The sequence below is a fragment of the Accumulibacter sp. genome (assembly GCF_029255125.1).
In the GTDB taxonomy this organism is placed as follows: Bacteria; Pseudomonadota; Gammaproteobacteria; order Burkholderiales; family Rhodocyclaceae; genus Accumulibacter.
Window position 1 is genome coordinate 1 of sequence record NZ_JAPUVR010000116.1, and the last position, 55576, is coordinate 55576.

Consider the following 55576-nt stretch of genomic DNA (forward strand, 5'->3'; position numbering starts at 1 on the left):
AGAACTTGCTTCGCTTGCCATCGAGCGCGACGCGTTTCATGGCGAATGGAACTACCGGCTGATACCCCGGAACAATGACAAATAGCTCGTATTGTTCAAGTTATTTTTGCTTGCGTCCTAAGCGGGCGAGACCCGTCGGCAGCGCTGACCGCGCAGCCGGCAACACGAGCCCGTCATCTGCGCGGGCCGTTGCTGCTCGCGTAGCGCATCAGCTAGAACGCACCAGCCGCATCTGAGCACTGGGCGACCACGCCGGCCGGCGCGCCATCGATACAGCCCGGGTCAGCCTCGTCGAGGAAAGGATGCGCCGCGCCGCGCGTCCACACAGCGTCTGCGCGTGCCGGCAGCGCCCGCGACGCGGTCGGTCTTCCCGCCGTCAACAGTTCGGACAAACACCGTAGACAGTGAGCTCTGCTCGCTCGAACCGGAAGCCCGGGGGTAGCGTCGCAGCGAGCGTCGGCGAGGTAGTCTCGAGGCAAAAGACTGCTCCGCAGCGCGCACACTGAAAATGGGCGTGGCTTCGGCCCTCTTCAACGGTTGCGTTGAAGCGCCAGATGCGGTCGCTACCGGCCACACGATGCGCCAGACCATGGGTCACCAGCCAATCGAGCGTGCGGTATAGCGTCACCCGATCGTGCGCAATGCCGGCAGCGGCGAGTGCCGCACCGACCTCCTCGTGCGCCAGCGGCTGACTGGCGCTACACAGCGTATCGAGGACGGCGGTACGCGTGCGCGTGACTCGCCCGCCACGCGCGGCAATCCGCTGCGAACTGCTGGGTCCGACGACTGACGCCAGACCATAGGGCGACGCCAAACTGTCGCCGCGCTCCGAACGGCCAGTGGCGGCGCGCTGATTCGGTGGAATCGACTCAACCCTCGGCGCGTCGCGCTGCTCCGCTGCCCCTTCCCGCCCCGAGTTGTTGGCACTCGCTCCGCTTGCCCAGCCAGATCGCATACTCGCCCATTCGCTCTGAAAGCTGCTTGCCCTTGACATCGTCCTGAGGCGAATTATGCGACCTTCCGCTGCCCGGGCTCAATCCGCTATCGCTGATGGACACCCGCCGTCACAGCACTGCGCGCGAGGAGAGCAACGTGCGCTGTCCTGCGCTCGAAGCGCTCGCGCTCGCTCAGCCCGATCGCCCTTCGAGTCGGCACACCTGGCGAACTGAACTGCCGGAAGCGAAAGTTGCTGCCGCTTTCATGGCTCGGCGTCCGTCTCGCGTACGCCATACTCGCTGTCCAGCTTGTTCATGTAGCGCGCGTACCACCAGATGATCAGGACATAAACGATTGGTGCCCCCTGCGCCCCCATGTAGAAGCCGAGGGGAAAGCCAAGGATGACGATGTCCGCGAGTTCACGCGCATAGAAACTGACCACGAAGGTGACGATGAACCAGATCGTAAGAAGGACCGCCGTCATCTGCAGATTGCGTCGCCAATAGCTTTCGCGCCCGGGCCGGCTCATCCCGCGCGCTCCCCGCTGCCTTGCGCGCGCGCCGTCGTCCAAGCTGCTGTCCGGCCGCGACCAGGCATCAGGCGTCGCCTTCCGGATGGCGAACGCTCTCGACGAATTCCTGGGTTTCCCGGCTGGGCGGGCTGCCGATCAGGCTGACGGCAATGATCGTCAGGAATCCGGCAGCCACTCCCCAAACACCAGCAGCCGTCGACTGAATTCCCAGCCAGGGCTCCATGCCTATCCCCTGTATACCTAGCCATGGAATGTTGTCGAACTGGACACGCACCATGTAGTAGATGGTCACGAGCAGACCTACCAGCATCCCGCTGATCGCTCCCACACGATTGGCTCGCTTCCAGAAAACGCCGAGAATCAAGGCCGGAAAAAGCGCCGCGCCGGCAAGGGAAAAAGCCCAGGCGACCATGAACAGGATCGTTGCCGGCTTCTGCGAGGCTACCGTCGCAGCCAATACGGCAACAACCAGAAGGAGCGACTTGGAAACGACCAAGCGCCACTGGGTCGAGGCTTGCGGCCGGAAGACCTTGTAGTACACGTCGTGCGACAGCGCGCTGGCGATGGTCAGCAGCAGACCATCGGCGGTCGACAACGCGGCGGCCAGCGCACCAGCGGCCACCAGCCCCGAAATGACGTAGGGCAGACCGGCAATCTCGGGCGTAGCAAGCAGGATTACATCGGGATTGAGCGCCAGCTCTGCCAGTTGGAGGAGACCGTCGCCATTGACATCTTCGATCGAGACCAGGCCGATCTTGCCCCAGGCACTGACCCAGACGGGCAGTTGAGCAATCGAGGAACCGACGAGCGTGGTGTACACCTCGTACTTGGCAAAAACGGCATAGGCCGGCGCGGTCAGGTAAAGCACGAGAATGAAGAAGAGCGACCAGAACACCGAGGTGCGCGCTTCTCGCACGCTGGGCGTCGTGTAGTAGCGCATGAGCACGTGCGGCAGCGCCGCGGTGCCCACCATCAGGCAGAAGACGAGGCTGAGGAAGTTGACGCGTGCGGTATCGTTCGCCGTTTCGCCGGAGCCAGGATAGGGCGTCACATGGTGTTCGGGCGCGCTGGCGCGCTGCCCGGATTCGCGCAGCAGGTCTTCCCAGTACTTGCGTGCATCCTCGCTGGTTGCGGGAAGTTCCCGCCGCTGGCGCTCGAGCGCAGCGACCTCGCGCATCTGGGCGTTGCTGCTCTTCAACGCATCGATCTGCTCGGCGAGACTACGTCGTTCGTCAGCCAGTGACTCGGGCAGCGTCAAGATTCGCTGGTAATAGGCATCGGCACGCTGACGAAAGTGCTGGCGAGCGTCGATCTCTGCGGGGTCGGCGAAGATCTTTTCCTCCAGCACCTGCACCTTCTGGAGAACCTGTCCGTAAGTGAGCTGCGGCAAGGGGATGCCGGTCACCTGATAGGAGAGGATGGTCACCGGAACGAGGTAGGCGACGATCAGAATGGCATACTGAGCAACCTGCGTCCAGGTGACGGCACGCATCCCACCCAGAAACGAGCAGACAAGAATGCCGGCAAGTCCGACGAAGACGCCGATTTCGAACTGCAAACCGACGAAGCGGCTGGTGATCAGGCCGACGCCGTAAATCTGGGCAACGACGTAGATGAACGAGGCAAGAACGGTCGCGAAGACGCCGACCAGTCGCGCCGGGCTACCACCGTAGCGCGCGGCAAGGAAGTCGGGAATGGTGAACTGGCCAAATCGCCGCAAATAGGGAGCCAACAGCAGCGCGACCAATACGTAACCACCGGTCCACCCCATGACGTAAGCCAGGCCCTGATAACCGGAAAGGTAGAGCGTCCCGGCGAGCCCCATGAAGGATGCTGAACTCATCCAGTCGGCACCGGTCGCCATCCCGTTGAAGACCGCCGGCACTCGTCGGCCGGCGACATAGTACTCGGAGACGCTGGCCGTGCGCGCCAGAACGCCGATCGTTGCGTAGAGGAAAATGGTCAGGAAGAGGAAGGAGTAGCCAACCCAGCGTGGCGGCATGCCGTAGCGCTCGAGAATGGCAAGAACCAGAATGAAGACGAAGAAGCCGGCCGTGTAGAAAGCGTAGTAACGTCGCAGCGGGGTCGTGTATTCAGCCATTGGCGATCGACGCTAGACACTCTGGTGCATGTGGCGACGTGCTTTTTCGACCTCGAGCAAAGCGGCCGGCGTGTCAAACCCCTTGCGCGCCGCGCGCGCGATCGTGATCTGCAGCAACTTGGCAGTCACGTAGGCATCCGAAACGGGATGATGCCGCTGGATGCTGTCAATGTCGAAGTGCATCAACCAGTCGTCGAGACGACTGCGCGCCTCGACTTCACGGAAAAGGTCCGACATCACCCAGTCGAGATCGATCCAGGGCTGGCGCCAAACGATGCCCAGTGTCGCTGCCAGCGTCTGCTCGACCAGTCTGGCGGTAAAGGCCGCGTGATAGGCAACGAGTGGGGCCTTGGCCGTGAAACCGAGAAACGAAATCAGTTCATCGATCAAACGCCCCTCCGACGACGCGCGCGCCGCGCCCTGCTGTGAGTCGTCCGCCTGATGCCCAGGCGCAAGCGACGAGAGGTCCACGTACGCAGCATCGGCAAAATCGATCAATCCGTCGACGACGGCCACACTGCCCAGTGTCTGCAGGCAGTCGCTGTTCGCACCGGCCGCTTCGACATCGATGACGACGTAGCGCGAGCGATAGTGCGAACGCCGGAGGTCGGCTGCCGGCAACTGCTCCCAGGCAGCAATCGCCTGCTGCTGCTCGGCCGCCAAGGCAGGCTGACGCAGGTCGGGTGATGGGAAGAAGCGGGAGTACCAGGCCATGCGGATCAGAGTTGATAGTCGATTTTCAGGCGCGCCTGCAGCTTGCGAGCCTGGCGGAACGCTTCCTTCAGGATCCGGCGTTCGATTTCGTTCAAGTCGTCCGGGCTAACGAAATTGTCGCCGGCCCGCCCTTGTTCCTGTTCGAAATGCTGGTGGCGCAAACGTAGCAGTTGCAGAAAATTGAAACCTTCGATGCTCGCTGCCACATCTTCAGCCGGGATGTTCATCAAGGCACCGGCCCGCTTCAAGCGGTGCACGGTGTTGGTCGCCTCGACCTGGCGGGCCAGGGCAAAAACGCGCGCCGCATCGGTGAACAGGCGAACCCCGAACTTCTTCAAGTCGATGCAGCCGGGATGATCGGGATCGCCGTCGGTAACAAAGTCGCGAAAGCGCCCGAGCGGCGGCGCAACGCTGAGTGCGTTCTGCGCCAACATGCGCAGGAAGAGCGGATTTCCCCGCGTCTGGCGAAGCAGTGACAGGCGCAGGCGATGCGCCAGATTGAAGCGGCCATGCAGCGGCCGAAAGTCAAAGAAGATCGTTGCATTGAGCAGCGCCTGCGGCTCCGGAGTATGTATCCACTGGGCAAACCTCTCCTCCCACTCGTCGATGGTCAGGCAGAGGTCGGGGTTGCTCGCCATGATGTTGCCCTTGCACAACGGGAAGCCACACCTGTCGAGATCCTCATTGACCTCGCGCGCGAACTCGATGAAGCGCAGTTGCGTCTGCTCGCGGTCCATGATGTCGGTACACACGAAGACGATGCCATTGTCCTGGTCCGTGCTGAACGTCTGCTCGTCGCGTCCCTCCGAACCAAACGAGAGCCACGCCCAGTCAATACCGTAGAAGTCGTGACGTTCCAGATTGAGGCTGATGATGCGCCGCGTCACCGTATCGTTCAGCGTCGAAATGAACTGTGTGATCTCCTGCGCGCCGACCCCCTCGGCCAACATCGTCAGCGCCAGTTGGCGTACGTCGGCGCGTGCATGCTGCAGAACCTGAATGCTGGTTGCCGCATCGATCGCGTGCCGAATCTGGCGCAGACCGGCGCCTTGCAGCTTGAACAGATCGCGCTCGGAGATCACCCCGCGCAGACTGCCGCCTTCGTCCACGGCGAGCACGTGGCGAACCCCGTGCATCGCCATGACGAGCGCCGCGTCGTGCGCGTTGGCCGCCAGCGGCAGCGTCTGCGGCGACCCCGACATCACGCTGGAAATCGGCTGGTCAAGCGGAACACCTGGCAGGACGATGCGTTTCAGCACATCCGACAGCGTGAAAATGCCTATCGGATGACTCGCTTCGTCCACCACGACCATCGAGCCAAGATGCTGTCCGGCCATCGTTTCGACGACCTGGCGAATCGTCGCCTGGGGTCCAACGGCAACGGGTTCTCGCTTGACGATCGCGGTCAGCGGCGAGTTCATCGTCTTCTGTTCGGATGCGCGTTGAGCGAACTGGAGCTGCAGTTGCTGGCGCGACTGGTTGAGCAGACCGGCGATGTGTTGCGTGCAGAAGAGGTTGAACGCGGTGCTCTTTTGGGTCAGCGTGAAGAAATCGTCTGACGGCAACTCGTAGCAGAAGACATCTTCGCGCGCTACGTAGGCATTGGCCGACGGACGTTGGGCCATCAGGGCGCCGATCGAGAACGCCTGGCCCGGCCCGAGGGTAACCGACGAGTACTCGACGTTGGCAAGCGGGCTGCCTGCCTTCACCCGCACCCGGCCACATTGAACGATGTAGAGACTGCGCGCGACGCCCATCTCGCTGCCGAGGATCTGCGCGCCTTTTGGGTAATGCGCCAACTTGGCGCGCTCGGCAATGAAGCGTACGGCCTCGACTTCCATCCGGTCGAAAGGCGGGTAGGCTTGCAGGAAGCGGATGCACGCCGAAATCAACATCTCAGTCGCACTATTGGCCATTCCTGTTCCCTGGCTTTACCGGCCGGCCGGCGTCTCCGGCGCCGGTCCGGAAGTCTGTTGCTGTTTGCCCTGACGCTTGCCGCACGGGTAGCGGCCTGCCGCGCCAGCCGTGCGGGGCCAGGGTCAGGCGCCCCTGACGCGCCTGCCGTGCGCCAGGGATTTCCGGGGCTGGGCGCGCACCGCGCCTAGCCCCCTTGCCTATGGTCAGGCTACCCCTTCAGTTGATCGAGAATAGCCGGGTTTTCAAGCGTTGACACATCCTGCGCAACCGTTTCACCCTTGGCCAGCGAGCGCAGCAGGCGGCGCATGATCTTGCCCGAGCGCGTCTTCGGCAGGTTCTCGCCGAAACGGAGATCCTTCGGCTTGGCGATCGGACCGATCTCGCGACCGACGTGATCCTGCAGTTCCTTGATCATGTTCTTGGCCGCTTCACCAGTTGGCCGGGCGCCTTTGAGCACGACGAAGGCGCAGATCGCTTCACCGGTCAGGTCGTCAGGACGACCGACCACCGCCGCTTCGGCAACCATCGGGTGCGAAACGAGAGCCGATTCGATCTCCATCGTACCCATGCGGTGGCCGGAAACGTTCAGAACATCGTCGATGCGACCGGTAATCGTGAAGTAGCCGGTATTCACATCGCGCACCGAGCCGTCACCAGCCAGATACAGCTTGCCCGCGAAGTCGTCCGGATAGTAGGACTTGCGGAACCGCTCAGGGTCGCCCCAGATGTTTCGAATCATCGCCGGCCACGGACGCTTGACGACCAGCAGGCCACCTTTGCCCCAATCGAGTTCGGTGCCCGTTTCGTCGACGACAGCCGCTTGAATTCCCGGGAAAGGCAGGGTGCACGAGCCGGGAACCAGGGGCGTCACACCAGGCAGCGGCGTAATCATATGGCCACCCGTCTCGGTCTGCCAGAAGGTATCGACGATCGGGCAGCGACCGCCGCCCACTTTGTCGTAGTACCACTGCCAGGCCGCCGGATTGATCGGCTCGCCGACCGTTCCCAGCAGACGCAACGACGAAAGATCGTACTGCGCCGGCGCAACCGCCGGCGTGGTATCGGCCGCCTTGACCAGCGAACGAATCGCCGTCGGCGCGGTGTAGAAAATGCTGATCTTGTGCTCCTGGATCATCTTCCAGAAACGCCCGGCATCGGGGTAGGTCGGGATGCCTTCGAAAACCATTTCGGTCCCGCCGCAGGCCAGAGGCCCGTAGGCGATGTAGGTGTGGCCGGTGACCCAGCCGATATCCGCCGTGCACCAGAAGAGGTCGTGCGGCTTCAGATCAAAGGTCCACTTCATCGTCAGAATGGCGTGCAGCAGATAGCCCCCGGTCGAGTGCTGAACGCCTTTCGGCTTGCCGGTCGAACCTGAGGTATAGAGCAGGAAGAGCGGATGCTCGGCCCCCACCCATTCCGGCTCGCAAACGTCCGACTGTCCGGCAATCACGTCGTGCCACCAGACATCGCGGCCCGACACCATCGTGCACGGGCCACCGGTACGCTGGAAGACGATGACATTCCTGATCGACTCGCAACCGCCCAGCGCGATCCCTTCGTCGACCGCCGGCTTGAGCGGAATCTTCTTGCCGCCACGGCATTGCTCGTCGCAGGTGATCACCGCCACCGCACCCGCATCGTTGATCCGATCGCGTACCGACTGCGCCGAGAACCCGCCGAAGACTACCGAGTGGATGGCCCCGATGCGGGCGCACGCCTGCATGGCGACGATCCCTTCGATGCCCATCGAGATATAGATGATGACGCGGTCGCCCTTCTTGATGCCGAGCGCGCGTAAGCCGTTGGCAAACTGACTGACCTGCGACAGCAACTGCGAGTAGGTGACGCGCTTGACCTCGCCGCCGTCGGTTTCGAAGATGATCGCAACCTTGTCGCCCAGACCCGCTTCGACGTTGCGATCGAGACAGTTGTACGACACGTTCAGCGTGCCGTCGGCAAACCATTTGAAGAAAGGAGAGTTTGATTCATCGAGCACCTGGGTGAACGGCTGCTTCCACGAGACGTGTTCACGAGCCAGGCGAGCCCAGTAGCCCTCGTAATCGCTGGCGGCCTCGGCGCACAGCGCCTTGTACGCATCCATGCCCGATATCGTCGCCTGTTTGACGAACTCGGCGGACGGCTCAAAAAATTTTACGGCCTCGTTCAGTGACATGTCGCATCTCCCATGCAGAATATTGTGTTGGAGGAGTGAAGGAGTCAGGACAGCAAGCGGAAAAAACCGAATCCACTCAGGATGTATTGTGCGCCCGGCCTGAGGCGGCAAGCGAACAGACGCCGGCAGCCGCACAGTCGGTCGCGTCAATGCCAAGCGATTAAACCCCCGCTTTCTTACACACCACTTACGGGGCGCGGAACGGCGGCAGGAGAAAGGCCCTTTTTGGTGCTAGAATCCGGCGTCCCGAACCCTCCGAAGAACTGCCAATGGCCTCTCTGAAACCTACCGTGGACCGGCTCGAGATGTTCATCTTCTGGAGCCGGTGGCTACAGGCGCCGCTCTACCTCGGCCTGATCATCGCGCAGGGCGTCTATGTCTATCTCTTCATGGTCGAGCTCTCGCATCTGATTCACAACCTGTTCTTCAGCAGCACGCGGATCAACGAAACCGAGGTGATGCTTGTCGTCCTCGGCCTGATCGATGTCGTGATGATCGCCAACCTCTTGATCATGGTAATCATCGGCGGTTACGAGACCTTTGTCTCCCGGCTTGACCTGGAAGGTCACCCAGACCAGCCCGAATGGCTCTCGCACGTCAACGCCGGCGTACTCAAGATCAAGCTGTCGACGGCGATCATCGGTATTTCGTCGATCCACCTGCTGAAGACCTTCATCAACGCCGGCAACCTCAACGAGCATACGATCAAGTGGCAGGTCGTCATCCACGCCCTTTTCCTCTGTTCTGCCCTGGCCATGGTCTGGGTCGATCGGGTGATGACGCAGACCCTGGCGATGAGCAAGCAGCAGCACGCCGGCCAGCACTGACACGAGCACCGCAGCGGGACTCGCCCCGCCAAACCTACCGGAGAGCGCCTGAAATGACAACTATCAAGCAGGAAGATTTTATCCAGAGCATCGCTGATGCGTTTCAGTACATCAGCTACTATCATCCGCTCGACTACATCAAGGCGCTGGGCGCGGCCTACGAACGCGAGCAAAGCCCGGCCGCCAAGGACGCCATCGCACAGATTCTGACCAACAGCCGGATGTGCGCCGAAGGTCGGCGTCCGATCTGCCAGGATACCGGCATCGCGGTCATCTTCCTCAAGGTCGGCATGGACGTCCATTGGGATGCCACGCTGTCCGTCCAGGAAATGTGTGACGAGGGCGTCCGCCGGGCGTACAACGACCCGGACAACAAATTGCGCGCCTCGGTCCTGCTCGACCCCGCCGGAGCACGTCGGAACTCGAAGGACAATACACCGGCCGTCGTGCATTATGAGATCGTTCCTGGCCATCATGTCGAGGTCATCTGCGCGGCCAAGGGCGGCGGCTCGGAGAACAAGACGAAGTTCTACGCGCTCAATCCGTCCGACTCGATCGTGGACTGGGTGCTGAAGACCGTCCCCACGATGGGCGCCGGATGGTGCCCGCCGGGGATCCTCGGCATCGGTATTGGTGGTACACCGGAGAAGGCGATGCTGCTGGCCAAGGAATCCCTGATGGCGCCGGTCGACATCCATGAGCTGATCGCTCGCGGGGCAGGCAACCGCGTCGAGGAACTGCGGCTGGAGCTTTACGAAAAGGTAAACGCGCTCGGCATTGGCGCGCAGGGACTCGGTGGCCTGACGACGGTCCTCGACGTCAAGATCCTCGACTACCCGACACACGCGGCAAGCCTGCCGGTCGCCATGATTCCCAACTGCGCGGCCACCCGACATGCGCATTTTCACCTCGACGGTAGCGGCCCGGCCCACCTGACTCCACCCGATCTCGACGAGTGGCCCAAGGTCAACTGGACGCCGAATACCCAGGCTTCAACGCGGGTCAATCTCGACACCTTGACGCCGGCCGAGGTCGCCGCCTGGAAGCCAGGACAGACATTGCTACTCAACGGCAAGATGCTGACCGGGCGCGATGCCGCACACAAGCGAATTCAGGACATGCTGGCCAGGGGCGAGAAGCTGCCGGTCGATTTCACCAACCGGGTGATCTACTATGTCGGCCCGGTCGATCCGGTACGTGACGAGGTGGTTGGTCCGGCTGGACCGACAACGGCGACACGCATGGACAAGTTCACCGAGATGATGCTTGCTCAAACCGGGTTGATTTCGATGGTCGGCAAGGCCGAGCGCGGGCCGGCAGCGATCGAGGCGATTCGCCAGCACAAATCCGCCTATCTGATGGCGGTAGGCGGCGCGGCATATCTCGTCGCGAAGGCCATCCGGGCAGCGCGCGTCGCCGGGTTCGCTGACCTCGGCATGGAGGCGATCTACGAATTCGAAGTGCGCGACATGCCGGTCACCGTCGCGGTCGATTCCAACGGCACATCGGTGCACAACACGGGTCCGCGCGAATGGCAAGCCCGAATCGGCAAGATTCCGGTCGCCGCTGGTTGAGCCTTTGGGCACGAAACCGACGAGCCGGCCGCGCGCCGGCTCAGATATTGTTGATGCCGGTTTCCGGGTCGCCGAATGATCGGGGTTTTTGATAGCGGCCTTGGCGGGCTCTCGGTGCTCGCGGCAATCGCTGATGGATTGCCGCGCGCCGACCTGGTTTACTTGGCCGATACCGCGCACGTGCCCTATGGCGACAAGGACGATAGCTTTATCCGCCACCGTGTTCTGCGCATCGGCACCCACCTGGTCGACCAGGGTTGCCGAGTCGTCGTCGTCGCCTGCAATACGGCGACCGCCGCGGCGGTGTCGGCTTTCCGCGAGACCTATCCCGAGCTGCGCGTGGTCGGCGTCGAGCCGGGCGTGAAACCGGCGGCAGCCGCCTCGCGCAGTCGACGGATCGCCGTTCTAGCGACGGCGTCGACTGCCCGCAGCCAGCGGCTGGCACAACTCATCGAGCGCCACGCGACGAGCGTCGAGGTTCTCGTCGAGGCGTGTCCAGGCTGGGCGACGCGGGTCGAGGCCCTGCGCTTGACCGACGGCGACTTCGTCGACGAAGCGCACCGTCATCTCGACCCGCTGCTCGAGTCCGGCGTCGATCAGATCGTCCTCGGCTGCACGCACTACGCCTTCCTGCGGCCGACGCTGGAACCTATCGTCGCCGGCAAAGCGATGCTGGTCGACGTGGCGGAAGCGGTCGCCCGGCAGTGCATCCGCCTGGCCGACGCGCCTGCCGCCGGTGGTGGGAGGCTGACGCTCGCCGCCACCGCGCAGCCCGAGCGTCTGCAGGCTGCGCTGCCGGCGCTCGGCTTGAAAAGGCTTGCCCGCCGCCTGGCGCAGCCAGCGCACCTCGTTATTGCATGAGATGATCGGGAAACGATGACCACCCTAGAGGCGAGCGACAGCGAAGGCGCCCTCCAACCTGTAGATATCCAACGCGATGTCGCCAGGCGACGCACTTTCGCCATCATTTCGCACCCCGACGCGGGCAAGACCACGTTAACTGAGAAGCTGCTGCTCTTCGGCGGTGCCATACAATTGGCGGGCACCGTCAAGGGACGCAAGAGCGCCCGCCACGCCACTTCGGACTGGATGGAAGTGGAAAAGCAGCGGGGCATCTCGGTCACCAGCTCGGTGATGCAGTTCGAGTACCAAGGGCACACCATCAACCTGCTCGATACGCCGGGCCATGAGGACTTTTCCGAAGACACCTACCGCGTGTTGACCGCAGTCGACGCTGCGGTGATGGTGATCGACGCAGCCAAGGGCGTCGAGGCACAGACGATCAAGCTGCTCAACGTCTGCCGGATGCGCAACACGCCGATCATTACCTTCGTCAACAAGCTCGATCGGGAAGTACGCGAGCCGTTTGACCTGCTGGAAGAAATAGAGCGTGTCCTGGCCATCGAGTGCGCGCCGATTACGTGGCCGATTGGCATGGGTAAGACCTTCGGTGGCGTCTATCACCTGCTCGACGACCGGCTGCTGCACTTCGCTCCCGGCGAGGAGAGACGCAGCGAATCGGCCTGGCTCGAAGGCTTGGCGAACCCGCTTCTCGACGCCCGATTTCCGGGAGAGATCGGACGGCTGCGCGAGGATGTCGAGCTGATTCAGAGCGCCAGCAGCCCCTTCGACCTGGTCGGTTTCCTGGCTGGGCACCAGTCACCCGTTTTTTTTGGATCGGCGATCAACAACTTCGGGGTGCAGGAAGTCCTCCAAGCCCTGCTCGACTGGGCGCCGTCACCACAGGAGCGCGACGGCGGTAGCCGCTTGGTTCATCCCGCAGAAAGCAGCTTCAGCGGCTTCGTGTTCAAGATCCAGGCCAACATGGACCCCAAGCATCGCGACCGCATCGCGTTTTTCCGCGTCTGCTCGGGCCGTTACGCGCCTGGAATGAAGGTGAAACATCTGCGACTCGAGCGCGAGATGAAGCTGGCCAACGTCCTCACCTTCATGGCCAACGAAAGGCAGTTGATGGAGGACGCCGTAGCGGGCGACATCATCGGAATCCACAACCATGGCAATCTGCACATTGGCGACACCCTGAGCGAGGGTGAGGCGCTGGCCTTCAAGGGCATTCCGTACTTCTCGCCCGAGCTCTTCCGCGTCGCGCGCCTGCGCGACCCCTTGAAGAGCAAGCAGCTACTCAAGGGCCTGCAGGAACTGGGCGAGGAAGGCGCGATCCAGGTGTTCGAGAACGTGGCGAGCGGCGCACTCCTGCTCGGTGCGGTGGGTAGCCTGCAGTTCGAAGTGGTCGCACACCGCTTGCAGACCGAGTACAAGGTCGATGCGATCTTTGAAGCGGCAGACATCCATACCGCACGCTGGCTGACCTTTCCCGACGCGACCACCCGGCGCAACTTCGAACGCGAACAGTTCCAGCGTCTGGCAAAAGACGTAGACGGCAACCCGGTGTACCTGGCGAGCACACGCTACAACCTCGAAGTCACCAGTGAAAAATGGCCACGCGTCGGATTCCACAGTTCACGCGAGCACGGCCAATTGTTCGCCTGACCAAGCGCTTGCAGCGACGGCGCAGCGAGGCAACGCTCTTGCGCGGCTGATCCATCGCGCACCAGCTCGCTGCTTGCCGTTTGCCCAGGTAGGCAAGGTACGGTTACCTGGCGCTTGGCCGCGCAGCGCCTGGTTGTCGGAACCTAGGCGTCGACCGCAACGGCCTGCGCGAGGAACTCGATCTTTTTCTGCAAGTCGTCGGCGGAATCCGGAAAGCGCTCGGCAATGCGCCGGAAGTCCTCCTGAATCCGGACGAACGCATCGACCATATCCGGATCGAAGTGCGTGGCACGGCCCTTGACGATGATCTGTACCGCCTGCTCGTGCGACATTCGCTCCTTGTAGACCCGACGACTGATCAGCGCGTCGTACACATCGGCGATGGCCATCAGGCGCGCGGATACCGGTATGCGATCGCCTGACAGTGCTTCCGGGTAGCCACTGCCGTCCCACTTTTCCTGATGGTAAAGCGCGATTTCCTTCGCGATGGTGAGAAACTCGACCGGCGTCCCCAGCCAGTCTTCGGCCAGTTGAATAGCGTCGCGCCCGAGCAGGGTGTGACTCTTCATGATTTCGAACTCGGCAGGTTCGAAGCGCCCGGGTTTGAGCAGAATGCGGTCGGGTATTCCCACCTTGCCGATGTCGTGCAGCGGCGCCGACTTGAAGAGCACCTTGATGTTCTGCTCGGTGAGAAAATCGGCGAAACGCGGGTGCGCGCGCAGGCTCTCGGCAAGCACCTTGACATAGCGCTGAGTGCGCAGAATGTGTTTACCGGTCTCGGCATCGCGGGTTTCGGCCAGCGACGCCAGGGCAAGGATCGTGACATCCTGAACGGCCTCGAGGTCGCGCGTCCGGCGCTCGACCTCCGCACGCAAGAAGTCATTCTTGCTGCGCAGAAAATCAGCGCTGCTCTTCAGCGAGAGCTGCGTGGCAACGCGCGCGAGCAGAATGGGAGGACTGATCGGCTTGGTAATGTAATCGACCGCGCCTAGCGCCAAGCCCTTCTGTTCATCCTCCAGTTCCGTCCGGGCGGTAAGAAAAATTACCGGAATGTCGGCCGTTCCGGGATTCGCCTTCAGTCGCCGACAAACCTCGTAGCCGTCGATATCGGGCATCATCACGTCAAGCAGAATGAGATCGGGCGGCGCTGCGGAGGCGGCAATCTGGAGCCCGCGGTCACCCCGGTTGGCCACCTTCACCTTGTACGTCTCTTTCAACAAGGCTGACATCAGGGCCAGGTTGTCGGGCGTGTCGTCGACGACGAGAACCGTTGCCTTTTCGTTGAAGTCGAGAATCTCCATGCGTCTCCGCCAATTCCGTCAAACGACGAGTCCGGCTGCCGCAGCCGCCTCGCGCAGTGCCCGCAGTGCGGCGTCGTAATCGAAACGATTGACTGCACCCTCGAGCGCCCGATAGCTTCCACCAAACGCGTTGCGCAAGACGCTGGCCTGACTCGCCAGGAGATCACCGGCCTCAGCGTCGCTTTCCGCCAACAGGGCTGCCAGCCGCCGGCAGACCACCCCGAATTGGACCGGGTCGACCGGCACAGTTCCCTCTTCCGCCGGCCGTGGTGGCAGCTTCGCCAGCAATTCGGCGACCAACGCGGCGAGTATTCTAGCCGCAGAATCGAGCCGCGCATCAACCTGCGAACGCGACTGTGTCGCGGCAATCGCCTCCTCAAGCTTGCCCGCTTCGGCCTGCAGGTCGCACGCACCGATGCTTCCGGCCACGCCCTTCAGGCTGTGCGCCAGACGCTCGGCGGTCGACCAATCGGCGGCATCCAACGCCGCTGAAATTTCGCTCGGCACCATCCGCTGCCCGTCGACGAACTTGCGCAGCAGCGAGAGATACACGTGCTTCTTGCCCAAGACACGGCGCAGCCCGAGCGCCGTGTCGAGGCCGCCAATCGTCGCCAGTACGAGGTCGCCGTCCGCATCCGCTGGCTCAGGCGTGGCGACCGCCGGTGCTACCGATTGCCGCGGTGCAACCCACTTGATCAGCACGCGCCAAAGCTCATCCGGTTCGATCGGCTTGGCGACGAAATCGACCATGCCAGCCGCCATACACGCTTCGCGGTCGCTGACCAAAGCGTTGGCGGTCATGGCCACGATCGGCAATTCGCGACACATGGACAGCGAAGTGATCGCGCGCGTCGCCGCGACACCATCCAGGATCGGCAGATGCATGTCCATCAAGACGATGTCGTACGGCCGGCTGCGCGCCTTCTCCACCGCCATCTGCCCATCAACCGCCAGATCTACGACCAGGCCTGCGCCAGTCAACAATTCGATCGCAACCTGCTGGTTCAGGTCATTGTCCTCAACCAGCAGGATCTGCGCACCCTGGATCGCCGATAGGCGCTCGTCCACGGGACGCGGGACGACACTTTGCGGCGACAGATCTGTACGCTCGCCACCAATCAGGCGCATGGCCGTATCGAAGAGGAGCGATGCATTGACCGGCTTGAGGAGGACATCGCGAACACCCACCGTCGTTGCCTGCTCGAGCACCGTCTCGGAACTGTCGGCAGTAACGATGACGATATGCGGAGGAACCGGCAGTGATAGCAGCTGAAGCTGTTGGGCGGTCTCCAGTCCGCTCATTTCCGGCATCCGCCAATCAAGAAAAACAATCTCATACGGGTCATTGCGCGCAGCCCGCGCGACCTGCTCGACGGCCGCCGAACCACTCGCCACATCGTTGACGACGAACGTCATCGTTTTCAGGAGCTCACGCATTACGCTGCGAGCGGTTCGATTGTCATCGACCACCAACACCTTCCTGCCGCGCAGGTCCGGGCTGGGAAGGAGCGGGCGGGCACCGTCGGCCGCCCGCCCCAGGCGAGCGGTAAACCAGAAGACCGAGCCCTTGCCGTATTCGCTCCTGACACCGACCTCGCCGCCCATCAGCTCGACCAGTTTCTTTGAAATCGCGAGGCCCAAGCCTGTTCCGCCGAAGCGTCTCGTCGTCGACACATCGCCTTGCGAAAAGCTCTCGAACAGCCCCGCCAACTGGCCGCTGCTGAGACCTATGCCGGTGTCCTGAACGGCGAAATGCAGCAGGAGCGTTTTCTCGTTCGACTCCTGCACACTGACGCGAATCGCCACCTCACCTTCTTGAGTGAACTTGACGGCATTGTTGGCGTAGTTGATCAGCACCTGGCCTAGACGCAAGGGGTCGCCGACCACAACTGAAGGAACCGCCGGATCAACATCAATCACCAGTTCCAGATCCTTGGCACTGCTCTTTTCGGCAATCAGGTTGGCCACGTTATCAAGCACTTCTTCGAGCGCGAACTCGGTTTCCTCAATCGACAGCTTGCCAGCTTCGACTTTTGAAAAGTCAAGAATGTCGTTGACGATGCCTAGCAAGTGCTGGCCAGAATCCTGAATCTTTCGCGCGTAGTCGCGCTGCCGAGGAGTCAGTTCCGTCTTCGAGAGGAGGTGCGCCATGCCGATGATCGCGTTCATCGGCGTACGTATCTCGTGGCTCATGTTGGCGAGAAAGGCACTCTTCATCCGCGTCGTTTCTTCGACCAGCTCGGTCTGTTCCGCGTGAACTCGGCGAACCAGGTCTTCTGCCGCGCGCCTCTCGCTGATATCGCGAAAGACGACTACCGTGCCGATCAGCTTCTCGGCCTTGTAAAAAGGGGTGGTCGCGTATTCGACGATGAGTGGTCTGCCATCGCGCCGCCATAGGACTTCACAGTCGACCTTACGTGACTGCCCGTCGCATGAGGTCAAGCGCATGGCGCAGAGTTCGTAGGGAAGCTCGCTTCCATCAGGATAGGCGTAGTGAATCAACTCATGTACCGGCCGCCGAGCAAGCTCCTCGGTCGTATAACCAAGCAGCGCGGTCACCGCCCGATTGGCAAACATCATCCAGCCGTCCAGATCAATGCCCAATATTCCTTCATTGACTGCCCCGAGAATCAAGCGACTGTGTTCCTCAAGCACGGCAAGTTCGGCCGCCTGCTTTTCGAGTTGCGCTGCCTGCTGCTGGGTTGCTTCGAGCAAGCGGCTGGCGCGCGTGCTGCGCTCGATGATTTCGAGACTCAAGGCAACGATTGGCAGCAGGCCGTCGAGCAGAGCGAGTTGCTGGTCGTCGAAGGAGCGCAAGGTCGTCAGTTCGATTACCGCCAGCGGGCGGTCGGATCGCATCACCGGTGCGAGCAACGCTTTTCGCGCCACTTCACTCGCCCTTTCCTTGCCGACGGTTGGAGCTTCGCGCGGCATGGCGTCCGACAAGTCACTCGGGAACAGCCGCGTCCCGCGCGCCGCGCACTCGCCGATGGTTCCTTCACCGACCCTGATCAGGGCGTTGGTGCAACTTCCCGTGCCAAGAGTGGCGATCATCTTCAGCGTTGCGCGATCTTCGGTAACGATGAAGAATGCGCCGCGTTCCGCCCCCAACAGCGGCGCCAAGCCTGCCAGCAGTTTCTCGGCGAGTTCGGTGAACGTGCCCGCATCGCGGAGCAGTCCGGAGACCAGGGCAATGTTTGACCTGATCCAGCGTTCGGCCGCCATCGCTTCCTTCAGGCGCGCCAGCGCGGCTCCGTTCGGCACATCCTCGGCGGTCTGCGAGGCGACTCGATCCGAGTGAAGCATGCGGCCATCGGATGGTATGACGTTCGTCTGCTCGCTGCGCCCGCCTTCCCGCCGTCGTCTCCGCCAGATCGTAGCGAGGACGATGCCGGCCACCGTGACCAGCACGAGCAGGCAACCCAGGCTTGTGCTCAAGGCGGCTGCCTCACCAACCGGAGTCGAGCACCTTCTCGGCCCAGAACAGGCCACTCAAAGTCTTGGCGTCGGTAATCCGACCTTCGCGTGCTGCCTCCAGCGCCTCCGCCAGGGACAAGGTGAACACATCGATGAACTCGTTGTCGTCGAGTTCGCGTGGTGAGCAGCGCTGCACATTGCTGGCGAGAAAGATCTCGATACGCTCATCGGAATAGCCAACACAGGGATGCATCACGCCCAAGTGCCGCCATTGCTCGGCGACATAGCCGGTCTCCTCACGCAGTTCTCGCCTGGCAGTGTCGGCAGGCGTTTCGCCGGGATCGATCTTGCCGGCTGGCAGCTCAAGGAAGGGTCGTTGAAGTGGGTAGCGGTACTGGCGAACGAACAACAGGCGCTGATCGGCGCGCTGGGCAATGACGACCGCCGCACCCTGATGCTTGACGTACTCGCGTAAGCAAGTCCCGCCGTTCGGCAGCCGCACCCGGTCGCAGCGAACGTCGAGCAGGCTTCCCCGGAAGACCGATGTGCTGTCGATTTGGCTTTCCCGCAAGTGTTCGTACTCGTCTTCCATTGGCGAACTCACAACAAAAACGCCCCGCCAAGGCGGGGCGTCGGGATGAAGGTAGGCGCGGTCAAAGCCACAACGACCGGGCCAGCGTGTAGTGGCAAACCGACATCAGCCGACCCGGGAAGATGCCGAGCAGTGCCACCGCGAGACCATTGGCCGACAGCAGTATCTTCATGTCGATCGGCGCCTCGATCGGGGCTGTGCTCACCGGCGTATCGAAATACATGATCTTGACGACGCGCAGGTAGTAGAAACAACCGATTAGCGAGAATGCGACGGCGGTGATGGCCAACCAGAGGTAGCCGGCGGCAACGACCGCCTGCAGCACCGAGAACTTGGCAAAGAAGCCAACGAAAAACGGGATTCCGGCCATCGAAAACATCATCATCATCATTACGGCGGCAAACCAGGGACTGCGCTTGTTCAGCCCCTTGAAGTCGTTGAGATCGTCCGACTCCATCCCACCGCGAGCCAGGAGAAGGATGACCCCGAAGGTGCCAGCGCTGGTTAAAACATAAGTGATGACGTAGAACATCGAAGAGCTGTAGGCGTTCAGGCCGAAGCGAGCGTCGCCGCCGACCACTCCCGTAACGATGCCGAGCAGCATGAAGCCCATGTGCGAGATCGCCGAGTAAGCGAGCATGCGCTTCAGATTGGTTTGCGCGATGGCTGCAATATTGCCGACTGCCATCGAGAGCACTGAAAGCAGGATCAACATCGTCTGCCAGTCCTGAGCCAGCATGAGCAGTCCGTTAGCCAGCATACGGATGACCATGGCGAATGCAGCCAGCTTCGGAGCGGTAGCAATAAACAACGTGACGGCCGTCGGCGCCCCGTGGTAGACGTCGGGAATCCACATGTGGAAGGGCACGACGCCGAGCTTGAAGGCGATTCCGGAAACCACGAAGACCAGACCAAAAACCAGAATCGTCCGTTCTCCCTGATAGCCCATGGTCATCAGGCGCTCGGCTACCGCATTCATTTCGAGCGTGCCCACTGCCCCGTAGATCATCGAGATGCCGTACAGCAGCAGCCCGGAAGCAAGCGCACCAAGGACGAAATACTTCATCGCTGCCTCGGTAGCGGGGATCGAGTCCCGATTCATCGCGACCATTGCGTACAACGAGAGCGACAGCAGCTCGATACCGATATAGACCGAGAGGAAATGATTGGCGGAAATCATGACCATCATCCCGAGTGTCGCGAAAAGCGCGAGAACGTAGTACTCGCCTTTCGCCATCTGCTCACGCTCCAGCACGTAGCCACGCGAATAGAGCAGGACGATGATCACCGTCAGGTAAAGGAGCAGCTTGAGGACATCGCCGAGCAGGTCGGCAATGTACATGTTGCTGAAGGTAAAGCCGACGTCATTTGAAGCGGTGGCCAAAGTGACCACCGCCGCGCCGATCAGCGTCAGTTGCGTGGCCAGGAAAGTCACGGTGCGCTTGCCGTCCCTGACGAAGAGATCAAGGATCAGGACGAGGCACGCCATGAACAGCACGAAGATCTCTGCGCTGGCTAGGCGCAGATCGGGCATCTGGAACTGCAGTTCGGCAAGAGTCATAGCGGCTACCAGTTATTGGATCTTGCTCAAGGCAACGTGACGCAACAGTTCATTGACCGAGCTGTGCATGATTTCGGTGAAGGGCTGCGGATAGAGACCCATGACCAGGGTGCCGACGGCAAACAGCACGAAGACCAGGAACTCGCGCGCGTTGATGTCGGTCAGTTCAGCCACGTGATGATTGCTGACGGCGCCAAAAACGACGCGCTTGTACATCCAGAGCGTGTAAGCAGCCCCAACGATCATGGTCGTCGCAGCCGCAAAGGCGATCCAGAAATTGTGGCCGACCGCAGCCAGGATGACCATGAACTCGCCGACGAATCCTGAAGTCGCCGGCAACCCGGCGTTAGCCATGGCAAAGAGCATGAAGAACGCGGCAAACTTCGGCATGCGATTGACTACGCCGCCGTAGTCCGCGATTTGTCGCGAGTGTGCTCGGTCGTACATGACGCCGATCGAGAAGAACATGGCCCCGGAAACGAAGCCGTGCGAAATCATCTGGACCAAAGCGCCTTCGATCGCCAAGGCACTGAACATGAAGAAGCCGAGCGTGACGAAACCCATGTGGGCAATCGAAGAATAGGCGACGAGCTTCTTCATGTCGTCCTGGACCAGCGCGACGAAGCCGATGTAGATGATGGCAATCAACGACAGCCCGACGACCATGCCGGCCATCGCGTGCGAAGCGTCCGGAGCGATTGGCAACGAGAAGCGCAGAAAGCCGTACGCACCGAGCTTCAGGGCGATCGCGGCAAGGACGATCGAGCCCCCGGTCGGGGCTTCGACGTGCGCATCGGGTAGCCAGGTGTGTACCGGCCACATCGGAACCTTGACCGCAAAGGCAACCAGGAAAGCCAGGAACAGCCAGGTCTGGGCGTTGAGCGCAAGGGGCATCTTGTGCCAGTCGAGGATGGCAAAGCTGCCACCCGACTGCATGTACAGATAGAGGAGCGCGATCAGGAAGAGCAGGGACCCGAAAAGCGTGAACAGGAAGAACTTGAACGCTGCGTAGACGCGCCGAGGGCCGCCCCAGATCCCGATGATCAGATAGAGCGGGATGAGCGAGGCTTCAAAGAAGACGTAAAACAGCACACCGTCGAGGGCGGAAAATATTCCGTTCAGCAGACCCGACATGATCAGGAAGCCGGCGTTGTACTGCGCAACCTTGCTCTCGATCACCTGCCAGCCAGCAAGGACGACGGTAACCGTGATGAAGCTGTTGAGGATCACGAAGGGCATCGATATGCCATCGACCCCGAGATGGTAGTTGGCGTTGAAGCCCCTTATCCAGGGACTCAGCTCGACGAACTGCATCGCCGGCGTACTCATGTCGAAACCCGTGTAGAGGGGAATCGTCACGAGCAGGCCGGCAAGTGCACCGATCAGCGACAACATCCGGGCCAATGGTGCATTGCGATCAGAGCCCGTCGCCAGTACGACCAGCCCGGCGAGGATCGGTACCCAGATGGCAAGAGAGAGAAGCGGCGTGCCTGACATATCGTTCCCAGTCTTCCTCAGCTCAGGCGCGCGTGACCCACAGGGTCATCAGAATGAACACGCCGATAATCATCGTAAATGCGTAGTGGTAGATGTGCCCTGTTTGGAAAAGGCGAGCCAGGGTCGCAAACCAGGCAACCAGGCGGGTTGCACCATTGACGATCACACCATCGATCAGACCAGCGTCACCGCCCTTCCACAGTCCCTTGCCGAGCAGACGCGCGCCGCCGGCAAAAACGACCTCGTTGAAACGGTCGAAGTAATACTTGTTGTCGAGCAGCGTGTAGATGAACCCGCTACGCTCCTTGATGGCCGCCGGGATATCGGGGCGCTTCATGTACATGAACCAGGCGCTGGCGACGCCGAGCAAGGCGAGCCAGAACACGGGTGTGGTGACCGCGTGCGTGGCCATCGCGAAAGCACCGTGGAAGTGGCTCGCAAGCTCCACCATCACCGGGTGCGCGGTCGAGTCAACGACGATGGCGCCCTTGAAGAAGTCGCCAAACAGCATTGGCTCGATCGCGACAAAGCCAATGATCACCGAGGGGATCGCCAGCATGATCAGCGGCAGCGTCACCACCCAAGGCGTTTCGTGCGGTTTCTGGCCGGGAGCCAGGCCGTGGTGTTCTTCGGCGTGTGCCTGATCGGCATGATGCGCGCCGTGTCCATCGTCGCCCGCCAAGTGAGCGTGTGCGGCGTCGTGGGCTACCGCGTGTGCACTCGTCGCGTGTCCAGCGCCGTGCGCGTGGTGCGCCGCTCGGCCGAAGCGTTCCTCGCCGTGAAAGACGAGAAAGTACATGCGGAAGGAATAGAAGGCGGTGACGAAGACCCCCGCCATCACGGCAAAATAGGCAAAGCCTGAGCCCGGGAGATGTGAAAGGGCGACCGCCTCAATGATCGAATCCTTGGAATAGAAGCCGGCAAAGAAGGGCGTGCCAATCAACGCCAGCGATCCGATCAGGGAAGTGATCCAGGTAATCGGCATATACTTGCGCAGACCGCCCATGTTCCGGATGTCCTGGTCGTGATGCATGCCGATGATCACCGAGCCCGCGGCCAGGAAGAGAAGCGCTTTGAAGAAGGCGTGCGTCATCAGGTGGAAAATCGCCACCGAGTAGGCCGAAGCGCCCAGCGCGACCGTCATGTAACCCAGTTGTGACAGCGTCGAATAAGCCACGACGCGCTTGATGTCGTTCTGGATGATCCCGAGAAAACCCATGAACAGGGCGGTCAGCGCGCCGATGACGATGACGAAGGAGAGTGCCGTGTCGGACAATTCGAAGAGCGGCGACATTCGAGCGACCATGAAGATCCCCGCCGTTACCATCGTCGCAGCGTGAATCAGGGCAGAAATCGGCGTCGGACCTTCCATCGAATCAGGCAGCCAGACGTGCAGCGGTACCTGAGCCGACTTGCCCATGGCACCAACAAACAACAGTATGCAAACCGCCGTAAGCAAGGCGACGCCACCCTTTTCGGCGCCAAACAAGGCGATCGTTTCGCCGGCCAGGGCAGGCGCCTTGGCGAAGACGGCCGCATAGTCGAGCGTACCGAAGTAGGTGAGAACCAGGCCGATGCCGAGAATGAACCCAAAGTCGCCAACGCGATTGACCAGGAAAGCTTTCAGATTGGCGAAAATCGCACTCGGTCGCGTGTACCAGAAACCGATCAGCAAGTAGGACACCAGGCCGACAGCTTCCCAGCCGAAAAAGAGCTGCATGAAGTTGTTGCTCATGACCAGCATCAACATCGAGAAGGTGAACAGCGAGATATAGCTGAAGAAACGGTTGTAGCCCGGATCGTCCTGCATGTAGCCGATGGTGTAGATGTGCACCATCAGCGAGACGAAGGTGACGACCAGCATCATCGTGACGGTCAGTTGATCGATCAGGAAACCGACTTCGAACTGATACTCGCCAGAGCTCAGCCAGCGATAAACCGGGCCATTGTAGGTATTGCCGGCCATCACATCCTTGAAGATGACGAAAGACGCGGCACAGGAAATCGCAACCCCGGCAATCGTTACCGTATGCGCCAACCAGCGCGGAATCACCCGGCAGAACAGGCCGGCAATGATGGCGCCGAGCAAGGGTGCCAGCGGGACAAGCAGGTACAGCTTTTGCATTTCCATGATCAACCCTTCAGGCTGTCCAGATCATCCACGTGGATGGTCTTCAGATTGCGGAACAGCACCACGAGAATCGCCAGCCCGATAGCCGACTCGGCCGCCGCCACGGTCAGGATGAAGAAGACGAAAACCTGTCCACCAAGATCCTGCATGTAATGCGAAAAAGCGATGAAATTCATATTGACGGCGAGCAGCATCAACTCGATCGACATCAGGATGATGATCAGGTTCTTGCGGTTGAGAAAAATGCCGACGATGCTGATCGCGAAAAGAATCGCGCCCAGGATCAGAAAATGGGACAGTGTGAGCAAGGTGCCTCCCTGATTCCTTTTGCTTCGAGCGGCACAGAGCACCGCCGCCCGGTCTTATACCTGTTGTGCTTCGATCGCCTAGTTGTCGCGCTTCTCGGCAGGCATCGAGAGCACGCGCACGCGATCCTTCCACTTGACGAAAACCTGCTGCCCCGGACTTACCGCCTTGTTCTTCCGCTTCTCGCGCTGAGTCAGGGCGACGGCGGCGACGATCCCGACCAGCAGGATGACCGATGCCAATTCGAAGGGATAGACGTAATCGGTGAACAGCAGGCGTCCGACCGCCTGCACGTTGCTGTCCTCAGTGGTCGCCTGTCGCACGCTACTCTCCAGCAGACCAAGCTGGCGGCCGCCGAGCACGAGTGCCATTTCGGCGACCATCAGCAGCGCAATGATCGACCCCAGCGGGAGATAGCTCCAGAAACCCTCGCGCAAGCGGTCCAGATTGATGTCGAGCATCATCACGACGAACAGGAAAAGGACCATCACCGCACCGACATAGACCAGAATCAGCGCCATGGCGAGAAACTCGGCCTGTAGCAACATCCAGATACCGCTCGCCGAGAAAAAGGCGAGGACGAGATAGAGCGCGGCATGTACTGGATTGCGCGCGGTGATGACGCGCAGCGCAGCCAGCAACAGCACGCCCGACAGAAAGAAGAAAACGAAGGTTCGGAATTCCATCGTGGCGCCCCGTCAGCGGTACTTTGAATCGAGTGCGCGGTCGGCGGCAATCTGGGTTTCGTACCGATCGCCATTCGCCAACAGCATCGCCTTTGTATAATAGAGGTCGCCGCGCACTTCGCCGTGGTACTCGTAGACCCTGGTCTCGACGATTGCGTCGACCGGGCAGGCCTCCTCGCAAAAGCCGCAGAATATGCACTTGGTCAAGTCGATGTCGTAGCGCGTCGTGCGGCGCGAGCCATCGTCGCGCTGATCGGACTCGATGGTAATCGCCATCGCCGGGCAAACGGCTTCGCAAAGCTTACAGGCAATGCAGCGCTCTTCACCATTGGGATAGCGCCGCAAGGCATGCAAGCCGCGAAAGCGAAAGCTCTGTGGAGTCTTTTCCTCGGGATATTGCACGGTGATCTTGCGCGCGAACATGTAGCGCCCGGTAACCGACAAGCCCTTGAACAGCTCCCTGAGCAGCAGGCTGTTGAAAATCTCCTTCATCGAACCCATGACTGGCCTCTCACTGCCAAATGTTCAAAGGCGACATCATCCAGCACCCGACGACGACCAGCCAGATCAGGCAAAGCGGGATGAAGACCTTCCAGCCCAGGCGCATGATCTGATCGTAGCGGTAGCGCGGATAAGTGGCGCGCACCCAAAGGAAGATGAACAGGACGGCGGAAATCTTGACGAACAGCCAGAAAATACCGTCCGGAAGGAAACCGACCGGCGACAGCCAGCCGCCCAGAAAGAGGATCGAGGTCAGCGTCGAGACCAGGATCATGTTGGCGTATTCGGCCAGGAAGAAGACCGCGAAGGCCATGCCGGAATACTCGACGTGGAAACCGACAATCTCCGACTCGCCTTCGGCCAAGTCGAAAGGCGCCCGGTTGGTCTCAGCCACGATGGCAACCAGATAAACCACGAACATCGGAAGTAGCGGCAGCCAGTTCCAGGAAAGGAAGCCAATTCCGTTTTCGGCGAAATAGCCTTTCCCCTGTCCCTGCACGATGTCGCCCAGGTTGAGGCTGTTCGATACCATGAGAACGACGACCAGCGCCAAACCCATCGCGACCTCGTACGAAATCATTTGCGCCGCCGAGCGCATGCTGCCGAGAAAGGCATACTTGGAGTTCGACGCCCAGCCGGAAAGGATGATCCCGTACACGCCAATCGAGGTCACCGACATGATGTAGAGCAGGCTGGCATCGACGTCGGCGAGGACGAGATGGTCGGTAAACGGAATTACTGCCCACGCGGCGAGGGCCGGCGCAAAGGCGAACATCGGCGCCAGAAGGAAAACGCTCTTGTCTGCGCCGGTGGGAATCACCACCTCTTTGAGGAGCAGCTTGAGGCCGTCGGCGATCGGCTGGATCAGGCCCCAGGGACCGACACGGTTGGGGCCAATGCGCACCTGCATCCAGCCGATGACCTTGCGCTCGACAAAAGTGAGGTAGGCGACGCCGAGCAGGAGCGGCGCAATGATCAGGACGATCTTGAGCACCGTCCAGACGAGCGGGTAAACCGGCCCGAACAAGCCTTGCAACATTGCCTGCAGCGCTTCCACCATCATGCTCGCTCCACGTTGATCGCACCGAACATCTCGCCCAGCGTCGCGGTCAACGCGTGGCCAGCAGCCACACGGATGCAGTCGGGAGGCACCGTAGCATCGGCGACGAGCGCCAGCAGGGCTTCGCCACCAGCTTGTTTGACCCGTACCGTAGCGCCCTCGCTCAGCCCCAGTCTGGCCAGCGTAGCAGCGCACGCACGAGCCGCCGGCGCTGCCGCGTCGCGTGTCTTCTGCAATGCCGGCGCGCGCCGAACGAGCGCGTCGGCAAAATGGATCGGCACGTCGGCGATGCGCTGCAGACCGCCCGCTTTGCCAGGCAAGGACAGCGCAGACTCGCGCAAGCCGTTGTCCAGACCGCCAACAAAACCCTCGGCGAGCGGCGTGATATCGGCACGCACCTGCTCGCTCGTTTCGTAGGCAAAGCCAGGCAGTTCGAGCAGGTTGCCGAGGACTCGCAGGACCTTCCAGCCCGGGCGTGCATCGGCAAACGGGCGTAGCGCCCCGCTGAAACTCTGGATTCGCCCCTCAGTGTTGACAAAGCTACCTGAGGTCTCGCTGAAGGGCGCAATCGGCAGCAGCGCGTCGGCATGGTCGCACGCTGCGCCGTCAGCGAAGGCGCTGAGAGCAACGACAAAGTCGGCCGAGCGCAGAGCGGAAGTGGCCATCTGTGGGTCGTGGCAATCGAGCTCGGGTTCGACGCCAAGCAGGATATAGGCCTTGCGCGGCCGCGCGAACATCTCGTACGCGTTGAGCGAGGTCGGAACGGCTTGGGCCAGATGGCCACCAACGCTGTTCGCCGCTTCACCGATGAAGCCGCAACTTGCCCCGGTCAGTTCGGCCAAGGCGTTGGCCAGGGCGTGCAATTGTCCGGCGTACGGACTCTGCTCGGCGGCATTGCCGAGAAAGATCGCGCTTTTCTCGCCCTCGATCAGACTTCTGGCAATGGCCTGGCTGGCGGCGCAGGTGGTCACCGATTCCACGCCCGCCGGCAGCGGCTTGCCTTGCTGTTCGGCTGCAGCTTTCACCACGGCCGCCAGCGCTACCGGCAGGTCCGCCGGGGAAACGGCCATCCGGGCATGCAGCGGGAGCAATGGATCGTCGGCGCTGACCGAGACCAAGCTGACCTTGCCCCACTTTCTGGCCAACTGGCGCAGACGTTGCGCGAATAGAGGGTGATCCTTGCGCAGGAAGCTGCCGACGACGAGCGCCGCGTCGAGTTGGGAGATTTCGGCCAGCTTCATACCGAGCCAGGGAACGCCGAGGCGTTTGCCGTCGGTCGAGAAATCGCGCCGCCGCGGGCGAAAATCGACATTCCCCGAGCCCAGCCCGCGCGTCAGCTTCTGGAGCAGGAACAGCTCTTCCAGCGTCGCGTGCGGAGAACCCAGGGCAGCGATCGATTCGCCGCCGTGCTGTCTGGCGATGTCGCGCAAGGCGTGCGCAACATAGTCGAGGGCGACGTTCCACTCAACCTCGCGCAGAGCCCCGTCGATGCGGATCAGCGGCTTGCCCAGGCGCGCCGGGGAGTTCAGCGCTTCGTAGGAGAAGCGGTCCTTGTCGGAGATCCAGCACTCATTGACGTCCTCGTTTTCGCGCGGCAGGGCTCGCATCACGACGTTGTTCTTGATCTGCAGCGTCAAGTTGGTTCCCAGACTATCGTGCGGGCTGATCGAGCGGCGGCGCGCCAGCTCCCAACTGCGCGCCGAATAACGGAAAGGCTTGGAGGTGAGCGCGCCGACCGGGCAGAGGTCGATCATGTTCCCGGACAACTCGGAATCGACCGAGCGACCCAGAAAGGTGACAATTTCCGAGTGCATATTGCGGTTCGCCATGCCCAGTTCCATGACGCCGGCGATTTCCTGACCGAAGCGCACACAGCGCGTACAGTGGATACAGCGGGTCATCTCCTGCATCGAGATCAGCGGACCGACGTCCTTGTACATGACCACGCGCTTGCTTTCCTGATAGCGTGACGCACCGCCGCCATAGCCTACCGCCAGGTCCTGCAACTGACACTCGCCACCTTGGTCGCAGATCGGACAGTCGAGCGGGTGGTTGATCAGGAGAAACTCCATCACACCCTTCTGCGCCTTCACGGCAAGATCGGAATGTGTGAAGACCTTCATGCCGTTGGTCACCGGAGTGGCGCAAGCCGGCAGCGGCTTCGGGGCCTTTTCGACCTGGACCAAGCACATCCGACAATTGGCGGCGATCGACAACTTCTTGTGGTAGCAGAAGTGCGGGATGTAGGCACCCACCTGTTGCGCGGCATCCATGATCGTGCCGCCATCCGGCACGTGCGCCAGCTTGCCGTCAATTTCGATGTCCATCGTGTCGTACCCTAAACGCTAGCCTTGAAGAAGCCACTGCCGGCGCGCTGCAGCTCAACGGGCACGAGGCACTTCCTGTGTTCGATGTGGTACGCGAACTCGTCGCGAAAATGCTTGATGAAGCTCTGTACCGGCATTGACGCGGCGTCACCCAGTGCGCAGATCGTCCGCCCCATGATGTTGCTGGTTACGCTGGACAGCAGATCAAGGTCGTCGGGCCGTCCATGACCGTGCTCGATACGGTGCACGACCTTGTACAGCCAACTCGTTCCTTCGCGACAAGGCGTGCACTGCCCGCAGGATTCCTCGTAGTAGAAGAAGGAAAGACGCTCGAGCGCCTTGACCATGCACGTTGTTTCATCCATCACGATCACCGCGCCAGAACCGAGCATCGAACCGGCTTTGCTGATCGAATCGTAGTCCATCGTGCATTCCATCATCGCCGCCGCCGGCACGACCGGAGCCGACGATCCACCGGGAATGCAGGCTTTCAGCTTGCGCCCGTGGCGCACGCCGCCGGCCATTTCGAGCAGGGTCGCGAACGGTGTGCCGAGCGGAACCTCGTAGTTGCCCGGCCGATTGACATGACCGGACACCGAAAAAAGCTTGGTACCGCCGTTATTCGCTTTGCCCGCGTCGAGATACGCTTCGCCGCCCAGGTTGATGATGTAGGGAACGGAGGCAAAAGTCTCGGTGTTGTTGATCGTCGTCGGCTTGCCGTAGAGACCGAACGACGCCGGGAAAGGCGGCTTGAAACGCGGCTGCCCCTTCTTCCCTTCGATCGATTCGAGCAGCGCCGTTTCCTCGCCGCAGATATACGCGCCGTAGCCGTGGTGCGCGAAAAGCTCGAAATTGAACCCCGAGCCAAGGATGTTCGCACCCAGAAAACCCGCTGCCCGCGCCTCGGCCAGAGCCTCTTCGAAGCGCTCGTAGATCTCCCAAATCTCGCCGTGAATGTAGTTGTAGCCGCGCCCGGCGCCCATCGCGTAGCCCGCGATCACCATGCCCTCGATGACCGAATGCGGGTTGTAACGCAGGATGTCGCGGTCTTTGAAGGTGCCCGGTTCTCCTTCGTCGGAATTGCACACGACATACTTGTCGCCGGGGAACGAGCGCGGCATGAAGCTCCATTTCAGGCCGGTCGGGAACCCCGCGCCACCACGCCCACGCAGCACCGACTTCTTGACCTCGTTGATCACCTGTTCCTGCGGCAGCTTGCCCTCGAGCACACGGCGCAGCGCGGAATAGCCTCCCCGTTTGACGTAATCGGCCAAGCGCCACGCGTTGTCGCCGTCCAAACCGACGCTGAGCATCGGGTTGATTGCCCCAAGGATTGCCATTACTTGAGCTCCGCCAACAGTTTGTCGATCTGCTCCGGGTCCATCCAGCTACACATCCGGCGGTTGTTGACGATCATCACCGGCGCATCGCCACAAGCCCCCATGCACTCGCCTTCCTTCAGCGTGATCAGACCGTCGGCGGTCGTTTCGTTGTAGCCAATCCCGAGCTTTTTCTTCAGGTACTCGCCAGCATCGACTCCCCCGCTGAGCATGCACGGCAGGTTGGTGCAAACCGAGATCTTGTACTTGCCGACCGGTTTCAGGTCGTACATGTTGTAGAAGGTCGCCACCTCAAGAGCTGCTATCGGCGGCATCGCCAGATAGCCGGCGACGAACTCGATCGCCTCGCCGGGCAACCAGCCCAGTTCCTCCTGTGCAATGGCGAGCGCCGCCATCACCGCCGACTGCTTCTGATCAGCCGGATACTTGGCTATTTCGCGATCGATTCTCGCGATCGATTGTGAACTCAACATCAGCGGTCAATCTCGCCAAAAACAACGTCCTGCGATCCAATGATGGTCACCACATCGGCCAGCATGTGGCCACAGACCATTTCGTTCATGGCCGACAGGTGAACGTACCCGGGCGCGCGAATCTTCAAGCGATACGGCTTGTTCGCTCCGTCGGACACCAGATAGATGCCGAACTCGCCTTTCGGATGCTCAACCGCCGAATACACCTCTCCCGCCGGCACATGTATTCCCTCGGTGCACAGCTTGAAGTGGTGAATCAGTTCTTCCATGTTCGACTTCATCGCCTCGCGGCTCGGCGGAGCCACTTTGTGGTTGTCCGAGATGACCGGGCCGGGGTTCTGCCGCAGCCAGTCGATGCATTGCTTGACGATGCGATTCGCCTGGCGCATTTCCTCCATGCGAACGAGGTAGCGATCGTACGAGTCGCCGTTCACACCCACCGGAATGTCGAAGTCAACCCGATCATAAACCTCGTACGGCTGCTTTTTGCGCAGATCCCAGGCGATCCCTGAGCCACGCAGCATCGGCCCGGTGAAACCACGCTGCAGCGCACGCTCGGGCGAGACGATGCCGACGTCGACCAAGCGTTGTTTCCAGATTCTGTTGTCGGTCAGCAGCGTCTCGTACTCGTCGAGCAACTTCGGGAAGCGGTTCACGAAGTCTTCGAGGAAGTCGAGCAAGGAGCCGCTGCGCACCTCATTGAGCGCCTTGACCTGCGTCGCGCTGTGCCACTTCGATTCGCGATATTGCGGCATGCTGTCGGGCAGGTCACGGTAGACGCCACCCGGACGGTAATAAGCCGCGTGCATGCGCGCACCGGACACCGCTTCGTAGCAATCGACCAGATCCTCGCGCTCGCGGAAGGCGTAAAGGACCATGGTCATCGCACCGACATCCAGGCCGTGGCAACCCACCCAGAGCAGGTGGTTGAGGATGCGCGTGATCTCGTCGAACATCACGCGGATGTACTGGGCACGGATCGGCACTTCGATCTGCAGCAGACGTTCGATTGCCATGCAATAGGCGTGCTCGTTACACATCATCGACATGTAGTCAAGCCGGTCCATATAGGGCACCGACTGAATCCAGGTCTTGTTCTCGGCCAGTTTCTCGGTCGCCCGATGCAGCAAGCCGATGTGCGGGTCAGCCCGCATGACGACCTCACCGTCGAGTTCGAGCACCATGCGCAGCACACCATGCGCCGCCGGGTGTTGCGGCCCGAAGTTCAGGGTAAAGTTGCGCAGTTCAGGCATTGTCGGTGTTCCCGTAGGTCGACTCGCGAACGATTCGCGGCGTCACCTCGCGCGGTTCGATGGTCACCGGCTCATAGATGACGCGTTGCTGATCCGGGTCGTAGCGCATTTCGACGTAGCCCGAAAGGGGGAAATCCTTGCGGAACGGATGGCCAATGAAGCCATAGTCGGTAAGGATACGCCGCAGGTCGGTGTGCCCCGGAAAGACGATGCCGTACAGGTCGAAAGCCTCGCGTTCGAACCAATCGGCGCAGTTCCAGATTGCGGTCACCGAAGGCAGCGACGGAAAGTCGTCGTCCGGCGCGAAGGCGCGCACGCGCAAACGCCAGTTGCGGCTGACCGAGAGCAGGTGCACCACCGCCGCAAAACGTCGCCCGGTGCGCGGCACGTTGGCATAGGTCGAGTAATCGACGCCACACAGATCGATCAGCTCCTCGAACGCCAGGGCAGGCTCGTCGCGCAGCGACATCATTACAGGGAGATAATCGGCCGCGTCCACCTCAAGGGTGACCTCACCGAAGGCCACCTCGAGGGACTTGACTCGATCACCGAGATGCGTGTTCAGCGTCTTGCTAAGCGCTTCCAGCGTGGCGGACATGAGTCACACTCTTGGTTGGTTGGGGGGTGTCGGGGATCAACGGGCGATCGTGCTCGTTCGACGAATCTTGTTCTGCAGCTGAATCAAGCCATAAATGAGCGCTTCGGCCGTTGGCGGGCAACCCGGCACGTAAATGTCTACCGGAACGATGCGGTCGCAACCACGCACCACCGAATACGAATAATGGTAGTAGCCACCCCCGTTGGCGCACGAACCCATCGAAATCACCCAGCGCGGCTCGGCCATCTGGTCGTAGACCTTGCGCATTGCCGGCGCCATCTTGTTGGTCAGCGTACCGGCCACCACCATGACATCGGACTGACGGGGGCTGGGCCGGAAGACGATGCCGAAGCGGTCAAGGTCGTAACGTGAACAACCGGCGTGAATCATCTCGATGGCGCAACACGCAAGGCCGAAAGTCATCGGCCAGAGCGAACCGGTACGGACGTAGTTGATCAGCTTGTCCGCGGTCGTCGTGACGAAACCTTCTTGCAGGATGCCTTCGATGCCCATGATTCGTCACTCCCAATCCAGAGCGCCCCTGGCCCAGGCGTACACGTAACCGACGACCAGGATGGCGATGAAGACCAGCATCTCGACGAAACCGAACCACCGCACCGACTCGGTACTGGCGATCTCCTTGAAGATCGTCGCCCACGGCAGGAGGAAAGCGACTTCCAGGTCAAAAAGGATGAAGATGATGGCGATCAGGTAATAGCGCACGTCGAACTTCATGCGCGCATCTTCGAAGGCCTCGAAGCCGCACTCGTAGGGCGACAGCTTCTCTCTGTCCGGTCGGTGGGGGGCGACGATCATGCCGGCGATGACCGGCGCGAAGCCGAAGGCAATACCGATCAATATGAAGACAAATACAGGGAAATAGCTTTCCAGCATGATCCGCCCCACAAGCCCTTCAGTTCAGTCCCCAGCCATCCGCTGCGGATGGCTTCGTTTGGTGCCGACGATGAGAGTCGAACTCATACGACCGAAGTCACTACCCCCTCAAGATAGCGTGTATACCAATTTCACCACGTCGGCACTGCTACAGACAGCGAGGGCATCAAACCGAGGGAAGCTGCACTTGCCACACCGCCGCCATACCCAATTACTTGGGAATTTCCTTCGCTTTCGAATCAGCATCCGCCGGTAGGGCACTCTTCTCGGTGCCGGCTCCCGGCGCCACTGGAACGGGTGCCGATTTTACCGCATCCTGCATCACGCTGCCAGACGTTTTTGGCTTGCTCGACGCGAGGTACGCCAGGGACAGGCTGGTGACGAAGAACACTGTCGCCAGGACTGCGGTCGTCCGGCTGAGAAAGTTGGCCGAGCCGGTCGCGCCGAACAGGCTGCCTGAGGCTCCACTGCCAAAAGCCGCCCCCATGTCGGCCCCTTTGCCATGCTGAACGAGAACCAGCCCGATCACACCCAAAGCCGCCAGGATGTGCACTACAAGTATGAGAGAGAAAAGGTAGTCCATGCGCCTCCAGGTCGACCCGGCAGCCGAGAAGGAACTCGAACGCCGCATGGCCGCACGCGGAAAAATGGAAAAGTATAGTCAGTTTGGCTCATCGCGGTCAAATTCCGCGCTTGGGGCGCAGACCTGACGCATGACCCTGCCGAAAGGGAGCCGTTTGCCGCTAGGGCCTGCTTCCGCCGCCTGCGCGGTCAGATTGGGGGTATGGGGCGACCCATCGGCGCGTGCGGCGTGGAGGGTGCAGGGTCAATCGGGAGGCTGTCGAGAGGTCGTTTGAGCTCCGGTATGATCGCCAGGCGAGCCCTTCCCGCTGCGGAGCAGGCCGGGCTTGAGGAGAGGGCTTGGGCGGCGGTGTGCAACACTATTCGAGTTGGAGGAGGAACGGTTTGGCGAGGAGCACGCGCATGTGCGCAGGATCGAGCCAGGGGGCAGCGCAGGAGTCGCGGATGAAGCGAATGGCGCCACGCACGCCGAGTTCGTAATACAGGTGGCGTAGCTGACGAGTGCGCCTGGCCAGGGCATTGAACACATGCGCCAAGCGCATCAGGAGGTGATAGCCGCGCATGGCATTCCAGTGCAGGGCAAAGGCATGCTCGCAGGGGTAGCCCTGATGTTTCTCGACGAGGAAGCCCGCTTCGATGCCCCAGCGGTGGCGGGCGCCGAGGTTGCAGCGCGCATGGACATTGTCTGGGCTGAGTGGCTCGCTGGAGAGCCAGGCGTGGCGCGATTTTTGGGTGACGGTCGTGGCGTGTGGGTCGATCCTCTCCCAACTTTCCTCGCAGACGACCAGGTGCAGCTTGAGATGCCGAGACCCGTTCACAGCGTAGGTAGTGTCGATATCGTTGACCCAGGAGAAGCGCTGTCGGCGTCGTCCCCAGCAACGCTGCAAGACCAGCGGCTTCAGGCCATGCAGGGCGTTGAACTCGCGCCAGACCGAGGGCAGGTCCTTGTCCTTGAGCACGATCATGAACTGCCAGTGGTAGGCACGGCAGCGCTGCATCACCGGCCCTTTGGCGTAGAGGCCGTCGAGCAGCAGCAGGATGGGCAGGCGGGGGAACAGCGTCTTGAGCCGGTCGCTCAAGCGCGCGAAGCCGCGCAGCCCGCAATCCTGCTTGTGCGCGTCGCTATCGCCCAGCGCGTATTCGAGGAACTCGCTGAGCAGCGGGATGACCAGGCCGTTGTGGAAGACCAGGCTGGCCTCGAGGACGTAGACGAAGTACTGCGTATGGCGGTTTTCCGCCTGGCCGACGGTGCGCTGCAGGAGCTCCTCCGCCCACAGGGTGTCGCCGGCGAGCTTCTGCGAGCCGTCGATGGCAATCGGATAGCAGTGCTTGATCAGATAGCGGTGAAAGCACTTGCCGCGGATCAGCCGCTTGACCAGATCGACATGCACCTGCTCGAGGTGAGTCAGGTCGATGTCGCGCAGCAGCCGAAACAGGGTGTCGGCGTGGGCCAGGGCGTTGATCTCCGGGAACAGCAGCTGCAGGCTGGCGATGAACTGCGGGCGGGTCATTTCGCGGTTGACCTCGCGTCGGGAGGCAAACTGAAAGACGAACATCAACAGGCCATAGAGCAGGAGCACGGTCAGCTTGTGCCGGCACTTTTTCGGGTCTCTGGGGTCGGGAATCGTCGCCAATTGCTCGAGCATGGCGGGCAGCTCTTTGCGCAGCAGGCGCATCTGTCGGCTGACGGCTTCCTCGCGGGCCGCTTGTTCCTCGGCGACGGTGGCAAAAGTCGAACATCGGTTGGGCAAAGGAACAGGGGCGCGGGGCAGCGCGTGTGGGGCGACGACAGGGTTTGCTCATGGCCGTGGGCTCCCCTGCGCCGCGCACAGCGAAGCGCGACAGTCCAGGGTCAGCGGTTTGACCCACACCTGCCGGGGCGTGCTATGGTACGACTGGCCGGGCCGGGCCAGTCCGCGCCCGCTGGTCGTCCCCAGCAACTGCCAGCCGGCAGCACGGTAGCAGGTGCCGGCATGGTGACGCGGGTCGACGAAGGTCTCCAGCAGCAGCGGCTCGAAGCCCCAGTGATCGAGCCAGTCGGCGCGTGTGCGCCGCGCGAGTTGTCCCAGGACATGGCTGGCCAGATGCGCTACCCGGACGTGGGGAAAGATCAGGAAGCGGCTGTTGTTTACCACCCGCGGCACGTTCGCGCGCCGGGCCTGAACCGTCCAGCCGATCCAGCGGTCGCGCACGGCGACCGCCCGCGCCGCTCCAGCCAGCAGCAGGCACCCGAGCCGCCGGTCGTCGGCCGTGATGAAGTAGCGCAGCCGGTAACCGAACGCCCCCTGGAAACCCAGCGGGTGCCAGCGCGCCACCAGCGCATCCCACTGCGCCGCCAGCATCGTCTCGCGCACGATCTCCAGGCGCACCGGGCCGAGCGCCTGCAACGGACCGTGAATCGGTGCTTCGTCAATCGGCTCCACCGCTGGCAAGAGGCGCTCCGGACGGTCCGGACGCGCCGGCCGCGCCGGCCGCGCCGGCCGCAACGGCGGCAGTTCCAGCAGCCCGGCCGCCTGTAAGCGCTCCAGGAACTCTTGGCAAGCGTGAATCTTCGGCGTTCCCGACAGGGTGAACCAAGCCAGATGTTCGCACAGCGTCGCTGCCAACTCCTGCCGCGGTAATCCCGGCAGCCAGGCCACGGTCGCACAGAGATCAGCAATCTCCGCCGCGCTGAACTCGCGACCGCAGTGCACCCAATTCCGCGTACTCAGGACCGCCACCACCAACCCCCCAGCTCAAGCGTAAACCGTTGTCCTCCACGTATCCTGCCAGAAGCCCGTACGCTTGTCTAGCCCCCCTTTGCGAAAGTTATTTCTTGCGGTGGCCGCAAAGCCTTGCTACCACTGGGCTCCGCTAGTCATGCTTCAGGGCTGCTTGGGGCCAGGCCACGCGGACGCTTGCCCGGGCACCCCGCTCCACCCGAAGTCCGCCTTGTCCCGACGGATGACCGGGGTAACACCTCCTGTGGACTGCCGACGCAGACGCTTTGCGGGTCACTCAACTTTCTTCGACACCGGTCGATAGAACACTTACACGACAGGCTGGAAGATGAACCCTCAAGTTTCCCAACCACCAGTCGTTAGGAAAAATGTAGGCGAAACAAGCGCCAAACACAGTGGGCTGGGGGCGGCCCCAACAGATAGCACCGCCCGCAGCCCGGATTGAACCGTGATAATAACAGGAGAAAGAAATGCCCCAAATCATCAACACCAACGTCGCTTCGCTCAATTCGCAACGCAGCCTGAACAGCTCGCAGAATTCGCTGGCGACGTCGCTGCAGCGCCTGTCTTCAGGTCTGCGCATCAACAGCGCCAAGGACGACGCTGCCGGCCTCGCGATCTCGGCCCGCATGAGTTCGCAGATCAATGGCCTCAATCAGGCTTCGCGCAACGCCAATGACGGTATCTCGCTGGCGCAGACGGCGGAAGGTGGTCTGCAGAGCGTGACCGAATCGCTGCAGCGGATGCGCGAACTTTCGGTGCAGGCAGCCAACGCGACGAACACGGCAACCGACCGCTTGGCCCTGCAGCAGGAAGTCGATCAACTCGTCCAGCAGATCAACACGGTGGCCAGTCAGACTGCTTTCAACGGTGTCAAACTGCTCGACGGCACGTTCAACACACAGGCTTTCCAGATCGGCGCCAACAGCGGCGAAACGATCTCGATCAATTCGATCGCCAGCGCCAAAGCTGATGCGCTTGGCGTCGGGACGACTTCCTCCTATGTCACGACGATGACGGCCACGGTGACCAACGGCGCCATCTCGACCGGCGGCGTGACGGTGAACGGTTATGGTGTCGGCCCGTCGGTAACCGACGGGGTCTCCAGCTCGGTGAGCATCAACGGCGCTGCCGCCGCGGCGGGGACGATCGCTGGCGACGCCACCGACTACATCAAGATCAACGGAACGACGATTGGTGCAATCGCCGCTGGCACCGACGCAGCGACGCAGGGAACCGCCGTCGCCGCCGCGATCAATCTGCTCACGACGACCACTGGCGTCGTTGCGGCGAGCAACGCCGGCGTCCTCACGCTGTCCTCGATCAACGGCCGCGACATCAAGATCGAACTGGGTGGGACCGCCGCGGCGGGCAGCGGTCTGACCGCCGGGACGACCAAGGTCGGCTCCGACAGCGCGATCGCCAAGGCCGCCGCATTCAATACCGTCAGCGGGCAGACTGGCGTCTCAGCCGTAGCCACCGTCACCTCGGTCACCAGCGGAGCGATTTCCGGGCTGACTGCGGTCGCCGGCGACAACACCGACTATGTCAAGATCAACGGTGTCAAGCTGAGCGCGATTGCCGCTGGCGGAACCGCGGCAGCGCAGGGCAACAACGTCGTTGCAGCGATCAACGCGGTTTCCAACCAGACCGGGGTGACCGCCACCTTCGACACGAGCAGCGCCAAGATCAGCCTGTCCGCCTCCGATGGGCGGACGATCACGGTGCAAACCGCGGGTACGGCCGACCTGCAGAACGTCGGTTTTGCCACCGCCACGGTAAGCAACACCTACGGCGGCATCAAGCTGAGTTCGACGAGCAGCGCCGGCATCACCCTCGGCGGCGCCAACATCGCGGCGACCAATCTGACCGCGGGCTATACGGCGGCAACGGCAACCTTTGGCGCAGGTATCTCGAGCGTCGACGTGACGACGGCGAGTGGCGCGCAGAATGCCATCGCGACGATCGATTCCGCGCTTGCCAACATCAACTCGAGTCGGGCCAACCTGGGCGCCGTGCAGAACCGCTTCAGCAGCGTCGTCAGCAACCTGGCAACGACTTCGGAAAACCTGTCGAGCTCGCGCAGCCGCATCCTCGACGCCGACTTCGCGGCTGAAACGGCCAACCTGTCGCGCGCCCAGATTCTGCAGCAGGCCGGTACGGCGATGCTGGCGCAGGCCAATGCCCTGCCGCAGAATGTGCTTTCGCTCCTGCGTGGATAGGTGGAACCGATTAAACCGAAGTAACATCAGGGGCACGGGCGCGGTGACGCGGTCGTGCCCCGCAGTCACTTCCCGACGGAGTGAAGGATGAACATTCAACCTACCGGCGCTACTCTGCCCCCGCAGAGCAATCCCGCAGTGAGCAACGCGCAGCGCGAACCACGACCAAGCATGGACGTTGCAGCGAAACCGGCCGAAACCGCGCAAATGGCGCCCGCATCGGCAGCAAATCCGCCCGATCGTGCGGCGGTCGAGGCAGCAACGAAGAGCGTGCGCGAGTTCGTCGCACCGATCAACAGCAACATCGAGTTCAGCGTCAATGACGACACCGGTCAACTCGTCGTGAAGATCGTCGACCGAACCACCAAGGAGGTGATTCGCCAGATGCCCTCGGCCGAGATGCTCGCCATCGCCAAGGCGCTCGACAGCATCAAAGGTCTCTTCGTCAAGCAATCGGCCTGAGCGAGCACTACCCGGCCCGCCGCCAGGACGAAAGGAGAAACAAGCATGGCCATATCATCCCCCGGCCTGGGCTCGAACCTCGACGTCAACAGCATCGTCAGCCAGTTGATGGCCCTCGAACAGAAGCCGCTGACGGCGTTGGCCAAGAAGGAAGCGGGCTACCAGGCGAAGATCTCGGCGCTCGGCTCGCTGCAGAGCGCCTCATCGGCGTTGCAAAGCGCTGCCGCCAGCCTCGTCCCGGCCAGCGGCAGCACGGCGGTGCAGAAGTTCTCGGTGTTCAAGGCGAGCGTCGCCGATCCGACGATAGCCTCGGCCACCGCATCTTCAGCCGCCGTCGCCGGGACTTACAGCCTGGAAGTCACGCAGATTGCCAAGCCGCACAGTATCGTCAGCGCGACCGGGGCGGCGAGCCCCTTTTCCGGCGCAGGCGGGACGCTGGCGGTCGGTGGCACGCTGACCATTTCGCTCGACAGCCTGGGTGGCAGCAGTCCCAACCGGACAACGACGGTCACCATCGCCGACGGCGCGTCACCCGAGAATGTGCGCGACGCAATCAACAATGCCGGCGCCGGTGTCGCGGCGGTGGTGATCAATGGAACAGCCGGCAAGCAGCTCGTCCTGAGCAGCGAAACAGCCGGCAGCAACCAGTTCGTCAAACTGTCCGGAATCGCCGGCCTGGCTTACGATCCGAATGCCGTACCAGCACCGCTGACCGACCCCTTTGCCCAGACACAAGCGGCTCAGGGCGCGACGTTCAAGCTTAACGGCATCGCCGTCAGCGCAGCGACCAACAACGTGACGACGGCAATCGACGGGGTCACGCTGAATCTGCTGAAAGGCCCCGAAGCGCCGGCCGTCTCGCTCAGCACGAGCGTGACGATCAGCAAGGACAACGCCAGCCTGAGCACCGGGCTCAGCGCGCTGGTCAAGGCCTTCAACGACTTTCAGACGACCGCCAACAGCCTCGGCAGCTACGATGCAACGACCAAGAAGGCCGGTGCGCTGAACGGTGACAGCACGCTGCGCACGGCGCAGGCAAACGTACGAGCAGCGCTCGGCACAGTGCCGTCCGAACTGGCCAGCGCCTCGCTGCAGCGACTGTCCGATATCGGCGTGACGCAGCAGAAGGACGGCAAGCTCCTGATCGATTCGAGCAAGCTGAGCGCGGCGATCACCAGCGACCTGACCGGTGTCGCCAATCTCGTTGCCGCGTACGGAAAGTCATTCAAGGAAGCAACCGACGGATTGATCGGCAGCAGCGGACTGATCGCTGCGCGCAACGAGGGTCTCAGCGCGTCGATCAAGAGCCTCGGCAAACAGTCGGAAGTGATCTCGGCTCGCCTGACGCAGATCGAAGCGCGTTACCGGAGACAATTCACCGCACTGGATACGCTGATGTCGGGAATGACCAAGACCAGCACTTTCCTCGAGCAGCAACTCGCCAACCTGCCCAGCTACAACCAGGGGTCCTGAATGTACGGCAAGGCCAGACTCGCCATTTCCGCCTATCAGAAGGTAGGCGTTGACGCAGCCGTCGAGGTCGCCGACCCGCACCGGCTGATCCTTCTCCTCTTTTCCGGCGCGCAGGCGGCGCTCGGCAACGCCCGCGCAGCGTTCCGCCAACAACAGGTCGCCGCCCGCGGTGAAGCCCTCTCGAAAGCCATCGACATCATCACCAATGGCCTCAAGGTGAGCCTCGACCTCGAGCAGGGCGGTGAAATCGCCGAACGACTGTCGGCTCTTTACGATTACATGGTCATGCGCCTGCTGCATGCCAATCTGGCCAGCGACCCGGCAGCGCTGGAGGAAGTCTCCGGCCTGCTGGAAGAGATCCACAGTGCCTGGCGCGAGATCTCGCCGGCCGCGGCGGAACAGGCAATCGCATGAACCCGGGGCTGAGCGGACTGGAGGAAGTGCTCACGCTTTCCGAACAGATGGTCGGCGCGGCGCGCAGCGGCGACTGGCAGGAACTGACCCGGCTGGAAGACCGACGCCGCGCACTCGCCGGTACGTTGCCGGCCGACCTGGGACAGCACCTGCGGACCGCCGAACAGGCGCGTGCGCGCCGCCTGATGGAGGCCTGCCGACATTGTGACGACGAGGTCCGCCCGCTCGTCACCGCCCGCCTGAACGAGTTGCGCACGCTGCTGCGCGTCGCCGAGCCGGCCTCGTAAGCGAATGATTCGCAGCGACCTGGCCAACCGGATCGGGACGCCTGCCGACCTGCCGCTGCGCTCGGCGCTGCCGGCACAGGACATCACCGACAAGTTGCCCGGTCTGGTCGCCGGGCAGCGCTTGCTGGCGCAGATCGAAGCGCTATTACCCAACGGCACCTATCGCGCCGTGATCAGCCAGCGGAGCGTAACCTTGGCGCTGCCTTTTGCCGCCAAGAGCGGCGATGCCATCGAACTCGAAGTCGCCGAGAGCAACGGCAGGCTGACTCTCGCCGTCGTCGCCCGAAGCGGCAGCAGCGCGACGACGGAAGCTGGCGATGCCTCGTTCACGACCAAGCTCAGCCGAACCGGACAACTGATCGGCGATCTCTTTTCAGGAGCGCCCGAGGGCCGCCGGCGGGCGGCCTTGCCGCTGAACGAAAATCGGCCGCTCGCCATGGGTCCGCCGGCAAGCGGCCGGGACTTGCTGCCGGTGCTGGAAAAGGCGATTGTCGCCAGCGGCATGTTCTACGAAGCGCACCAGGCGGAATGGGTTGAAGGACGCTTCAGCAAAGCGCAGTTGCTGCTCGAACCGCAGGGCAGGCTCTCGCCACAACACACGCCGTTGCCCGCCGGAGCCCCGCCGTCGGCCGAGGCAAGGACACCAGGGGCGAGCGATGCTGGCCAGCGGTCGCCGCCGACCGTCGCGCCGCCGTCCGGACGGATCGACGAAGCTGGCCCACAGGTCACAGCGGCGGCCAGCGCAACGACCACTGCGCCCACCGCGGGGATGCCGGCAAGCACGCCAGCCGATGTTGTCGCGCCACCCGCACTCGCCGTCGTCCAGCAGCAACTGGAAGCCTTCGCCACGCAGGTCTTCACCTGGCAGGGGCAGGTGTGGCCGGGGCAGCAGCTACATTGGCAGATCGAGGACCCGGTGCACGATCGAGCGAGCGGCGAAAACGCCGATGACGGCAACGAACAGTGGCAGACGCGCCTGCGCCTGACGCTCCCCAGGCTGGGTGAGGTCGAGGCGCGCCTGGGGGTTCGGCGCGAGCAGATCGCGTTGTCGATCATCGCCCCCGAAGCGGCAACGCGCCAGTTGTTGAGCGGTACGGCGAGCGACCTGCGCGGCGCACTGGAACGTGCCGGGCTCTCGCTTGCCTCGTTCGGCATCGGCGCACCCGCCGAAAGACCTGCGCATGCGCAAGATGCCGGATGATTCGCCGGCCGCCAGCAGCGCGGCCGAATCAGCAGTTCGCACAGCCGCTCCCGCCAGCGCGCTGGACGACGCGCTGGCGCAAGCGCTGAAGGGAGCGCTGGCGCTGCACGCCGACGGTCACCTCGACCAGGCCCGGCAACTGTACTGCGCAATCCTGCAGGCGCAGCCGCAACATGCGCCGGCGAACCATCAGCTCGGATTGTTGATGGTCACCCTCGGTCAGTCAGCCGAGGCTTTGCCGCATCTGGCCGCGGCGCTCGAAGCGGCGCCCGCGGAAGGCGCCTACTGGGTCAGCTACATCGATACGCTGGCGCTCGCCGGGCAGGCGGATACAGCACGCCAAGTCCTTGCCCTCGGGCAGCAGCACGGTTTGGCCGGGGAAGCGGTGGACGCGCTGATCCGACGCCTGGGCACGGTGGCTGCGAGCGATGTCGCAGAATGTGCCGTCGCCAACGCGCGACAAGCCGCCGCAACGACCGTTCAGCAGCGCGCAACGGCAGATCCGGCATTGCCGGCAAGCCGCGGCCAACCGTCGGTGGAGCAGCTCGACGCTGTCGTTGCCCTGTTCAATGCGGGCCGTTACCACGCCGGCGAGAAGCGCGCTCGCCGCCTGACCGAACGTTATCCGAACGACGGAAGAAGCTGGAAGCTGCACGGCACGCTGCTCAAGGCGCTGGGAAACAACGCGCGGGCGCTGCCCGCGCTGCGTCGCGCCGCGCAACTGCTGTCCGACGACGAGCAGGTCCACAGCAACCTGGGCCTGGTCCTGGCCGACAGCGGAGACCTCCCGGCGGCCGAACAGGCGCAGCGACGAGCGCTGCACATCCGGGCGCTCTTCCCGCAAGCGCACTACAACCTGGGTAACGTACTGGCGCGGCAGGGACGGCACAGCGAGGCCGAGCTCAGTTTCCGTCAGGCAATCGCCCAGCAAGCTGATTTCGCCGCCGCGCACTGCAACCTGGGCAACGCCTTGCTCGCGCAAGGCCGGCTTGCCGAAGCCGAGATCTGTTATCGGCAGGCGCTCGCGCTGCAACCCGAAATGGCTGAGGCGTATGCCAATCTGGGCGATGCGCTGCACGGCCAAGGCCGGTCGGAGGAGGCCGCTACCGTACTCGACCAAGCCTTGCAGTACCGGCCGGAGTTTCCCGAGGCGCTCTTCCACCTCGGCAACGTGTTCGCCACGCTCGGGCGAACCGCTGACGCCGAAGCTGCCTGGCGGCGCGCACTCTCCGCCCGACCCGTCTTCCCCGAAGCGCTCGCCGTCCTCGGTGCGGCGCTGCTCGAAGGAGGACGGCTGAGCGAGGCCGAGGAACTTCTCCAGCGCGCGGTCGAACAGCGGCCGCACCTGGTCGAAGCGAACTACAACCTGGCCAGCGCGCTCGGCCAACAAGGCCGTCTGGTCGAGGCCGACAGCGCCTGGCAGCGTACGCTGGCGATCCAGCCGGACTTTCCGGCAGCGCTGGTTGGCCAGGCGATCGTCCTCAAGCAGCTTGGCCGGCTTGCCGAGGCCGAGGCGAGTGTGCGGCATGCGCTGGCCTGCCAACCCGACTTGGCCGAAGCGTACAACACGCTGGGCGCCATTCTGCGCGACCAGGAACGCCTGAGCGATGCCGAAACCAGCCTGCGTCGCGCGCTCGAACTCAAACCCGAGCTGGCCGGTGCCTACCTCAACCTGGGCGTTACGCTGGCCGATCTCGGCCGCCATCGCGAAGCCGAGCATATCTGCCGGCAAGCGCTGGCGCTCAAGCCGGACTACGCGCTGGCACACAGCAATCTACTCTTCTGCCTGACGCACAACGAGGACATCGACGCACCCGCACTGTTCGCCGAGCACCGACTTTTCGCGGAGAAATTTGAAGCGCCGCTGCTCGCCTGTCGGCGGCCACACGACAATACGGCGGACCCCGATCGTCGCCTGCGCATCGGATTCGTTTCCGGCGACCTGCGCCACCATGCGGTTGCCAACTACGTCGAGCCCGTCCTCGCGCATCTGGCCGGACGCGCCGACCTGGCCCTGCATGCCTACTCCACGCACCCGGTCGAGGACCATGTCAGCGCGCGCCTGCACCGCCATTTCGCGCACTGGCATGCGGTCAGCGGGATGAACGACGCCGACCTCGCCGAGCGCATCAGGAGCGACCGGATCGACATCCTGCTCGACCTCAGCGGACACACGGCGCACAACCGACTGTTGAGCTTTGCCCGCAAACCAGCGCCGCTGCAGGCAAGCTGGATGGGCTATCCGGCGACGACCGGCCTGCAGGCGATGGACTACTTTCTGGCCGACCGCTTCTTCCTGCCGCTTGGCGAGTACGACGACCAGTTCAGCGAAAAGATCGTCCGCTTGCCGGCCGGCGCGCCCTTCCTCCCCTTTGCCGACGCACCGCCGGTGGCGCGCTTGCCGGCGCTGGCGCGCGGCCACGTCACCTTCGGCAGCTTCAACCGGCCAAACAAAATCAGCTCGTCGGTGGTCGCGCTGTGGGCCGAGCTGATGCAGGCGGTTCCCGGCTCGCGCCTGCTCCTCGCCGCGATGCGTCCCGACGGACGCAGCGAGCAGTTGACCGACGAATTCTCCCGCCACGGTATCGCTGCCGAACGCCTTACTTTTCACCCGCGCTGCGCCATGGTCGACTACCTGGCGCTGCATCAGCAGGTCGATCTTGGCCTCGACACCTTCCCCTACGCGGGCGGCACGACGACCTTGCACGCCTTGTGGATGGGCGTTCCGACGCTTACGCTGAGCGGCCGGACGGTCCCGGGACGATCCGGCGCGGCGATTCTCGGCCACGCCGGCGTCGCCGTCTTCGTCGCCCGCGAAGCCGGCGAATTCATCGCCTGCGGGCGACAGTGGGCGAACGACCTCAGCGCGCTCGCCGCCTTGCGCGGCGAGCTGCGCGAACGCCTGCGCCAATCGGCGATGGGCCGGCCCGAACTCGTTGCGGCAGGCATGGCGCACGCCCTGCGCCGCATGTGGCAGCGCTGGTGCGAGCAGTTGCCCCCCGCATCCTTCGAGGTTTCGACGCCGGAAGCGCTCGCCGAATTGGCCGCGGGCACCGGCCAAGCGTCTGGTGCAGACTAGTTCGGTCGGCAACCGTCGATGCCCGCCCAGCATCAAGCGCCAACACCTTCGGCGACCGCCGCCACACCGCCTTGCTGCGTGGCGATCATGCAGCCCTATTTCCTGCCCTACATCGGCTACTACCAGTTGATCGCCGCGGTCGATCGTTTCGTCGTGTACGACAATATCCAATACACCAAGAAGGGCTGGATCAACCGCAACCGGATCCTCCGCCGTGACGGATGCACCGCGCTGATTTCGCTGCCGCTGATGAGCGATTCCGCCGCACTCGACGTACGCCAGCGGCAATTGGCCGGAGCTTTCCGACGCGACAAGCTGCTCAACCAGATCAGGGAGGCCTACCACGACGCACCGCAGTTTGCCCGCGTGTACCCGGTTGTTGAACAGGTGGTGAACTGCTCGGAGAACAATCTGTTTGCTTATCTGTTTCACTCGCTGACGACGGTCTGCACCTACCTGGAGATCGCCACTCCGCTCGTCGTCTCTTCTTCCTTGCCGATCGACCACCGTCTGCACGGACAGGACAAGGTGCTGGCGCTCTGTCACCAGCTCGCGGCGAGCCGCTACGTCAATCCGATCGGCGGGCTCGGCCTGTACTCGCGCGATTGCTTCTCCGCCAACGGCATCGAGCTGAAGTTTCTCCAGGCGCGTCCGTCGGCTTACGCGCAAAGGCGCAACGACTTCGTTCCCGCACTGTCGATCGTCGATGTCATGATGTTCAACCCGCTGGCCGATGTCCGCCGGCAACTGGCGCAGGACTACGAACTCCTATGAAGCCAGCGTTGCGCACCCGACACACAGCGAGCGAGCGGCGGGCGAGCGCCTGAGATGAGCATGCGCGCAAGACAATGGCGCAAGCTCAGGCGGATTTTCGATCCACGCGATTTCCGCCTGGCCAACGGCTGCCGCGAGTTCGCGCAGGCGCCGCAGGCGGTCGTCTTCACCGATTTCGTCCGGATCTATTTTTCGACCCGCTGCCGGGATCCGGCCGGCGGCGGCAACTATCTGAGCCACGTGGCCTTCGTCGATGTCGCGAAGCACAGCTTCGAGATTCTTGCCGTGGCCGGGCACACGGTCATCCCGCTCGGTCGGCCCGGCTGCTTCGACGAACACGGAATCTTTCCGCTGCACGTTCTGCGGCACGGCGCTCTGCTTTATGGCTATGTCTGTGGCGTCAATCGTCGCGTCTCGGTGCCCGTCGACAGCGCGATCGGGCTCGCCGTCAGCCGCGATCAGGGCCTCACCTTTCAGCGCGTCGGGCGCGGCCCGCTGCTCGCCGCAAGCCTGCATGAACCCTGCCTGATCGCCGATCCGTGCGTGCGCGTGGTCAACGATGTCTTCCACATGTGGCACATCTTCGGCGCTGGCTGGCAGCGCTCAGGCGCCTCGCCGACAATCGACCGAATCTACAAGATCGGCCACGCGCAATCGCCTGATGGCGTGCGCTGGGCAAAGGACGACGGCCGGCAGATCGTCAGCACGCGGCTCGGCGCCGACGAGTGCCAGGCGATGCCGACGGTGATCGAGCTTGCCGGGCGGCACCACATGTTCTTCTGCTACCGCGCATGCCACGACTTCCGACACAATCGCGCGCGCGCCTACCGCCTAGGACACGCCCATTCCGACGACCTGCTGACCTGGACGCGCGACGACGACGAGATGCGGCTGGAGCGAAGTGCAGACGGCTGGGATTCTGAAATGCTCTGCTACCCGAACGTCTTCGCTTGCGACGACGCCGTCTACCTGCTCTACAACGGCAACGACTTCGGACGCCACGGCTTCGGCGTGGCCATTCTCGACTGAGGACCGGCTTGGCGGCTACCCAGCGTCTTGCCACCAGCACGCAGCGGACGCCGCGCAACGAATGTGGCACGGACCCCAGCTCAAACGCCGGCAGGCGGCTCGATAACGGCATAAAGAACCGCCATCATCGACATGAAGTTGCGTTGGCGCACGTAGAGCCTGGCCTCGGGAAGCAGGCGATTGAGCAGGATGGGCACGCGGAAGAGGTCCTCGCGCGTGTGCAGGCGAACGGCGATGCGTGGTCGGTCGCGCCGGATCGTCTCGCTGGCGCCGCACAGCGCGCGGTACTCGGCGCCGTTGATGTCCAACTTGAGCAGACTGACGCGCACGTTCAGTCGGGCGAGCAGCGCGTCGATCGGCTCGACCGCGATCCGCTTTTCACCGTCGGCGGCGATCTGATTGTCGATATGCATTTCCTTGCCGACGAAACGTAACGTCGTCGTCTCGTCCCAGGCGCCGACCTGCAAGGCGACAACCTTGTCCAGACCAAGCTCGGCGATCGTCGCCAGAAGTTGCGCGAAATTGTCTTCGTCCGGCTCGAGCGCGATGATCCGCGCGTAGCGGCCGCCGCGCAAATGGTGGAATTCGCGCACCGTGTCACCGGTAAAAGCACCGACATCGAGCAGCACTTCGTCGTCGTCCAGGTGAAACTCGCCTTGCGGGAAATAGAGCTTGTCCAGCCGCACATGAGGCTGGAGAAAAGCCAGGTCTTCGTTGATCTTGCAGTTGATCAGGGCTGCGTACGTAGCGCGCGACAGATCGTCGGCCAACAGCGAAGCCGCCCTTTCGAACGACTCGGCGTGCGCGCGAACGAATTCCAGATCCATGAACGGATGCGGCAGGTTCAAATAATCCGGCACATCGATGACATGGATTTCGCCGGCGCCGAGGCGGCGCAGCTTGTCGACCACCGGCGGGTAATTGACGACACCGACGATGACCTGGCTGGTGCGCAGCAGGTCGGCGCTCTCTTCGGTGATGAGAGGCGTAAAGCCGAGAAACGGGCGCTCCGGTCGATACGCGGCGTCGACCATCACCGCGCTCAGCGCAATGTGCTCGGCGTCGAGCAGACGCTTGAGAACGTAGGCATAGACGCCGGCGCCGTAGAGAATCTTCGGCTTGTGCGAAGCGCGCAGCCGGGCAAGCCGGGCGCGCTGTTCGTTCTTGACTTCGACGATCTGGTCGAGGAGCTTCAACGCAAACGCCGTTCGCCGCCGACCGGTGGCGCGTCGGCGACGAGTTCGGCAACGCCGAAGCCCTCACGCCCGAAGTCGTTGCCGCAATAGAACATCAGAATCCGCCCATCGACTTCGATCACCTGCGGGTAGCACATCATCTGCGAGTCCCAGCCGTCCGCCGAAAGCTCGATGCCGACCGCCGAATCGTCGCGCTGCCAGGTCGTCAGATCGGTCGACCAGGCGTAGCCCAGGCGATAGCCGCCGAGAAAAGCCGACGGCTGACGCCAGGCGAAGATCGCATGCCATGTCCCGGCGAAAAAGAATGGCGCCAGAATGTCCTGGCATTCGTTTTCCGAAAGCAGCGGCATGACCGCCGCGCTTTCGCGCTGCCAATGGATTCCGTCGCTCGACCCCGCGCGCGCGATCTGATAGACGGGCTCCGGCTGTCCGCCGTCGAACAGCCACCTGCGGCAGCTCAGATACCACATGATCCACTGGTCGTCGACGATGCGAACGACCGGGCCGGTAACGAAATACGGCTCGTCGAGCGACAGGCCGAGGACTGGACCGGGGCCGGCCCGGAAGAAGGTTTCGCCCCCGTCCCGGCTGACTGCCAGACCGATGGCCAGCGTATAGGGCACAGACTGCATGCGCGTCCAGCCCGTGTAATAGAGGTAGACATCGCTTCCCTCGCGCAGCACGCTGCCAGGCATGGCGCCGAATTCGTCGAAGGTCCCCGAATCGCCGCCCGGCAGCAACGGCGTCTGCGCGACGCGCACGATACGCGTGAGGTCGTCGCGCGCCAGGTCGACGTAGGCGGGATGCGACACGTATTGCCGGTCGGCCCCGCGTCGCGGGCGACAGGCGAAATAGACGCGCAGCACATCGTCATTGAGGACGAAGGGCGTCGGACACTGCGCGAACTCCTGCATCCACGGCCACGGCCGGCTGTGCGCCGGGTTGAACAGGCGGCCGAGCTTTCTCCAGCGGAGCATGCCGGCTCAGCCTTTCGCCGCGCGCGCGAGCGCAGGCATGCGCGACATGCGCAGAAATGCGTCACTCTCCAGACGGAACTTCTCAGTCGCGCCGGCGATGAAGACGCTGCGCGGCGGGGCGTTCTTCAGGATGAGAACGGCGGCTCCGAGAAACGAATCGGCGCCGATCGTCAGTTCGCCGCCGATCGTCGCGTTCAGACCGACGAAACAACGCTCGCCGACCACCGCACAACCGCCGAGCGTCGCGCCGGCAGCGAGCCAGCAGTCGTCATGCACGACCGAATGGTGGCCAATCAGCGTGTTGTTCCAGACGAAGACATTGTTCCCCAGGCGGACCCCGGGCTGAATTCCGACGCCGTCCAGAATCAGGCAGTTGTCGCCCAGATCGAGCCACGGACCCTGATCGGCACGCGGGCTGACATAGCTCGCCAAGCGGTACCCCTTGGCGCGCGCCTGCGCGCACTTGCGTACGCGCAGCGCGTTGAGCTCCTGATAGCCGACGGCGACAAAGAGGGCAAAGGCCGCCGGCGGAAAATGGCGCTCGATCTCCTCGAAAGCGAGCAGGGGCAAATCATGGTGCGTCGGCTCGCTCCCGGCCAGCGACGGCAACGAGGCGGCGTCGCAAGTAAACGCCACCACCTGATACTCGCTGTCGCGCAAGAAATGCTGGTAAGCGACATCGGCGATCTTGCCGGTTCCGAAAATGATCAGCGGCTTCATGCTTGGTGTCCCGATATCCTGATGTTTCGCGTCTCGCGCGGTAGTCGGCGCGTAGTCCCACCGTCCACTTGCTCGTGCAAGCCCGGCGCGCCCGCGCCACCACGCCGCCGACGACCCACCGGAGCAGACGCCGGCCGGCCATTTTGTCGCGCCATGCACGCCGCCAGCAGACTACGAGTAGTATATTCGTCTTTACCATGGTTGCGCAGCCGGCCAGTTCGTCCGCCCACCGACGGTCTGCCACCGCCACACTGCGCAGACCGCCAAGGCGGCAAGCGGCTGGCCGGCCGACCATCGTTCTGCGGCAGAGGAAAGAGAAATGCGTTTCGGAGAAGAAGATTTCTACGTCGACCCGGTGAGTCTCGAGCGTCTGACGCTGAGCGTCGACGAGTGCACCGGCGACCAGGTCGTGTGCGGCGAGCTGCGCAGCCCGTCCGGATATCGTTTCGCCATTCGTCGGGGCGTTCCCGATCTGGTCTATCCCTTCGAACTGCCTCCGGTCGACCGCCAGGCCTTGCAGCAGTACGAAGAGCGCGCCGACGCCTACGACCGCTATCTGCCCTTGACCTTCAGCACGTACGGCGAGGACGAGCAGGCCGTACGTACGGCAATGGTCGACAAGCTGGCGCTGCGCCCCGACTCGCGCGTGCTCGAAACCGGTGCCGGCACCGGGCGGGATTCGGTGATCATCGCCGGACGTCTGGGCACCGCCGGGCGGCTCTACATCCAGGATCTTTCGCCCTCGTTCCTCGCGCGCAACATCGATCGCCTGCGCGACATACCGGCGCGCGTCGAACCGGCGCTGGCCAACGGCTACTACCTGCCCTTCGCCGACAACAGCTTCGACGCCTGCTTCCACTTTGGCGGAATCAACGCTTTTGGCGACATCCAGCGCGCCTTTAGCGAAATGGCGCGCGTCACCAAGCCTGGCGGCAAGGTCGTCGTCGGCGACGAGAGCATGCCCCCGTGGCTGCGCGAAACCGAATTCGGCCGCATCCTGATGAACTCCAACCCCGAGTTCAGATATCCGCTGCCGCTCGACAAACTGCCGGTGGCCGCGCGCAAGACGCGCCTGGAGTGGATCATCGGCGGCGTCTTCTACGTCATCGACTTCGTCGTCGGCGAAGGCGAACCGCCGGCCGACTTCGACTTCCCGATCCCCGGTGTGCGCGGCGGGACGCATCGGACGCGCTACTACGGCCAACTCGAGGGCGTCACGCCGGAAGCCAAGCGGCTGGCGCAGGAAGCCCGCGCGCGCACCGGCAAGAGCATGCATCAGTGGCTCGACGAGGCCGTGCGGGCGGCCGCGCGGCGCGACCTGGAAAGCCCCGAATAAGCCCCGGCCAGCGATGACTCCGCGCCCCGCCAGCAGCGCCACGCTCGTTTTCCCGGCCGTCGACCGCAGTGCCATCGACTATGTGGCAGCCGCCCGTCAGCGCGGCGAAGCGACAGTCCTTGCCGCCTCGGTCGCCAATCCCGAAGTCGCCGCCGAATGTGGCGAAGTGCACCGCCTGCCGTCGATCTACGACGCCGACTTCGCCGAGCGTTTGCTCGCCCTCGTCGAAACACACGATGTCGCGCGTGTGTTCTGCCCGGTCGCCGGCGTGCATGCCTTCGTCCGCCGCTTCATCGCGACGCACGGCCTGGCACTCACCGTCCTCGGCGCCTCGCCGATCACCCAGCAGGTCGAGGCGCACCGGCGCCTGATGGCGCGCGCGCAGCGCCTGCTGCCGCTCGCCGAAACCTGCGCCGACGGCGCCGCGACGCTGTCGCTCGTCGAGCTCGCCGGCGTTCTCCGCCAGGCTGGGCTGATCTACGGCGAATCGAACGACGACAAACTGGCGGCGATGATCGGCGTCGCCGCCGACGCGCCTGCCGGCGATGTCGTCGAGATCGGTTCGCTGATGGGCCGTTCGGCCTCTGTCCTGCTCTACCTGGCGTGGCGTCACCAGCTTGGACCCCTGCTGACGATCGATCCCTGGACGGCCGGCAATGCGCTGCAACGCCAATCGCCGCAGTCTTTTCAGGAGCTGGTCGACGAATGGGATTTCGAGGTCCTGCGCGAGGGCTTCCTGGTCAACATGGTCCCCTTGCGGGCCGAGCGGCACGCCCACCTGCGTCTGCCGTCCGCCGCCGCATTCGAGGTGTATGCGCAGGGGCAACCGATCGCCGCATCACCGGAATCAGCGCCGCCGGTCGCCTTCGACGGGCGCATCGGACTGATCCACATCGACGGCAACCATGACTACGACTGCGTCGCCAACGACTGCCGCCAGTGGCTGCCGCGCCTGCTGCCGCAAGCCTGGCTGATCCTCGACGACTACCTCTGGGCCCACGGCGACGGCCCCTACCGTGTCGGCAACGCCCTGCTGCACGAACAGGGCGAGCGCGTCAGCCGCGCCTTCACCTGCGGCAAGGCTCTTTTCGTCAAGTTCAAATGAGCGCGCGCATGGGCACGACACGCACCGAACCGACGCCGCCGCCCGACGCGCCCGGCCACCCGCAACGACCACGGCAGCACGCTTGAATGCGCTACGACTACAACCTCGGCAGGCATTTCGAAACGATCGCCGCTCAGCATGGCGAACGACCCGCGCTGCGCCTGGCCGCCGATCATCAGGTGAGCTACAGCGAACTTGCACGCACCGTCGACCGCATGGCGCACTGGCTGCTGCAACGCGGTTTGCGCGCGCGCGATGTACTGGCGCTGTTCAACGACAAGCGCATCGAAGGCTACGCCGCGATGCTCGCCGCACTCAAGATCGGCGCGGCCTACGTCAATCTCGATGAGCAGAACCCGGCGGCGCGCATCAGCAAGATCCTGGCCACCTGCCAGCCGCGCCTGCTGGTCAGCGACCACCCGCTGCCAGCGGAAGTCGAGGCGTGCTGCCGGGCGAACGGCGCACCGCCAACACGCCTGCCGACGCCTGCCGAACTCGCCGCCCTGCCCGCGCAACGGCCACCGACGGTCGACCGCGTCACCGGCAGCGACCCGGCCTACCTGATGTTCACCTCAGGTTCCACCGGTATGCCCAAAGGCGTCGCCATCGCGCACGCCAGCGTCCTCAACTTCATCGCCTGGGCACGCAGCGAATTCGACCTCACCCCGCAAGACGTGCTGAGTGGCGTCAATCCGGTCTACTTCGACAACTCGGTGTTCGATTTCTACGCGTCGCTCTTTTCCGGCGCGGTGCTCGCTCCGCTGACGCGCGCGACCGTCGCCGCACCAACCGAACTCGTCCGCCGGATCGGCGAACTGGGCTGTACCTTGTGGTTCTCGGTGCCCTCGCTGCTCATCTATCTGACCACGTTGCGCCAGCTTCGGCCGACGACTTGGCCGGCGATGCGCTGCCTGGTCTTTGGCGGCGAGGGCTACCCCAAACCGGAGCTCAAGAAGCTGTACGACCTCTTCCATCCGCGCTGCCGGCTGGTCAACGTTTACGGCCCGACCGAAGGCACGTGCATCTGCTCGGCCTGCACGCTGAGCGACACCGACTTCGCCGACCTCAGCGGCCTGCCGCCGCTCGGCCGGCTCGCTGGCAACTTCGCCTACCTCATCCAGCACGCTGACGGCAGCCTCGCGCCCCCCGGCGAAGCTGGCGAACTGTGCCTGCTCGGCCCGCAACTTGCCCTCGGCTATTACCACGACACCGAAAGAACGGCAGCGAGTTTCGTTGCACCACCCGCACCGGCGTCACCCGGCGAGCGCATGTACCGCACCGGCGACCTGGTGTGCGAGGACACCAACGGCGTTCTCTGGTTCGTCGGCCGGGCCGACAACCAGATCAAGCACCTCGGCTACCGCATCGAACTGGAAGAGATCGAAGCCGCCCTGCAAGCGCTGCCGCAGGTACGCCAGGCGGTCGTCGTTTACCAGCGACGGCGCGAGCAACACGGCGAAATCGTCGCCTTCGTCAGCGCTGACCAGCCGCTCGACGGCGAAGCAATCCGTCAGCGCCTGCGCCAGACGCTGCCGTCGTACATGATTCCCGGCCAGATCGAACTGCTCGACGAACTGCCGAAGAACGCCAACGGCAAGCTCGACCGCCGACGCCTGGCAGAAGCAGCACTCACCCGCACGCCTCCGTCATCCTGAAGCTACGACCGCCGCCGCACAAGCCCCGGCGCGCAACCCAGCAGCGCGCTGCGGCGCAGCTCCACTCGCCAGAGGCCGCGCGAACGCGTTCGACGCTGGAACCAACCGCGCACCTCGAACGTGTTCGCGCAGTTCCGCCCACCGGGAAGTACAAAGTAAGGCGAAACGGTCCTAAGCCACAGCCAAGCCTGTAAAATGATGCGCTCGGGCCTGTAGCTCAGTTGGTCAGAGCAGAGGACTCAAGGAGGGCAGAACGTCCCCAGGTCGTCCTGCCTGCATGGGTTGCCCGCCGCCAGCTCACCGCTGGCGACGGGTAGAACTGGTCAAAGTCGGTGAACGCTAAAACCACACCACAAGTGACATGCGAATACCGAGCCAAGCCCCCGCGAGCAGCGGAGGAAGGTGTAGAGACTAGACGGCCAGCCTGTAACGGGAAGGTATAGTCCAGACCACAAACTCGCACGAGGCGGCGAAAGCCGTAGTGGCAAGCATAATCCTCTGGTCCAGGGTTCAAGTCCCTGCGGGCCCACCAGACAAGAAGACCAACCCCTCATCGGGTTGGTCTTTTTTTGCGTACTGCCGCGGACTCCCGCGCGCTGGCGCGGGTTTGAGAGGTGGCCCCCGCTTGTTTGGACAGCAAAGGCAATTCGCCAAGTGGATCTCTGCGAGTTCCGGTCGGCTGGCCGGAGATGCGCGTCAGCGAGCACGCCCAGCGCGGGCCCAGCAGGCCCTTCCCCGTGGCGCCATCATTGGCCAGGAAGCGCTATAGCCCGCGATCGTCTCTGCCCACCCAGAACGCGCCGACGGGATGCTCATCGTCGGCTTGGCAGCCAGCCTGTCCAACAACGCGATCGCTCGCTTGTCCGGCCTTCGTTCCCCCAGATCAACTTCCTTCAGGTCCTCCGCAGTCCACGCCACCCTGCCAGCTTCTGCAAAAAAATCTCCAGTTGCAACGAGGCCCTGAGAGCTTGCGTATAAGCATATGACTTGACTGAAGGAAAACTGAAGTTTAGACACACGCCTCTCCCGCAGGCCGCGATTTCCCGGGTGGCGCGGGCTGACCAACAGGACAAAGGCATGCCCCGACACTGGCCGAGGCAGGGTGAGACGGGCTCAGCACTG

Annotated in this window: 46 protein-coding genes and 1 tRNA gene; 16 read left to right on the top strand and 31 right to left on the bottom strand. The window is 63.0% G+C overall.

What is annotated here, in order from left to right; translation table 11 throughout:
• Positions 1 to 376 precede the first annotated feature (376 nt).
• The 6 genes from Q1L59_RS12005 to acs all read right to left on the bottom strand — a co-directional run bounded on the left by Q1L59_RS12005 (position 377) and on the right by acs (position 8373).
• On the bottom strand, positions 377 to 814 hold the full coding sequence (locus Q1L59_RS12005; RefSeq protein ID WP_300332505.1) for a transcriptional repressor: 438 nt from the start codon (positions 812 to 814) through the stop codon (positions 377 to 379).
• Between the two features lie 384 nt (positions 815 to 1198).
• A complete protein-coding gene (locus Q1L59_RS12010; RefSeq protein ID WP_300332507.1) occupies positions 1199 to 1465 on the bottom strand; it encodes a DUF4212 domain-containing protein in 267 nt (88 codons plus the stop codon).
• Between the two features lie 67 nt (positions 1466 to 1532).
• Positions 1533 to 3569: a sodium:solute symporter family protein gene (locus tag Q1L59_RS12015; protein WP_300332509.1), complete on the bottom strand. Its 2037-nt coding sequence runs from the start codon at positions 3567 to 3569 to the stop codon at positions 1533 to 1535.
• A gap of 12 nt (positions 3570 to 3581) precedes the next feature.
• Complete coding sequence (locus Q1L59_RS12020; protein WP_300332511.1) at positions 3582 to 4283, bottom strand: hypothetical protein; 702 nt, start codon at positions 4281 to 4283, stop codon at positions 3582 to 3584.
• A 5-nt stretch (positions 4284 to 4288) separates the two neighbouring features.
• Complete coding sequence (locus Q1L59_RS12025) at positions 4289 to 6199, bottom strand: DUF294 nucleotidyltransferase-like domain-containing protein (RefSeq protein ID WP_300332512.1); 1911 nt, start codon at positions 6197 to 6199, stop codon at positions 4289 to 4291.
• Between the two features lie 209 nt (positions 6200 to 6408).
• Positions 6409 to 8373 carry an acetate--CoA ligase gene (gene acs / locus Q1L59_RS12030; RefSeq protein ID WP_300332514.1) on the bottom strand — a complete coding sequence of 655 codons (1965 nt, stop codon included), beginning with the start codon at positions 8371 to 8373 and terminating at the stop codon, positions 6409 to 6411.
• Between the two features lie 269 nt (positions 8374 to 8642).
• On the opposite strand from acs, the gene Q1L59_RS12035 reads away from it, so the two are divergent.
• From Q1L59_RS12035 to Q1L59_RS12050, 4 genes are all read left to right on the top strand, one after another.
• Complete coding sequence (locus Q1L59_RS12035; RefSeq protein ID WP_300332516.1) at positions 8643 to 9200, top strand: TIGR00645 family protein; 558 nt, start codon at positions 8643 to 8645, stop codon at positions 9198 to 9200.
• A gap of 53 nt (positions 9201 to 9253) precedes the next feature.
• On the top strand, positions 9254 to 10774 hold the full coding sequence (locus tag Q1L59_RS12040) for a fumarate hydratase (RefSeq protein ID WP_300332517.1): 1521 nt from the start codon (positions 9254 to 9256) through the stop codon (positions 10772 to 10774).
• A gap of 75 nt (positions 10775 to 10849) precedes the next feature.
• Positions 10850 to 11635, top strand: a complete 786-nt coding sequence (murI, locus tag Q1L59_RS12045; RefSeq protein WP_300332519.1) for a glutamate racemase — start codon at positions 10850 to 10852, stop codon at positions 11633 to 11635.
• 15 nt (positions 11636 to 11650) lie between these two features.
• Positions 11651 to 13285, top strand: coding sequence for a peptide chain release factor 3 (locus Q1L59_RS12050; protein ID WP_300332521.1), 1635 nt, complete (start codon positions 11651 to 11653; stop codon positions 13283 to 13285).
• Between the two features lie 143 nt (positions 13286 to 13428).
• Here Q1L59_RS12050 and Q1L59_RS12055 read toward each other — a convergent pair whose 3' ends face one another.
• The 21 genes from Q1L59_RS12055 to Q1L59_RS12155 all read right to left on the bottom strand — a co-directional run bounded on the left by Q1L59_RS12055 (position 13429) and on the right by Q1L59_RS12155 (position 36497).
• Positions 13429 to 14586, bottom strand: a complete 1158-nt coding sequence (locus tag Q1L59_RS12055) for a two-component system response regulator (RefSeq protein WP_300332522.1) — start codon at positions 14584 to 14586, stop codon at positions 13429 to 13431.
• Positions 14587 to 14604: 18 nt separating this feature from the next.
• The gene (locus Q1L59_RS12060; protein WP_300332524.1) at positions 14605 to 18024 is read right to left on the bottom strand and encodes a response regulator; all 3420 of its coding nucleotides are present in this window, start codon (positions 18022 to 18024) and stop codon (positions 14605 to 14607) included.
• A gap of 10 nt (positions 18025 to 18034) precedes the next feature.
• A complete protein-coding gene (locus Q1L59_RS12065; protein WP_300332526.1) occupies positions 18035 to 18595 on the bottom strand; it encodes an NUDIX hydrolase in 561 nt (186 codons plus the stop codon).
• A 61-nt stretch (positions 18596 to 18656) separates the two neighbouring features.
• A complete protein-coding gene (gene nuoN / locus Q1L59_RS12070) occupies positions 18657 to 20141 on the bottom strand; it encodes an NADH-quinone oxidoreductase subunit NuoN (protein WP_300332564.1) in 1485 nt (494 codons plus the stop codon).
• Between the two features lie 27 nt (positions 20142 to 20168).
• On the bottom strand, positions 20169 to 21653 hold the full coding sequence (locus Q1L59_RS12075) for an NADH-quinone oxidoreductase subunit M (RefSeq protein WP_300332528.1): 1485 nt from the start codon (positions 21651 to 21653) through the stop codon (positions 20169 to 20171).
• A 22-nt stretch (positions 21654 to 21675) separates the two neighbouring features.
• Positions 21676 to 23784: an NADH-quinone oxidoreductase subunit L gene (gene nuoL / locus Q1L59_RS12080; RefSeq protein ID WP_300332530.1), complete on the bottom strand. Its 2109-nt coding sequence runs from the start codon at positions 23782 to 23784 to the stop codon at positions 21676 to 21678.
• 2 nt (positions 23785 to 23786) lie between these two features.
• Entirely contained in the window at positions 23787 to 24092 is a 306-nt protein-coding gene (gene nuoK / locus Q1L59_RS12085; protein ID WP_300332532.1) for an NADH-quinone oxidoreductase subunit NuoK, read from the bottom strand.
• A 78-nt stretch (positions 24093 to 24170) separates the two neighbouring features.
• Positions 24171 to 24776, bottom strand: a complete 606-nt coding sequence (locus tag Q1L59_RS12090) for an NADH-quinone oxidoreductase subunit J (RefSeq protein WP_300332534.1) — start codon at positions 24774 to 24776, stop codon at positions 24171 to 24173.
• A gap of 12 nt (positions 24777 to 24788) precedes the next feature.
• Positions 24789 to 25277: an NADH-quinone oxidoreductase subunit NuoI gene (nuoI, locus tag Q1L59_RS12095; protein ID WP_300332536.1), complete on the bottom strand. Its 489-nt coding sequence runs from the start codon at positions 25275 to 25277 to the stop codon at positions 24789 to 24791.
• Between the two features lie 10 nt (positions 25278 to 25287).
• Positions 25288 to 26340 (bottom strand): NADH-quinone oxidoreductase subunit NuoH, encoded by a 1053-nt coding sequence (nuoH, locus tag Q1L59_RS12100; RefSeq protein ID WP_300332538.1) that lies wholly within the window; start codon positions 26338 to 26340, stop codon positions 25288 to 25290.
• Positions 26337 to 28664, bottom strand: a complete 2328-nt coding sequence (gene nuoG / locus Q1L59_RS12105) for an NADH-quinone oxidoreductase subunit NuoG (RefSeq protein ID WP_300332539.1) — start codon at positions 28662 to 28664, stop codon at positions 26337 to 26339. The genes nuoH and nuoG overlap by 4 nt, the downstream gene beginning before the upstream one ends.
• A gap of 11 nt (positions 28665 to 28675) precedes the next feature.
• A complete protein-coding gene (gene nuoF, locus Q1L59_RS12110; RefSeq protein ID WP_300332565.1) occupies positions 28676 to 29977 on the bottom strand; it encodes an NADH-quinone oxidoreductase subunit NuoF in 1302 nt (433 codons plus the stop codon).
• A 26-nt stretch (positions 29978 to 30003) separates the two neighbouring features.
• Complete coding sequence (gene nuoE, locus Q1L59_RS12115; RefSeq protein ID WP_300332540.1) at positions 30004 to 30477, bottom strand: NADH-quinone oxidoreductase subunit NuoE; 474 nt, start codon at positions 30475 to 30477, stop codon at positions 30004 to 30006.
• Positions 30477 to 31730 (bottom strand): NADH-quinone oxidoreductase subunit D, encoded by a 1254-nt coding sequence (locus Q1L59_RS12120; protein ID WP_300332542.1) that lies wholly within the window; start codon positions 31728 to 31730, stop codon positions 30477 to 30479. Before Q1L59_RS12120 ends, nuoE begins: the two co-directional genes overlap by 1 nt.
• On the bottom strand, positions 31723 to 32328 hold the full coding sequence (locus Q1L59_RS12125) for an NADH-quinone oxidoreductase subunit C (protein ID WP_300332543.1): 606 nt from the start codon (positions 32326 to 32328) through the stop codon (positions 31723 to 31725). Before Q1L59_RS12125 ends, Q1L59_RS12120 begins: the two co-directional genes overlap by 8 nt.
• Before the next feature lie 36 nt (positions 32329 to 32364).
• Positions 32365 to 32841 (bottom strand): NADH-quinone oxidoreductase subunit B, encoded by a 477-nt coding sequence (locus Q1L59_RS12130; RefSeq protein ID WP_300332544.1) that lies wholly within the window; start codon positions 32839 to 32841, stop codon positions 32365 to 32367.
• 6 nt (positions 32842 to 32847) lie between these two features.
• Positions 32848 to 33222: an NADH-quinone oxidoreductase subunit A gene (gene ndhC, locus Q1L59_RS12135; RefSeq protein WP_300332545.1), complete on the bottom strand. Its 375-nt coding sequence runs from the start codon at positions 33220 to 33222 to the stop codon at positions 32848 to 32850.
• Positions 33223 to 33281: 59 nt separating this feature from the next.
• A tRNA-Leu gene (locus tag Q1L59_RS12140) sits at positions 33282 to 33366 on the bottom strand.
• A 67-nt stretch (positions 33367 to 33433) separates the two neighbouring features.
• Positions 33434 to 33805 carry a preprotein translocase subunit SecG gene (secG, locus tag Q1L59_RS12145; RefSeq protein ID WP_300332546.1) on the bottom strand — a complete coding sequence of 124 codons (372 nt, stop codon included), beginning with the start codon at positions 33803 to 33805 and terminating at the stop codon, positions 33434 to 33436.
• A gap of 358 nt (positions 33806 to 34163) precedes the next feature.
• Positions 34164 to 35480, bottom strand: coding sequence for a transposase family protein (locus Q1L59_RS12150; RefSeq protein ID WP_300332547.1), 1317 nt, complete (start codon positions 35478 to 35480; stop codon positions 34164 to 34166).
• 123 nt (positions 35481 to 35603) lie between these two features.
• Positions 35604 to 36497, bottom strand: a complete 894-nt coding sequence (locus Q1L59_RS12155; RefSeq protein WP_300332548.1) for a Druantia anti-phage system protein DruA — start codon at positions 36495 to 36497, stop codon at positions 35604 to 35606.
• A 497-nt stretch (positions 36498 to 36994) separates the two neighbouring features.
• Between Q1L59_RS12155 and Q1L59_RS12160 the strand changes: the two genes are divergently transcribed.
• The 9 genes from Q1L59_RS12160 (at position 36995) to Q1L59_RS12200 (ending at position 47465) form a co-directional block, all read left to right on the top strand.
• Positions 36995 to 38746, top strand: a complete 1752-nt coding sequence (locus Q1L59_RS12160) for a flagellin (protein WP_300332549.1) — start codon at positions 36995 to 36997, stop codon at positions 38744 to 38746.
• Between the two features lie 87 nt (positions 38747 to 38833).
• On the top strand, positions 38834 to 39208 hold the full coding sequence (locus Q1L59_RS12165) for a flagellar protein FlaG (protein ID WP_300332550.1): 375 nt from the start codon (positions 38834 to 38836) through the stop codon (positions 39206 to 39208).
• 45 nt (positions 39209 to 39253) lie between these two features.
• The gene (gene fliD / locus Q1L59_RS12170; RefSeq protein ID WP_300332551.1) at positions 39254 to 40681 is read left to right on the top strand and encodes a flagellar filament capping protein FliD; all 1428 of its coding nucleotides are present in this window, start codon (positions 39254 to 39256) and stop codon (positions 40679 to 40681) included.
• The gene (gene fliS / locus Q1L59_RS12175) at positions 40682 to 41095 is read left to right on the top strand and encodes a flagellar export chaperone FliS (protein ID WP_300332552.1); all 414 of its coding nucleotides are present in this window, start codon (positions 40682 to 40684) and stop codon (positions 41093 to 41095) included. It begins immediately after the preceding gene.
• Positions 41092 to 41382, top strand: a complete 291-nt coding sequence (locus Q1L59_RS12180) for a flagellar protein FliT (RefSeq protein ID WP_300332553.1) — start codon at positions 41092 to 41094, stop codon at positions 41380 to 41382. Before fliS ends, Q1L59_RS12180 begins: the two co-directional genes overlap by 4 nt.
• A gap of 4 nt (positions 41383 to 41386) precedes the next feature.
• Positions 41387 to 42583: a flagellar hook-length control protein FliK gene (locus Q1L59_RS12185; protein WP_300332554.1), complete on the top strand. Its 1197-nt coding sequence runs from the start codon at positions 41387 to 41389 to the stop codon at positions 42581 to 42583.
• Complete coding sequence (locus Q1L59_RS12190) at positions 42564 to 45662, top strand: tetratricopeptide repeat protein (protein WP_300332555.1); 3099 nt, start codon at positions 42564 to 42566, stop codon at positions 45660 to 45662. The genes Q1L59_RS12185 and Q1L59_RS12190 overlap by 20 nt, the downstream gene beginning before the upstream one ends.
• An 18-nt stretch (positions 45663 to 45680) precedes the next feature.
• Positions 45681 to 46436, top strand: coding sequence for a WbqC family protein (locus Q1L59_RS12195; protein ID WP_300332556.1), 756 nt, complete (start codon positions 45681 to 45683; stop codon positions 46434 to 46436).
• Positions 46437 to 46496: 60 nt separating this feature from the next.
• Positions 46497 to 47465 (top strand): hypothetical protein, encoded by a 969-nt coding sequence (locus tag Q1L59_RS12200; protein ID WP_300332557.1) that lies wholly within the window; start codon positions 46497 to 46499, stop codon positions 47463 to 47465.
• Positions 47466 to 47545: 80 nt separating this feature from the next.
• Here the strand turns inward: Q1L59_RS12200 and Q1L59_RS12205 are convergent, their stop codons facing one another.
• Genes Q1L59_RS12205 through Q1L59_RS12215 form a run of 3 tightly spaced genes read right to left on the bottom strand, consistent with a single transcriptional unit; the run spans position 47546 to position 50358 of the window.
• Positions 47546 to 48661, bottom strand: coding sequence for an FkbM family methyltransferase (locus Q1L59_RS12205; RefSeq protein WP_300332558.1), 1116 nt, complete (start codon positions 48659 to 48661; stop codon positions 47546 to 47548).
• On the bottom strand, positions 48658 to 49638 hold the full coding sequence (locus tag Q1L59_RS12210; protein ID WP_300332559.1) for a hypothetical protein: 981 nt from the start codon (positions 49636 to 49638) through the stop codon (positions 48658 to 48660). The genes Q1L59_RS12205 and Q1L59_RS12210 overlap by 4 nt, the downstream gene beginning before the upstream one ends.
• A gap of 6 nt (positions 49639 to 49644) precedes the next feature.
• Positions 49645 to 50358, bottom strand: a complete 714-nt coding sequence (locus Q1L59_RS12215) for an acetyltransferase (RefSeq protein ID WP_300332560.1) — start codon at positions 50356 to 50358, stop codon at positions 49645 to 49647.
• Positions 50359 to 50677: 319 nt separating this feature from the next.
• Here Q1L59_RS12215 and Q1L59_RS12220 point away from each other — a divergent pair, with 319 nt between their 5' ends.
• The 3 genes from Q1L59_RS12220 (at position 50678) to Q1L59_RS12230 (ending at position 54454) form a co-directional block, all read left to right on the top strand.
• The gene (locus Q1L59_RS12220) at positions 50678 to 51694 is read left to right on the top strand and encodes a methyltransferase domain-containing protein (protein ID WP_300332561.1); all 1017 of its coding nucleotides are present in this window, start codon (positions 50678 to 50680) and stop codon (positions 51692 to 51694) included.
• A 13-nt stretch (positions 51695 to 51707) separates the two neighbouring features.
• Positions 51708 to 52799, top strand: coding sequence for a class I SAM-dependent methyltransferase (locus Q1L59_RS12225; protein ID WP_300332562.1), 1092 nt, complete (start codon positions 51708 to 51710; stop codon positions 52797 to 52799).
• An 86-nt stretch (positions 52800 to 52885) separates the two neighbouring features.
• Positions 52886 to 54454 (top strand): amino acid adenylation domain-containing protein, encoded by a 1569-nt coding sequence (locus Q1L59_RS12230; protein ID WP_300332563.1) that lies wholly within the window; start codon positions 52886 to 52888, stop codon positions 54452 to 54454.
• 696 nt (positions 54455 to 55150) lie between these two features.
• Here Q1L59_RS12230 and Q1L59_RS16760 read toward each other — a convergent pair.
• A complete protein-coding gene (locus Q1L59_RS16760) occupies positions 55151 to 55543 on the bottom strand; it encodes a transposase DNA-binding-containing protein (protein WP_366145652.1) in 393 nt (130 codons plus the stop codon).
• Between the last annotated feature and the right edge of the window lie 33 nt (positions 55544 to 55576).

What these genes read in the sequence shown, in the direction of transcription:
- Q1L59_RS12150 (WP_300332547.1), bottom strand. Translation starts at nt 35,480, where the DNA reads ATGCGCCTGCTGCGCAAAGAGCTGCCCGCCATGCTCGAGCAATTGGCG.
- nuoG (WP_300332539.1), bottom strand. Translation starts at nt 28,664, where the DNA reads ATGGACATCGAAATTGACGGCAAGCTGGCGCACGTGCCGGATGGCGGC.
- nuoE (WP_300332540.1), bottom strand. Translation starts at nt 30,477, where the DNA reads ATGTTGAGTTCACAATCGATCGCGAGAATCGATCGCGAAATAGCCAAG.
- Q1L59_RS12020 (WP_300332511.1), bottom strand. Translation starts at nt 4,283, where the DNA reads ATGGCCTGGTACTCCCGCTTCTTCCCATCACCCGACCTGCGTCAGCCT.
- Q1L59_RS12185 (WP_300332554.1), top strand. Translation starts at nt 41,387, where the DNA reads ATGATTCGCAGCGACCTGGCCAACCGGATCGGGACGCCTGCCGACCTG.
- fliD (WP_300332551.1), top strand. Translation starts at nt 39,254, where the DNA reads ATGGCCATATCATCCCCCGGCCTGGGCTCGAACCTCGACGTCAACAGC.
- Q1L59_RS12040 (WP_300332517.1), top strand. Translation starts at nt 9,254, where the DNA reads ATGACAACTATCAAGCAGGAAGATTTTATCCAGAGCATCGCTGATGCG.
- Q1L59_RS12210 (WP_300332559.1), bottom strand. Translation starts at nt 49,638, where the DNA reads ATGCTCCGCTGGAGAAAGCTCGGCCGCCTGTTCAACCCGGCGCACAGC.
- Q1L59_RS12230 (WP_300332563.1), top strand. Translation starts at nt 52,886, where the DNA reads ATGCGCTACGACTACAACCTCGGCAGGCATTTCGAAACGATCGCCGCT.
- nuoI (WP_300332536.1), bottom strand. Translation starts at nt 25,277, where the DNA reads ATGGGTTCGATGAAGGAGATTTTCAACAGCCTGCTGCTCAGGGAGCTG.
- Q1L59_RS12160 (WP_300332549.1), top strand. Translation starts at nt 36,995, where the DNA reads ATGCCCCAAATCATCAACACCAACGTCGCTTCGCTCAATTCGCAACGC.
- Q1L59_RS12120 (WP_300332542.1), bottom strand. Translation starts at nt 31,730, where the DNA reads ATGCCTGAACTGCGCAACTTTACCCTGAACTTCGGGCCGCAACACCCG.
- Q1L59_RS12225 (WP_300332562.1), top strand. Translation starts at nt 51,708, where the DNA reads ATGACTCCGCGCCCCGCCAGCAGCGCCACGCTCGTTTTCCCGGCCGTC.
- nuoF (WP_300332565.1), bottom strand. Translation starts at nt 29,977, where the DNA reads ATGCTCAGCGTCGGTTTGGACGGCGACAACGCGTGGCGCTTGGCCGAT.
- Q1L59_RS12065 (WP_300332526.1), bottom strand. Translation starts at nt 18,595, where the DNA reads ATGGAAGACGAGTACGAACACTTGCGGGAAAGCCAAATCGACAGCACA.
- Q1L59_RS12190 (WP_300332555.1), top strand. Translation starts at nt 42,564, where the DNA reads ATGCGCAAGATGCCGGATGATTCGCCGGCCGCCAGCAGCGCGGCCGAA.
- Q1L59_RS12055 (WP_300332522.1), bottom strand. Translation starts at nt 14,586, where the DNA reads ATGGAGATTCTCGACTTCAACGAAAAGGCAACGGTTCTCGTCGTCGAC.
- Q1L59_RS12180 (WP_300332553.1), top strand. Translation starts at nt 41,092, where the DNA reads ATGAACCCGGGGCTGAGCGGACTGGAGGAAGTGCTCACGCTTTCCGAA.
- Q1L59_RS12200 (WP_300332557.1), top strand. Translation starts at nt 46,497, where the DNA reads ATGCGCGCAAGACAATGGCGCAAGCTCAGGCGGATTTTCGATCCACGC.
- Q1L59_RS12220 (WP_300332561.1), top strand. Translation starts at nt 50,678, where the DNA reads ATGCGTTTCGGAGAAGAAGATTTCTACGTCGACCCGGTGAGTCTCGAG.
- Q1L59_RS12050 (WP_300332521.1), top strand. Translation starts at nt 11,651, where the DNA reads ATGACCACCCTAGAGGCGAGCGACAGCGAAGGCGCCCTCCAACCTGTA.
- Q1L59_RS12130 (WP_300332544.1), bottom strand. Translation starts at nt 32,841, where the DNA reads ATGGGCATCGAAGGCATCCTGCAAGAAGGTTTCGTCACGACGACCGCG.
- nuoH (WP_300332538.1), bottom strand. Translation starts at nt 26,340, where the DNA reads ATGATGGTGGAAGCGCTGCAGGCAATGTTGCAAGGCTTGTTCGGGCCG.
- secG (WP_300332546.1), bottom strand. Translation starts at nt 33,805, where the DNA reads ATGGACTACCTTTTCTCTCTCATACTTGTAGTGCACATCCTGGCGGCT.
- Q1L59_RS12015 (WP_300332509.1), bottom strand. Translation starts at nt 3,569, where the DNA reads ATGGCTGAATACACGACCCCGCTGCGACGTTACTACGCTTTCTACACG.
- Q1L59_RS12010 (WP_300332507.1), bottom strand. Translation starts at nt 1,465, where the DNA reads ATGAGCCGGCCCGGGCGCGAAAGCTATTGGCGACGCAATCTGCAGATG.
- Q1L59_RS12090 (WP_300332534.1), bottom strand. Translation starts at nt 24,776, where the DNA reads ATGGAATTCCGAACCTTCGTTTTCTTCTTTCTGTCGGGCGTGCTGTTG.
- Q1L59_RS12035 (WP_300332516.1), top strand. Translation starts at nt 8,643, where the DNA reads ATGGCCTCTCTGAAACCTACCGTGGACCGGCTCGAGATGTTCATCTTC.
- ndhC (WP_300332545.1), bottom strand. Translation starts at nt 33,222, where the DNA reads ATGCTGGAAAGCTATTTCCCTGTATTTGTCTTCATATTGATCGGTATT.
- nuoL (WP_300332530.1), bottom strand. Translation starts at nt 23,784, where the DNA reads ATGGAAATGCAAAAGCTGTACCTGCTTGTCCCGCTGGCACCCTTGCTC.
- Q1L59_RS12195 (WP_300332556.1), top strand. Translation starts at nt 45,681, where the DNA reads ATGCCCGCCCAGCATCAAGCGCCAACACCTTCGGCGACCGCCGCCACA.
- fliS (WP_300332552.1), top strand. Translation starts at nt 40,682, where the DNA reads ATGTACGGCAAGGCCAGACTCGCCATTTCCGCCTATCAGAAGGTAGGC.
- murI (WP_300332519.1), top strand. Translation starts at nt 10,850, where the DNA reads ATGATCGGGGTTTTTGATAGCGGCCTTGGCGGGCTCTCGGTGCTCGCG.
- Q1L59_RS12215 (WP_300332560.1), bottom strand. Translation starts at nt 50,358, where the DNA reads ATGAAGCCGCTGATCATTTTCGGAACCGGCAAGATCGCCGATGTCGCT.
- Q1L59_RS12125 (WP_300332543.1), bottom strand. Translation starts at nt 32,328, where the DNA reads ATGTCCGCCACGCTGGAAGCGCTTAGCAAGACGCTGAACACGCATCTC.
- acs (WP_300332514.1), bottom strand. Translation starts at nt 8,373, where the DNA reads ATGTCACTGAACGAGGCCGTAAAATTTTTTGAGCCGTCCGCCGAGTTC.
- Q1L59_RS12025 (WP_300332512.1), bottom strand. Translation starts at nt 6,199, where the DNA reads ATGGCCAATAGTGCGACTGAGATGTTGATTTCGGCGTGCATCCGCTTC.
- Q1L59_RS12165 (WP_300332550.1), top strand. Translation starts at nt 38,834, where the DNA reads ATGAACATTCAACCTACCGGCGCTACTCTGCCCCCGCAGAGCAATCCC.
- Q1L59_RS12075 (WP_300332528.1), bottom strand. Translation starts at nt 21,653, where the DNA reads ATGTCAGGCACGCCGCTTCTCTCTCTTGCCATCTGGGTACCGATCCTC.